Raw genomic sequence first — 57,046 nt, 5'->3', positions numbered from 1 at the left:
CCTGCAGTCGGGCCACATCCTCCAGGGGCTGGACATCGCGACCCCGGCCAAGCTGGAATTCCTCGAGCAACTGTTCCAGACCCTGCCCGCGTCCTTCGCGGACGAGGCTCGCATCCAGTTCTGCGGTCCCACCGGGTCGGACGCCGTGGAAGCGGCCCTGAAGCTCTTTCGGATCGCCACCGGGCGCCAGAGCGTCATCGCCTTCCACGGCGGCTACCACGGCATGACCTCCGGCTCGCTGGCGCTCATGGGCAACCTCGGCCCGAAGAACCCCTTGCCAGGCCTGCCGGGCCATACGCACTTCTTCCCCTACCCCTCGGACCGCCGCTGCCCGTTCGGCGTGGGCGGCACCCAGGGCGAAGACCTGTCGCTGCAGTACCTGGACAACGTGCTGCGCGACCCGGAAAGCGGCATCACCCAGCCGGCGCTGGTCATCCTGGAAGCGGTCCAGGGCGAGGGTGGCTGCATTCCCGCATCGCCCCGCTGGCTCAGGAAGCTCCGCGAGATCACGCACCGCCACGGCATCCCCCTGGTCATCGATGAAGTGCAGACCGGCTTCGGCCGCACGGGGACCATGTTCGCGTACGAGGCGGCGAACATCGTTCCCGACGCCGTCGTACTGTCCAAGGCCCTGGGCGGCGGTTTCCCGCTGGCCGTGCTGGCCTACCACCGCCGCTACGACCAGTGGCTGCCCGGCGCCCACGCCGGCACGTTCCGCGGCAACCAGATCGGCCTGGTGGCGGGCGCGGCCACCATGCAGATCCTGCGCGACCAGGACCTTCCCCAGCGCGCCGCATCGCGCGGCGCCTACCTGCAACGCAAGCTGCGGGAGCTGGCAGAGGACCTGCCCTGCATCGGCGACATCCGCGGCCGCGGCCTCATGGTGGGGGCCGAGGTCATCTCGGCACCCGAGGCCGGCACACCCGGCGTGCTGGACGGCGCGCTCGCCAAGGCGATCAAGCGCGAGTGCTTCCTGCAAGGCGTGATCGTCGAGACCGGCGGGCGCCACGGGGCCGTGATGCGGTTCCTGCCCGCGCTCACCATCACCGAGCCGGAGATCGACGAGGCCATGGGCCGCATCCGCAACGCCATCGAACGCTGCCTCGAACGCGATGCCGTGACGGCCTGAGCCCCACACCACCGCCTTTCCCAACCTTCATGCCAGGAGACGAGACCTTGGATTTCAAGAAGCAACACTACGCACGCTTCAACGTGCCCCCGCTGTCCGAACAGGCCATGCGCGAATTCGACACGCTGGCGTTCGACCCCTACACCGGTGGCAAGCAGCGGTACCGCCGCTTCTCGCAGTTCAAGATCGGCTTCGAGGGCGGCGAGTGGCGCACCGAATTGCTGCCCCACCGCCCCTTCATCCAGTCGAAGAACTACAACGGCGTGGTCGGCGGCGTGCAGCGCCAGTTCGAGCCCATCCGCTTCGACCCCACGCCGCAGGTGGCGGCGGGCGCGATCGCAGCGCAGCTCGATACCCGGCAGGTGTTTCAGATCAACGTGCACCAGGTGCGCGTGGTCGCCAACGCGGACATCCCGGGCGTGACCGTGCCCGAAGGCCCCCACCGTGACGGCCACGACTTCGTGATGAATGCCATCTTCGCGCGGCACAACATCACCGGCGGGGTCAGCCAGCTCATGCCCACGGGCGGCGGCCCGTGCTTCTTCGAAGACATCCTGCAGGAGAACGAAGCCATCATCGTGGCCGACGACCGGATGTGGCACAACGCCACGCACATCCTGCCCAAGACCGAGGCCGGCGGCCACCGCGACATCCTGATCATCTCGTTCAACGCCTGGGAGCGCAGGCGCTACGGCGAAGAATTCGAGCGCCGGCAAGGGGCCATCGCCATCGACGAGGCCGTGCCCGCCTGATGCCGCAGCCGGTCCCTGCCCCATGACGCCCGTCTCCGGCAAGCGCCCGCTCACGGCCTTGCTGTGGGCGATCAACCTGTCGTCGATCTCTGCCAGCGTGCTGGTGTACATCTATCTGGCGCACCATGCGCTGCGCGATCTGGACAGCCTCCTGGTTTCGGAGTTCGTCCTCTTCGCGCCCATGGTGGTGCCGGTGCTGCTGGCGTTCCAGCTGAACCAGGTGACGGGCCGGATGGAAGTGCGCCGGCTACTGCGCCTGGCCAACGTGGCAGCCGCCGCGGCGTGCCTGGCGCTGTTCCTGGCCACCGACCTGGGGCCGGGCATGGTGCTGCTGGGCGCCACGGTGATCGGCGCGCTGGATGCCGTGCAGCGGGTGGCCCGCATCGTCGTCATCAAGCGGTATTTTTCGCCCGAAGAAGTGCGGTTCACCGTGCCCCTGACGCTGACCGCGCAGTTCATCGCCGGGGCCGTGGCGGGCGCCATCCTGGCGTTCTTTCCCACCCAGATTTCAGCGATGGGCGCGGCCATCGCCACCACGGCGCTCTTCGCCTGCGCGGCACTATGCACCTGGCTGATACCGCCCGCAGCCACCACCACGGAGGCACCGGCCGCACCAGCCAGCCTGTGGCAGGGGCTGCGCATGCTGCGGGACATTGCGCCACTGCGCCAGGCCATGGTCAGCTTCGTGCTGCTGGGCGCCTTCTTCCAGGGCTTCTACAACATCTCGCGGGTGGCACTGCCGGCGCACCACCTCGGCCTGTCGCAGCAATACGTCGGGCTGCTGCAGATCGTCGCCAGCCTGGCGGCGGTGGCGGGCGCGCTGTACTTCTACGTGCAGAGCCGGCGAGGCCATGCATTCCACCTGCGCTACATCTACCCGGCCTGCGCGGCGGCGATGGTGGGCGCCTGCCTGTGGCATTCACCGGCCGTGAGCTACCCGCTCTACTTCGCCTACTTCTTCCTGTTCGAGCTGGCATTCTTCCGGCTGCAGGCGGACATCATGGCCGCCACGCCCCAGGACCAGATGCCGGTGGTCGCCACCCTGCAGTACGCCCTGGTGTACGCCGGCATGATGCTCGCCATCTTTTTCGGGGCCTTCTCGGTCCAGTGGTTCGGCATGCCGATCACGGCGGCGCTCTTCGCGGCGGGCTTCGGCCTGGCTCACCTTCTGCGGCGACTGGCAGCGGACCGCGTGCCGCCGGCGCCCTCCCTTGAAAGAAACCAATGACCGAACGACACGTCGTCTTCGTGGACAGCACCCTGTCCGGATTGCTGGCCTTCGAAACCGCGAAGAAGCTGGGATGCCGGGCCACCCTGATCGAGCCGCTCGATTCGTCGTTCCTTGCCATCTCGACCCGGGACCGCAGCCGCATCGACCCCCACCTGGTGCACCTGGACGAGCATCGGACCGTGCCCACGATCGCGGTGGACGCGCTGCTGGCCGAACTGCGGGACATCGCCGCGCGGCATCCTATCCACGCGCTCGTCACCACCTCGGAGGCGGCCATCCTGCCCGTGGCCGAGGCGGCGCATGCCCTGGGCCTGCCCACGCCGGCACCGCAGGCGCTGCGGGACGCGGTATTCAAGGACCGCTGCCGCCACGCGCTGGCCCGCGCGGGCCTGCGCGTTCCCCATTACGAGGTGCTGACCGAGGCGCAGCTGCTGGCCGGCCAGGGCCGAACCCTCCGCGCGCCGCTGGTGGTCAAGCCGACGCGGGGCTTCGGCAAGCAGTTCTCGGCGGTCTGCCAAACCGAGGCGCAGTGGGATGCCTTCGTCGCGGCGCTGGCACGCGAGCGCGCCGCGTCGGACCCGATGGTCAACCAGATCGTCAACCACCACTACATCGTCGAGGAGTACGTGACGGGTTCGCTGCATTCGACCGAGGTCATCCTGAAGAATGGCCGCATGCAGTGCTTTGCCACCACCACACGCTACCGCTCACGGCACAACGACCTGCTGGAAATGGGGTACTCGATGCCCTCCGGGCTCGCGCCGCGCCAGGCCCGGCGGCTGGAGAAATACGTGGGCGACGTGTGCCGGTGCCTGGGCCTGGACTTCGGCCTCTTTCACGTGGAAACGCTGGACGCGGAGGACGGCCCGTGCCTGGTGGAGGTCAACGGCCGCATGATGGGCGGCGTGGGCCCGCAGGTGTACCAGGCCCTGTCCGGGCGCGACGCCTTCGACCTGCTCTTGCGCACCTACCTGGGCGAAGCGGTCGAGACCGACCCCCAGGCCATGGACGGGGCCGCGACCGTGGTGCTCATCGGGGCGAAGAACGAAGGCGTGGTGTCTTGTGCCTTCACCCAGGACCGCCTGGACGCCCTGCTGGCGCGCCACGGCATTTCGTTTTGCACGCTGCGCCTGGCGGCCGGCATGCCGCTGCGGCGCTTCGACGGCAATGTCTCGGTGCTGGGGCATGCGATCGTGCACGGTCCCGATCCGCGGGCCTCGGCGGTGCGGGGCGATGCGTTCCTGCGCGACCTGGATGCGCTGCTGGGTGTGGAGCTGGCGAAGTACCTCGAAGCCCCGGGCCACATCGGTGCGCTGGACCCCGCAGCCCTGCTCGCCACCCTTTGAATGAAACGGGGCCGGCCGGACCGGGCCCGCCCCGCCCGTCACTCCCCGCGCACCTCGGCCACCATGCGTTCGAGCCGCGCGGCATCGACGACCACCAGCGCGCGGCCGTCCTTTTGCAGCACGCCGGCCTTGACCAGCACGCCCAGTTCGCGCGTGACCTGCTCGCGGTTGGTGCTGATCTGGCTGGCCAGTTCGGCGTGGGCAGGCGCGGGCTCGATGCGGGCCTGGTTGCCCTGCACGCCCGCCGCGCGCGCCAGGCGCAGCAACTCGGCATGCAGGCGGTTGTGCACGCCCAGGGTGCTCAGGTCGATCACGCGGTCGGACAACTGGCGCACCAGCGAGGCCAGGTAATGCATCACCCGCTGCCCGACCAGGGGCTCGTCGCGCAGCAGGGCCAGGAACCCTTCGCGCGAGAGGCTGGCCACCAGGGTGGCGTCCAGCGTCACGACGTCGGCCGAGCGCGGGCCGCCGTCGATGGCCGCGATCACGCCGATGTGCTCGCCCGGTTCGCAGTCGCGGAAGGTGACCTGCCGGCCGCTGGCCGAATAGGTGGTGATGCGCAGGCGCCCCGCCACCAGGAAGAACACGTCGCCGCCCTCGGCCGCGCGCGACAGCAGCGGCTTGCGCGCCGGCAGCTGGTGCCAGTCGCACTGCTGCGCCAGCCGGTCCAGGCACGCATCGCCCAACCCCTCGAACAAGGGAATGCGGCGCAGGGCGAGGCTGGAGCGGGCGGGGGGAGCGTTCATGCGGGCAAAGGCCGTGGCCAGAAAAGGAAAAAGGAGGGCCAGCGCGGCGCCAGGGCATGCGGGGAGGCCGGCGGGCCCCACCGGGTGCCGCATTATGCTCAGCGCCGCCCTGGCGAATGGCCGGGCGGATTCCATCGACCCACCACACGCCTTCTACCGTGCCCGCGCCCCTGCCCCCGCTGACCCTGCCCTCCCAGCGCAACCTGCGCTGGGCCAGCGGCGTGGTCCTGTGGCTCTATGTGGCGCTGCACCTGGCCACGCACGCCACCGGGCTGGTGTCGCTGGCCGCGGCCGAAGCCACGCGGCGTGCCGTGCATGGCGCCTGGGCCACGCTGCCGGGCACCGTGCTGCTCTATGGCGCGGTGGCCGTTCACCTGGCCATGGCGGGCGCCGCCGTGTGGCAGCGCCGCAGCCTGCGCATGCCGGCCGTGGAGGCGCTGCGCCTGCTGCTCGGGCTGCTGCTGCCGCTGCTGCTGGCGGCGCATTTCTCGGGCACGCGCTACCTGGGCGAAATCGACGGGCTGGAACCCTCCTACGTGCGCATCGTGCGGGCCATCTGGAGCCCGGAGGGGCTCTGGCTGCAACTGGCGCTGCTGCTGGCGGCCTGGACGCACGGCTGCCTGGGCCTGCACCTGGCGCTGCGCATCCGAGCCCGGTGGCAGCGCCTGCAGCCGGTGCTGCTGGCCGCCGCCGTGCTGCTGCCCGTGCTGGCGGCGCTCGGCGTGGTGTCCATGGGCCGCGAGATCGCCTGGGCGGCGCTGGGCGCCCCCTCGCCGTCCGCGTCGGCTGCCCAGGCATCGCGCGCACTGGCCGGGGGCCTGCGCACCGGCTGGATCGCGCTGGTGGCGGCGCTGCTGCTGGCGCGCTGGGCCTTCGGCGCCCTGCGCGAGCGCGGGGGCCGGGGGCGCATCAGCCTGCGCTACCCCGACCGCACGGTGCAGGTGCCGCGCGGCTTCAGCGTGCTGGAGGCCAGCCGGGAGCACGGCATCGGCCACCTCTCGGTGTGTGGCGGCCGGGCGCGCTGCTCCACCTGCCGCGTGCGCGTGCAAGGCCCGGCCGAGCACCTGCCCGCCCCCCGGCGCGACGAGCGGCGTACGCTGCAGCGCGTGAACGCCCCGCCCGGCGTGCGGCTGGCCTGCCAGCTGCGCCCGCGCGGCGACATCGCGGTGACGCCGCTGTTCCAGCCCGGCGCGGCGGCCGCGGCCCGGCCCCTGGGGCGCGAGCGCCAGGTCGCCGTGCTGTTCGTGGACCTGCGGCGCTGGTCGGGCCTGGCCGAGCGGCAGTGGCCCTTCGACCTGGCCTGGGTGCTGGACCAGTATTTCGACCGGGTGGGCGCCGCGGTGCGCGACAGCGGCGGCCTGGCCAACCAGTTCATCGGCGACAGCGTGATGGCGATCTTCGGGCTGGACACCGACCTGCCCACCGCCTGCGCCCAGGCAGTGCGCGCGGCCGCCCTCATCGAGCAGCGCATGGACGCCTGGGGCGCCTCGTTCACCGACCAGTTCGGGCAGCCGCTGGACTTCGGCATGGGTTTGCACGCCGGCACGGTGGCGGTGGGCGAGGTGGGCTTTCAGGACACGACCACGTTCACGGCCGTGGGCGAGGTCGTCAACACCGCCAGCCGCCTGCAGGACCATTCGAAGGTGGTGGCCGCCCGGCTCGTGCTGTCGCTGGAGGCCGCGCGCCTGGCGGGCGTGGCCGATGCGCTGGGCCCGCCCGAGCCCGTCACCGTGCGCGGCCGCTCCGCGCCGCTGCAGGTGCTGTACGTGGCCCATCCCGCTCGGCAGTGGGGGGAGCCGCGCTTTGGTGGCGGCGCGCCATCACCTGCATCGGCAGGCCTGCGGCCCGATCCGCAGTGAACGTGAACGCTATGGGATTGGATTGGCGATTACTCGAAACAAGGCACGCAATCGCCCATCATCCACGGACCGGCTGATCTGGCGTCAAGGGCGTGCTGCTGACGCCGGCAGCTGGTGGCTCCGTTATTTCTTCTTGCCTTGGTCGTAATGCCACTTGATGGCTAAAAACATGCCCGTGCCGAGCACGATCACCTTGAACACGATGAAGACGATAGGGAACCAATCCATCTCTGATTATTTCCTGGCGGTTATTTGAAGATATTGACCGTGAGGTGCATGACCTCAAAGTGCCAAATCAGCAGTTTTGTTTTTAAACCATTGCCGAATTCCACTTCGATTGTTGCAGTTGGCATCGCAAACGAGTGGTGCATATCACTGGACATTTTGTCCCACGGACGAGGGGCGGGCGTGCTGGACGCATGCGCGCCTGAGAGCGCCGAGTCTGTTTGAGAGCCGCCTTTTTGCGCCTTTTGTCCGGGCGTGCCACCTCGCCGCGCTCCCAAGCGTTTCAAGACGTTTTTCGGCGCGCAATTCCCGATCCGGCCACCGGCGTAACGCGATGTTGCAGTGCGGCATTTTTCCCTCGGAAGCGCGGCCCTGTCGGACGCGGCGGCGGCCCTGGGCGCACGGGCCGGTAGGCGACAGACCTACACAAAACTGTGCGTTTTCGCACAGACCTGGCGGGTCCGGCGGCGCAAACTGGCTTCCATGCAGACGCAATCCGGCGCTGCAGTCCAGTTGAATCGATCCCAAGGAAGGAATCACTACCATGAACCGCAAACACCTCATCGCCATTGCCGCCATCGCCTTTGCCGGTGCCGCCTCCGCCGCCCCCGTGTCGCAGGAAGACCAGTTCGGCGCCCAGCCCGTCGAGCAGGGCCAGCCGCTGACCCGCGCTGAAGTCGTGGCCGACCTGAACCTGTGGAACCGCGCCGGCCTGAACCAGTTCGAAGCCGCCGACCGCACGCCCGATGCCGATCCCGCCTACCAGATGCGTCTGGCCCAGTACCAGCGCGAGCGCAGCGGCCCCGAGTACCTGGCCGAAGTCCAGCGCGTCGGCGGCGGCCACAACGTCGCCGGCATGGCCTCCAGCACCACGATGAACTGATGCCCCGCGCATCCCGGCGCGCCCACGGCGCGCCACACCCCCGAGCCCCCGTGCGAGAAGCACCGGGGCTTTTTTCATGGGCGGCGCTTTTTATCCCGCCCTGCACCGATGCATTTTCGCTGTGCGTTTACGCACATACCGGGCCCGGCGAAACGCCGAAACTGGCAGTCAGGCAGGCACCCAGCACTGCCCTTTGTCACCCCTGTTTTGAAGCCCAAGGAACGCACACCATGAACACCCAGCACCTGATCGCCATTGCCACCATCGCCTTCGCCGGCGCCACCGTGTCCGCCGCCCACGCCGCGCCATCGCAGGAAGATCGCTTCGGCGACGAGCCCGTGGCCACCCGCAGCACGCTCACGCGCGCCGCCGTGGAGGCCGACACCCGCCTGTGGCAGCGCGCCGGGCTGGGCCAGGCCAACGAGGGCGACCGCTCCGAAGCGGTGGACGAAGCCAGCCCGCAGCGCCTGGCCGAATACCAGCGCCTGCGCAGCGGCAGCGCCTTCCAGGCCGAACTGCGCCGGGCCCAGGGCGCCCAGCCGGTGGCTGGTGCCGAAGCCAGCGAAACCAGCCACTGAGCAGGCGTTGCGCCACCGGCACGCCGCGGCGCGCGGCCGCTCAGGGCGGCGGCAGCGGCGGATGGGCGGGAAACTGCACGCTGAACCGGGCGCCCGGCGGCACCTGGCCGGGGTGCGCGTCTTCCAGTTGCACGGTGGCGCTGTGCTGGCGCGCGATCTCCAGCACGATCGGCAGGCCCAGGCCCGAGCCGTCCGCGTCGTTGCCCAGCACGCGATAGAAGGGGCGGAACACCAGTTCGCGCTCGGCCAGCGGCACGCCGGGGCCCGAATCTTCGACCTGCAGCAGCAGCACGTGGCCGAAGGTGTCGGCCAGCACCCGCGCGGTGATGATCCCCGGCGCCCCGGGCCCCGAGGGCGTGTAGTTGATCGCGTTGTCCAGCAGGTTGCGCGCCAGCTCCTTGAGCAGCGTGGGATTGCCCTCCATCCACACGCCAGGCGCACCGGGCTCGGCGCCCTCGTACCCCAGGTCGATGTGCTTGTCCAGGGCACGCGGCACGCAGTCGCGCACCACCTCGATCACCAGCCGGGCCAGGTCCACCGGTTGCCGCGCCAGGGCCGTTCCACTGCCTTCCGCGCGGGCCAGGGCCAGCAGCTGGTTCACCGTGTGCGTGGCGCGGATGCTGGAGCGGCCGATCTGCTGCAGCGATCGCTTCAACTCCTCGGTGCTGGTGCCTTCGCGCTGCGCCAGGTCGGCCTGCATGCGCAGCCCGGCCAATGGCGTCTTGAGCTGGTGCGCCGCATCGGCCAGAAAGCGCTTTTGCGTGGCCAGCGAGTCGCTGAGCCGGCCCAGCAGGTCGTTCACCGAGTCCACCAACGGCGCCACTTCCAGCGGCACCGCCTTGTGGTCGAGCGGCGAAAGGTCGTCGGGCTTGCGGGCGCGGATGCGCTCCTCCAGCAGGCTCAAGGGCTGGATGCCGCGCGCCAGGGCCAGCCACACCAGCAGCACGGCCAGCGGCAGGATCACGAACTGCGGCAGCATCACGCCCTTGATGATTTCCGTGGCCAGCACGCTGCGCTTTTCGCGCGTCTCGGCCACCTGCACCAGCGCGGCCGGCGCGCCCGGCAGCGGCACCCGCACCCAGATGGACGCCACGCGGATCTCGATGCCGCGCAGTTCGGCATCGCGCAGGCGCACCTCGCCCGAGAGCGGACGCTCGTCCTCGGGCGGCGGCGGGCGCGGCAGGTCGCGCTCGCCCGAGAGGAACTCGCCCGTGGGCGAGACCACCTGGTAGTAAACGATGTCGGATTCGTCGGCACGCAGGATTTCGCTGGCCGGCTGCGGCAGGTTGAACTGCGCCTTGCCGCCCTGCACCGTGACCAGTTGGGCCAGGGCGTGGGCGTTGTACTCCAGCGCGCGGTCGAAGGGCTTGTTGGCCAGGCCCTGCGCCACCAGCCAGGTGAGCGCCAGGCTCACGGGCCACAGCAGCAGGAGCGGCGTGAGCATCCAGTCCAGGATCTCGCCGAAGAGGGAGCGCTGCTCGCGCTGGAAGATCTTCAAGACAGGACGCCGGTGGAGGGGTTCAAGCCAAAAGGGCCTTCAGCGCAATCATCACTAGGGCATACCGCTATTAAATCAATAGCATTCAGGTGGCGATCTTCTCAAGGCAGTAGCCCAGGCCGCGCACCGTGGCGATGCGGATCGGGCCGCGCTCGATCTTCTTGCGCAGGCGGTGGATGTACACCTCGATGGCGTTGTTGCTCACCTCTTCGCCCCACTCGCACAGGCGCTCGACCAGTTGTTCCTTGGACACCAGCCGGCCGGCGCGCTGCAACAGCACCTCCAGCAGGCCCAGTTCACGTGCCGACAGCTCCACCAGCTTGCCGTCGATGGTGGCCATGCGGCCGGCCTGGTCGTACACCAGCGGGCCGTGGCGGATGGCGCTGGTGGTGCCGCCCATGCCGCGCCGCGTGAGGGCGCGCACGCGCGCCTCGAGTTCCTGCAGGCTGAAGGGCTTGGCCATGTAGTCGTCGGCCCCGAAATCCAGGCCCTTGACGCGCTCTTCCACGCTGTCGGCGGCGGTGAGGATCAGCACCGGCAGGGCCGAGCCCCGTCCGCGCAGGCGCTTGAGCACCTCCAGCCCGTGCACGCGCGGCAGGCCCAGGTCCAGGATCAGCAGGTCGAACGCGTGGTTGGTCATCAGGGCCGCATCGGCTTCGCTGCCGCTGGACACGTGATCGACCGCTGCGCCGGAGCCGCGCAGGGTGCGCAGCAGCCCGTCGGCCAGCACCTGGTCGTCTTCGGCAATGAGGATGCGCATGGATTTGTCTCCTGGGAGCGCGGCCGGTGGCGTGGCCGCTGCGTTGGAGACCGATTCTAGAGGCCCATTCCGCCAGGCGGCGGGGGGAGCGCGTGGGGGAAATCCCGCGCCGCGCCCTCCCCGCTCAGATGGTGCTATGCCGGCAGGGGCAGCGTGCGGCCGTGGGCGGCGAGGCGCCCGGCCGGCTGCGGCACGGGCCGCGCGCGGGCCGCGGCCGAAGACGCGCCCGCCGTATGCGCCCCGTCGATCTTGAAGACCGACACCGCATCGACCAGCTGCTCGGCCTGCGACTTCAGGCTCGATGCCGCCGCCGCGCTTTCCTCGACCAGCGCGGCGTTCTGCTGCGTGACCTGGTCCATCTGCGCCACGGCCTCGCCCACCTGGCCGATGCCTTCGCTCTGCTCACGCGTGGCGATGCTCATCTCCGCCACGATGGTGGCCACCCGCTGGATGGACTGCACCACTTCCTTCATCGTGTCGCCCGCGCGGTTGGCCTGCGCCGAGCCCTCGCCGACGCGCTCCACGCTCGTGGCGATCAGGCCCTTGATCTCCTTGGCCGCATCGGCGCTGCGCTGGGCCAGCGTGCGCACCTCGGAGGCCACGACTGCAAAGCCGCGGCCCTGTTCGCCGGCGCGGGCGGCTTCCACCGCCGCATTGAGCGCCAGGATGTTGGTCTGGAACGCGATGCCGTCCACCACGCCGATGATGTCGGCGATGCGCTGGGAGGCGGCGTCGATGCTCTTCATCGTCTCGACCATCACCTCCACCGCGTCGCCGCTGCGCTGCGCCACCGTGGACGCGTCCGCCGCCAGCTGGCTGGCCTTCTGGGCGCCGTCGGCGTTCTGGCGCACGGTGGAGCTCAACTCCTCCATGGACGCGGCGGTCTCTTCCAGGGCCGAGGCCTGCTGTTCGGTGCGGGCCGACAGGTCCTGGTTGCCCTGCTCGATCTGCGAGCTGGCCGCGGCCACGCCTTCGGCGCTGCCGTGGACGGCACCGACCACGCTCGCCAGGCTGGCGCGCATGTCGCTCAGGGCCTGCATCAGCTGTGCGGACTCGTCCTTGCCGTGCACGGCGATGTCCATCGTCAGGTCGCCGGCGGCCACGCCCCGCGCCACTTCGACGGCCGAGGCCAGCGGCCGCGTGATGTGCCGCGTGATCCACCAGGCCAGGACCGAGGCGATCGCCACCGCAGCGATCAGCAGGGCCAGCAGCGTGGTCTGCGCACGGTGGAACGTGGCCACCGCATCGTCGTGCGCGGCGTCGCCGCCTCGGCGGTTCACGCGGGCCAGCTCGCCCAGCGTGGACGCCATGGCATCGAAGCCCTTTTCCGAATCGGTGAAGAAGATCCGCAGCGTTTCGTCGTGCGCCTGCAGTGGCTGGTCCAGCATGCGGCGCTGCACCGCGAGGTACTGGTCGCGCTGGGCCTGGTAGGCCTCGTAGCCCTTGCGCTCTTCGCCCGGATTGACCAGCGGCGCATACACAGCCTCGGCCTCCGCCAGTTGCTGGCGTCGCACCTTGAGCTCTTCCTTGAGCTTGTTCAGGTTGCTCTGGTCGGTCGGCAGGAAGGCCTCGCTCTCGGTGCGCCGCAGGCGGTTGGCGGCGATGCGCACGTTGCCGATGGCTTCGATGCTGGGCAGCCAGTTCGTGGCCAGGTCTTCGGCGCTGGCGTTGATGCGCAGCATCTGGCCCCAGGCCATCCAGGCCAGGGCGACGGTGATCAGCGTGGTGATGCTGAAGGCGAGCGCCAGTTTGGCGCCGATGCGGAGGTTGTGCAGGTTCATGATAAGTACCACCTATTGCGTTTGGTATCTCGATTAACTTTTAGATACCTTAGAAGAGGCTTAAATCGGAATCCGCAGCGTGAAAAATGGCAAAAATGCGATGTCATTTGTATCATTTTTGCAGATTTCAACCTGACAGCCCGTCGCCTTCCGCATACGCTTCCAGTCCGATCGCCACCACCGTGGCGACCTCGTCGCCCACCTCCATGCGGAATTCCGCCTCCGCCTGCGCCACCGCGTCGCGGAACGCCTGCAGCCACGCCAGGCCCGCGGCAGTGAAGCAGACGCGGCGCGCCCGGGCATCGCGCGGGTCGGGTTCCCGCACCACCAGGCCCCAGGCGACGCACTGGTCCACCAGATCGGCCATCGACTGCTTCGTCATGCCGGCCCGCTGCGCCAGATCGGTCAGCCGGTCGCCATCCAGCGAAAGGTGGCGCGTGATGTGGACGTGCGCCGCACTCACCTGATCGCGCGCCGCGAGGTTGGAAAGCGCCAGCGGCACTTCCACGTTGTGGGCCATGAGTTCGAGCACCCGCGCATCGAACCGGCGCATGGCATGCCCGAGCAGGCGGCCCAGGTGGGTCTGGCGCCAGCCATCGTCGAGGGGGGGAGAGGGTGGGGTTTCGGCCATGGCACATTGTCAGGGAAACTGACTTAAAACACCGTTTACGCGCTGAGACGGCTCGCATAAACTACTGTTCAAGCATCCAGCCTGTGACTACCCACAGCCGGACAGACACACCCCAACCCATTGTTTTTCAAGGACTTTCCATGGACTTCGCCGTCAAGGGGACCCACCCCGCCCAGCCCGTCAACACCGAAAAGGCCAAGGCCCTCCAGGCCGCGCTGGCCCAGATCGAAAAGCAGTTCGGCAAGGGCACGATCATGCGCCTGGGCGAAGGCGAGGTGATCGAGGACATCCAGGTCGTCTCCACCGGCTCGCTGGGCCTGGATATCGCGCTGGGCGTGGGCGGCCTGCCCCGCGGCCGCGTGGTCGAGATCTACGGCCCGGAATCGTCCGGCAAGACGACGCTCACGCTGCAGGTGATCGCCGAGATGCAAAAGCAGGGCGGCCAGTGCGCCTTCGTCGATGCCGAGCACGCGCTCGACGTGCAATACGCCCAGAAGCTCGGCGTGCAGCTGTCCGATCTGCTGATCAGCCAACCCGACACCGGCGAGCAGGCCCTGGAGATCGTGGACAGCCTCGTGCGTTCGGGCGCCGTGGACCTGATCGTGATCGACTCGGTCGCCGCGCTCACCCCCAAGGCCGAAATCGAAGGCGAAATGGGCGATGCGCTGCCCGGCCTGCAGGCCCGCCTGATGAGCCAGGCGCTGCGCAAGCTCACCGCCACCATCAAGAAGACCAACTGCATGGTCATCTTCATCAACCAGATCCGCATGAAGATCGGCGTGATGTTCGGCAGCCCCGAAACCACCACGGGCGGCAACGCGCTCAAGTTCTACGCCTCGGTGCGTTTGGACATCCGCCGCACCGGCACGATCAAGAAGGGCGACGAGGCCGTGGGCAACGAGACCAAGGTCAAGGTCGTGAAGAACAAGGTCAGCCCGCCGTTCAAGACGGCCGAGTTCGACATCCTGTTCGGCGAGGGCATCAGCCGCGAGGGCGAGATCATCGACATGGGCGTGAACGCGAAGATCATCGAAAAGAGCGGCGCCTGGTACGCCTACAACGGCGAGAAGATCGGCCAGGGCCGCGACAACTCGCGGGAGTTCCTGCGCGAGAACGCCGACCTCGCCCGCGAGATCGAGAACAAGGTGCGCGAGAGCCTGGGCATCGCCCTGCTGCCCGCCAGCCTGGAAGCCCCCGCCGCCGCCCCGGCCAAGGAAGCGGCCGAGAAGTAAGCCTTGGCCGATTGCAGGCCATGCCCGGCTCCAGCGCTTGATTGACAGGCGCTGGATGCTTCCACTTTCATAGCACCATGGGATTTGCGACGCTTTCGCTCAAGGGCCGGGCGCTGCGCCTGCTGGCACAGCGCGAACACTCCCGCGCCGAACTGGCCACCAAGCTGGCCCGCCACGTGCAGGAGGGCGACGACCTGAACGCCGTGCTCGACGACCTGCAGGCCAAGGATTTCATCAGCGCGCAGCGCGTGGCCGATTCGGTGGTGAACCGCCGCGCCGCCCGCCTGGGCACGCAGCGCCTGGTGCAGGAGCTGCGTGGCAAGGGACTGGACGACGCCCTGGTGCGCGCCACTGCGGAGCGCCTACGCGCCACCGAGCTGGAGCGCGCGCAGGCCGTGTGGCGCCAGCGCTTCGGCGCCCCGGGCGAGACGCCGCAGGAGCGCGCGCGCCAGATGCGCTTCATGGCCGCGCGGGGCTTTGCCGGCGACGTCGTGCGCCGCGTGGTGCGGGGCGACGGCAGCGGGGACGACGACGGCGATTGATGGCGCTGATTCCAGGCCCGCGCCGATCCTGGGCCTGCAAGGCCGGCCGGCTCAGTCCAGCAGTCGTTCCGGGTTGGCGTCGATCTTGGCCAGCGCGTCGCGCGTGGCCCGCATCGTGAGCGCTTCCTCTTCCTGCGCCACCAGCAGGCCGGACTGCAGGTAGGCGCCCAGGCGCTTGAGCTGCAGCAGGTAGCTGCTGCCATCGGGCGCGGCGAACAGGTGCAGCTGCTTGCGCTGGCTTTGCCACACGTACTGCACCTGCGCCGACGCGCCGTTGTGGTCCAGCGTGAACCAGGCCCCGGGCTGCAGCTCCTGCGCCCAGGCCACCATGCCCGGCTCCACGGGCGCGCCGTTGTCGGCGATCACGTGGATGGACGAGGCATCGATGCCCAGCATCAGCTCGATGTTGTCGGCGTTGAGCGGCATTTCGCCCAGCGTCGCATCGCTGATGTAGTCCTCCAGATTGGCCAGGCGGCGCGCCATGGCATCGATGTGCGCCTGCGGGATGGACGCCGTCTTGGACAGGAAGGCATCGGCCAGCGTGTCGGTCAGCACCTTCACCTGCGCATCCTGCTCCGGCCCGTTCACGCCGAGCAGCGCCAGGCCCTGGCGCAGGTGCTGCAGCAGCGGCGGCAGGCTCTGGATGACCTTGGCGCGGTCCGCCCGGTGGGGCTTGGCGCTGGCGGCCCAGACCAGATCGGCCGCCGTGCGCTTGAGTGCCACGGTGTCCGGATGCTGCGCGCCGTCGCGCACCGCCGACATGGCCAGCACCTCGGCCCAGGTCTTGAAGAGGAAATCGCGGATCTCCTCGCGCACCGGCATGTCCCGCAGCATGGTGCGCAGCTCGATCGTGTACTGGATGGCCAACGTCTCGCGCTGCTCGACCTGCTGCGCCACGCTGACGAGCTTGGAGGTGGCCTGCTTGGCGGTGAGGAACTTGGCCAGGAATTTCTCGAATTCGTCATAGACGAGCTGGAAGACACGCTGCCCGGTTTCGGGGTACTGCTCGATCACCTGCACCACGCGGCGGATCTCGCCTTCCAGCGCGCTGCCGTTGATGGCGGTGGCGTCGAACCCCATCACCACGCCGCCCAGGCGGTCGATCAGGCGGCGTGCCGGGTGGGCGACGTCGCTGAAGAATTCGGGTTCGGCCAGCGCCACGCGCAGCACCGGCACCTGCAGCCGCGCGAACCACACGCGCACGGCTGGCGGAATGCGGTCTTCGCTCAGGATGCTCTGGAACATCAGCGCCACCACCTCGATGATGGCTTTTTCGCCGGGGGTGGAGGCCTTGGCCTTCAGTTCGGTCGAGCGCTCGCGCACCGCGCCCACCAGCTGCACCACGGCGGCCGGGCTGTAGTCCTCGACCAGCGTGGCCACGCCGCTGTAGTACGTCTGTGCCTGCGCCCGGTGGGCCGACAGGGCCTGCGCCAGCGCGGCGGAGGCCGGCGGTGCGTTCACCATGTCAAAGCCCGTGGCAGGCTGTACCAGCAGGCGGCGCAATTGGCCCATCACGCCCTGCGCACGCTGGCGGGCGCGGGCCAGCGGCGTCATGAACGCCTGCATGCCGGCACCGAAAGCCGTTCCCTGCACGCCCATGCGCCCTGGCGGCACGCCGCCCTGGGACGGCATGCCGTGCATGCTCGCCTGGGCGGATTCCCGGGCGAAGGCCTGGGCCGATTGCTGCAGGGCCTGCGACGCCAGGCCCGCGGGGGAGGACGAGCCCCCCGCCGTGCGGCGCACCTTGGAGCGCAGGTCGTTGTCGGGCTTCACGCCCTGCTCGGTGCAGAACGCGTTGACGGACTGGTACTGGCGCAAGACCAGGTCGCCCAGCTGGCGCTGCAGGGGATCGATGGCGGTCTGCAGGTCGCCCCGCTCCATCCCCGCCTCGACCCACTGGTCGACGAACAGCAGGCAGACCGTTTCGGGGCGCAGGATGTCGCGGCCGTCCAGTTCCTGGCCTTCCAGGTGCTGAATGAACTGCCGCAGGGTGTCGAAGGCGTTGCCCGTGTGCTCCATCACCGTGAGCGCCATGCGCGAGGCGATGATCTGGTTCTCGACGACGTCGTCGCTGAGCAGCTCGAACCCGCCCCCGGCGGGCAGCGCCCCCCGGCTGGTGCTGACCAGCGGCAGCAGGGCCTCGGACAGGGCGCGGGCGCAGCCGCTGACCCAGGCCTGGTGGCGCTGCTGGTAGCGCATCCACAGGTCGCGGCGCGTCTGCATCTCGCGCTGCGTGGCCGTCAGGCCCATGAGCTGGGTCAGGAAATCCTGCAGTTCGTTGTCGAGGCCGGGCAGCCCCGCCACCAGGCCCTCCACGAACCGCTGCCGGGCCAGGCGGGCCAGGCGCCGGGGCGCGGTGGGAGGGCGGAGTTCTTCCATACGCCGTCGATTATGGGGCGCCCCGGGGCGTCGCGGTCAGACCGCTGCGCCGGCGTTCGGATCGTTCGGGTCGCCGTCCTTCTTGGGCGGCGCCTTCACCAGGTCTTCGCGCTTGACGCCCAGCCACATGGCGATGGCGGCCGCCACGAACACCGATGAATAGATGCCGAACAGAATCCCGATGGTCAGCGCCAGCGCGAAGTAGTGCAGACTGGGGCCGCCGAAGAAGAACATCGACAGCACCACGGCCTCCGTGGAGGCATGGGTGATGATCGTGCGGCTCATGGTGCTGGTGATCGCGTGGTCGATGACCTCGTGCGTGCTCATCTTGCGGTACTTGCGGAAGGCCTCGCGGATCCGGTCGAAGATCACGACCGACTCGTTCACCGAGTAGCCCAGCACGGCCAGCACCCCCGCCAGCACCGCCAGCGAGAACTCCCACTGGAAGAACGCGAAGAAGCCCAGGATGATCACCACGTCGTGCAGGTTGGCGATCACCGCCGCCACGCCGAACTTCCACTCGAAGCGGAATGCCAGGTAGATCACGATGCCGATCACCACCATGCCCAGCGCCATGAGGCCGCCGTGCACCAGTTCCTCGCCCACCTGCGGGCCCACGAACTCGGTGCGGCGCAGCGTGACGTCGGGGTCGGCCGCCTTGAGGGCGCCCAGGACCTGCTCGCTTTGCTGCGCCGAGGTCACGCCCTTTTGCACCGGCAGGCGGATCATCACGTCGCGCGCGGTGCCGAAGTTCTGCACGGTCACGTCGGAATAGCCCAGCCCGGACACGGTGCTGCGCACCTTGCCGATGTCGGCGCTCTGCGTATAGGCCACTTCCATGACTGTGCCGCCGGTGAACTCCACCGACAGGTGCAGCCCCCGCGTGATCAGGAAGAACACGGCCAGCGCGAAGGTGATGAAGGAGATCGCGTTGAGAACCAACGCGTACTTCATGAACGGGATGTCTTTTCGGATGCGGAAGAATTCCATGGTCCCTCTCCTTCAGTTGGACTTGACCACGGCGGACGTGGTGCTGTCGGGTTCGGGCTTCCACACCTGTCCGATGGACACGCTCTTGAGCTTCTTCTTGCGGCCATACCAGAGGTTGACCAGGCCGCGCGAGAAGAACACGGCCGAGAACATGCTGGTCAGGATGCCGATGCAGTGCACCACGGCGAAGCCGCGCACCGGGCCCGAGCCGAAGGCCAGCAGCGCGAGACCTGCGATCAGCGTGGTCACGTTCGAGTCGAGAATCGTCGCCCAGGCGCGCTCGTAGCCCGCGTGGATGGCCGCCTGCGGCGACACGCCGGCGCGCAGTTCCTCGCGGATGCGCTCGTTGATCAGCACGTTGGAGTCGATGGCCACGCCCAGCGCCAGCGCCATGGCGGCGATGCCGGGCAGGGTCAGGGTGGCCTGCAGCATCGACAGGATGGCCAGCAGCATCAGCACGTTCACCGACAGCGCGATGGACGAGATCACGCCGAACAGCGCGTAGTAGATGCACATGAAGACCGAGATCGCCACGAAGCCCCACACCACGCTGTGGATGCCGCGCTCGATGTTGTCGGCGCCCAGGCTCGGGCCGATGGTGTACTCCTCGATGATGTCCATGGGCGCGGCCAGCGAGCCGGCGCGCAGCAGCAGCGAGGTGTCGTTGGCCTCGGCCGTGGTCATGCGCCCGGAGATCTGCACCCGGCCGCCGCTGATCTCGCTGCGGATCACGGGGGCCGTGACCACTTCGCCCTTGCCCTTTTCGAACAGAACGATGGCCATGCGCTTGCCCACGTTCTCGCGGGTGATGTCCTTGAAGATGCGCGCGCCCTTGGCGTCGAGCGTGAGGTTGACCGTGGGCTCCTGCGTCTGGCCGTCGAAGCCGGGCTGCGCGTCGGTGAGGTTCTCGCCCGTGAGGATGACCTGCTTCTTGACGATGATGGACTGGCCGTTGCGGTCCAGGTACTTTTCGTCGCCGAAGGGCACGGGGCCGGAGCCCAGTTCGGCCGAGCGCGCCTCGGCGCTTTCGTCGACCATGCGCACTTCCAGCGTGGCCGTGCGGCCCAGGATGTCCTTGGCCTTGGCGGTGTCCTGCACGCCGGGCAGCTGCACCACGATGCGGTCCAGGCCCTGCTGCTGGATCACGGGCTCGGCCACGCCGAGTTCGTTGATCCGGTTGTGCAGCGTGGTCATGTTCTGCTTGAGCGCCTGGTCCTGCACCTTGCGCAGCGCCTCGGGCTTGATGGTGGCGCGCACGCGCACGCCCTGGCCGTCGGGGCTGCTGGTGGCCACCAGGTCGGGAAACTGGTCGGTGATCACGTTGCGCGTGGCCGTGGCGGTCGCCTCGTCGCGCAGGCGGATGTCCACCGCCTGGCCGTCGCGGCTGATGCCGCCGTGGCGGATGTTCTTGTCGCGCAGCGTGGTGCGCAGGTCGCCGGCGAGCGATTCGGCCTTCTTGGTGAGGGCCGCCTGCATGTCCACCTGCAGCATGAAGTGCACGCCGCCGCGCAGGTCCAGCCCCAGGTACATGGGGCGCGCATGCAGCGCGCTGAGCCAGTCGGGGGAGCGCGAGACGAGGTTCAGCGCGACGATGTACGGCGGGTCGGCCGGATCGGGCACCAGGGCCTTCTGGATCGCGTCCTTGGCCTTGAGCTGGCTGTCGGGCGAGTCGAAGCGCGCGCGCACCGAATTGCCATCGAAGCTCACGGCATCGGGCACGACGCCCGCGGCCTTCAGGGCCTCTTCGACGCGGCGCTGCACGGCGGCATCGACCTTCAGCGTCGCCTTGGCCGACGACACCTGCACGGCAGGGGCCTCGCCAAAGAAATTGGGCAGGGTGTACAGGGCCCCCACCAGCAGCGCGATCACGAGGATCGCGTACTTCCAGACCGGGTAACGGTTCATGATCGCGCTCTTAACTCTCAGGTCGCGGCGCAGGCCCGCAGGGCCGGCCGCCAGATCGGAACGGCTCGCGCCATCGCTTGGACTTACTTGACCGTGCCCTTGGGCAGGACCTGCGCCACGGCGCTGCGCTGGATCTGCACTTCCACGCCGGAGGCGATCTCGATGTGCAGGAAGCCTTCGGACAGGCGCGTGACCCGGCCGACGATGCCGCCGGCAGTGGCCACCTCATCGCCCTTGGCGATGGCCTCGATCATGTTGCGATGCTCTTTCTGGCGCTTCATCTGGGGGCGGATCATGACGAAGTACAGGACCACGAACATCAGCACCAGCGGGAGCATGCCCGTCAGGGAGGACATGATGTCGCTGCCACCGGCGGCGGCGGCAGGGGCGGTCTGGGCGAAAGCGGAAGAGATAAACACGGCAACAGGCTCCATTCAAATGGATGGTCGTTTCAGACACCCGCCCACGGCGCGACGCGGCGTCAGCCGGGAGGGCAACAGGCGATTGTATGCGGCGCCCCCTGGCAAAGCCCATGCCAAAACCCGCGTCCGCGGGGGTCTTGGCGTGGCAAGGCCGGCCCAAGGGCCGGCCTTCGATGGGGCATGAAAACACCGCTCAGCACAATAACCACTAGGGCATATTGCTATATTTTTAATAGCACCACATTTCCCCCTCACATGCCGGGGAAAGGGGCTTTCGGCGCTTCAGGCCGTCTGGCGCAGCGCCTCCTGCGGGTGGCGCCACTGGTTCATCAGCACCGCCCACTTGGCGCGGGCGGCCTTCAGGTGGCGCTCCTTCACGTGGCCGTAGCCCCGGATGTCCTCGGGAATGCGGGCGATGTCGGCGGCCAGCGGCAGGTTGTCGGCGGTCAGGCCGGCCAGCAGCTCGTCGATGCAGGCGCGGTACTCGGCGATCAGGGCGCGCTCGGTGCGGCGCTCCTCGGTGCGGCCGAACGGGTCGAGCGCCGTGCCGCGCAGGCCCTTGAGCCTGGCGAGCACGCCGAAGGCCTTGCGCATCCACGGGCCGAACGGCTGCTTGAGCAGTTCGCCCTTGTCGTTCTTCTTCGCGGTCAGCGGGGGCGCCAGGTGGTGCACGAGCTTGTAGTCGCCTTCGAACATGCCCTCGATCTTGGCGGTGAACGCCGCGTCGGTGTGCAGGCGCGCGACCTCGTACTCGTCCTTGTACGCCATGAGCTTGAACAGGTAGCGGGCCACGGCCTCGGACAGGCGCGTGCCCTTGCCGCCCGTGCGCGCCTCGGCGGCCTGCACCTTCTCCACGAAGGCCTTGTACTCGGCCGCATAGGCCGCGTTCTGGTAGCCGGTGAGGAACTGCTCGCGCTTGGCCACCACTTCCGCCAGGCCCGGCTTCTTGACGAACTGGATCACCTGCGCGGCCTTGAACAGGGCCTGCACGGCGGCCAGGTCGTGCGCGCAGCGGCGGCCCCATTCGAAGGCGGCCTTGTTGTTGTCCACCTGCACGCCGTTCAACTCCATGGCGCGCATGAGCGCGGCATGCGACAGCGGCACGCGGCCCTTTTGCCAGGTGTAGCCCAGCATCAGGGGGTTGGTGTAGATGCTGTCGCCCAGCATCTGCATGGCGACTTCCTCGGCATCGAAGCTGGCCAGCAGTTCCTCGCCCACGGCGGAGGCGATGGCCGTGTCGCAATCGGTGCCCGGAAACTGCCAGTCGGGGTTGTGCACGAACGACGCGGTGGGCGAGCCGTGGGTGTTGAGCGCCACGAAGGTGCGGCCCGGCTGCATCGCGGCCATGGTGGTCTTGTGCGAGGCGACGATGGAGTCGCAGCCGATGATGAGGTCGGCCTTGGCCGTGTCCACCTTGGTGGTGTAGATGGCGTCCGGCCGGTTGGCGATCTGGATGTGGCTCCAGGTCGCGCCGCCCTTTTGCGCCAGGCCCGCCGCGTCCTGCGTGATGACGCCCTTGCCTTCCAGGTGCGCCGCCATGCCCAGCAGCGAGCCGATGGTGATCACGCCCGTGCCGCCCACGCCGGCCACGACGATGCCCCAGGCGCTCTCGGCCACGGGCAGCACCGGCTCGGGAATGGGGGGCAGCGCGGAGAGATCGCCCTTCTTTTCCTTCTTGGGTTTTTTCAGCGTGCCGCCCTCGACGGTGACGAAGCTCGGGCAAAAGCCCTTCACGCACGAGTAGTCCTTGTTGCAGGTGCTCTGGTTGATGCGGCGCTTGCGGCCGAACTCGGTCTCCAGCGGCTCCACCGACAGGCAGTTCGATTGCACCGAGCAGTCGCCGCAGCCCTCGCACACCAGCTCGTTGATGACCACGGTCTTGTTGGGCGTGGCGAGGGTGCCGCGCTTCCTGCGGCGGCGCTTTTCGGTCGCGCAGGTCTGGTCGTAGATGATGGCCGTGCAGCCGGGGATCTCGCGGAACTCGCGCTGGATCCGGTCCAGCTCGTCGCGGTGGTGCACCGTCACGCCCTCGGCCAGCGCCACGCCGTCGTACTTGGCCGGCTCGTCGGTCACGATCACCAGGCGGGCGATGCCCTCGGCCTTCAGGCTGGCCATGATCTGCAGCACCGAATGCCCCTCGGGCCGCTCGCCCACCTGCTGGCCGCCCGTCATGGCGACGGCGTCGTTGTAGAGCACCTTGTAGGTGATGTTGGTGCCCGCCGCGATGCTCTGGCGGATGGCCAGCAGCCCGCTGTGGAAGTAGGTGCCGTCGCCCAGGTTGGCGAACACGTGCTTTTCCGTGGTGAAGGGCTGCTGGCCCACCCAGGTCACGCCCTCGCCGCCCATCTGCGTGAAGGTGGACGTGTTGCGGTCGGGCATCCAGTTGACCATGTAGTGGCAGCCGATGCCGGCCACCGCGCGCGAGCCTTCGGGCACGCGGGTGCTGGTGTTGTGCGGGCAGCCGCTGCAGAACCACGGCGTGCGGTCGCCCGTGTCCACCTTGGATTCGGCCAGGCCGCGCTCGCGCGCATCGATCACCGACAGGCGCGCGTCCATGCGGGCCACGATGTCGGCCGGCACGCCCAGCTTTTTGAGGCGCTTGGCGATGGCGCGCGCGATGATGGCGGGCGTGAGGTCGGCCTTGGGGCGCAGCAGCCAGTTCTGGCTCGGGTTGGGCATGCTCCACTCGCCACCGGAGTTGTCGCCCTCCACCTCGTCGAACTTGCCCAGCACGTTGGGGCGCACGTCGGCGCGCCAGTTGTAGAGCTCTTCCTTGATCTGGTATTCGATGACCTGGCGCTTTTCCTCCACCACCAGGATCTCCTGCAGCCCCTGGGCGAAGTCGCGGGTGATGGTGGCCTCCAGCGGCCACACCACGTTCACCTTGTGCAGCCGGATGCCGAGATGGCGGCAGACGTCGTCCTCCAGCCCCAGGTCGATGAGCGCCTGGCGCGTGTCGTTGTACGCCTTGCCGCTCGCGATGATGCCGAAGCGGTCCTGCGGGCCCTGGATCACGTTGTAGTTCAGCTTGTTGGCGCGGATGTACGCCAGCGCCGCATACCACTTGTAGTCCATGAGGCGCGCCTCCTGCTCCAGCGGCGCGTCGGGCCAGCGGATGTGCAGGCCGCCGGGCGGCATGGCGAAGTCCTCGGGCAGGACGATCTTCACCCGGTCCGGGTCCACCGAGATGCTGCTGGAGGACTCCACCACCTCCTGGATGGTCTTCATGCCCGACCACACGCCCGAGAAGCGGCTCATGGCGAAGGCGTGCAGGCCCATGTCCAGGATGTCCTGCACGCTGCTCGGGAAGAACACCGGCAGGCCGCAGGCCTTGAAGATGTGGTCGCTCTGGTGGGGCGCGGTGCTGCTCTTGCTGATGTGGTCGTCGCCCGCGATGGCGATCACGCCGCCGTGCCTGGAGGTGCCGGCCATGTTGGCGTGCTTGAACACGTCCGAGCACCGGTCCACGCCCGGGCCCTTGCCGTACCAGATGCCGAACACGCCGTCGTATTTCTTCGTCGTGGGGTACAGGTCGAGCTGCTGCGTGCCCCACACGGCGGTGGCGCCCAGCTCTTCGTTCACACCGGGCTGGAACACGATGTGGTTCTTGGCCAGGTGCTTCTTGGCCGACCACAGCGCCTGGTCGTAGGTGCCCAGCGGGCTGCCGCGGTAGCCGCTGATGAAGCCCGCGGTGTTCAGGCCCGCGATCGCATCGCGCTGGCGCTGCAGCATGGGCAGGCGCACCAGGGCCTGCACGCCGCTCATGAAGGCACGGCCCTCCGGCAAGGCGTATTTGTCATCGAGCGTGACCGTTTCAATCGCGCGGCGGATGTGCTCGGGCAGGGGGGCGTTCATAGCACGGCTCCTTCGCCAGCACGCTCGATGCCCAATCCGCAGCGTGCGGCTGCGCCGCCCCCCACGTACTTGTGGCGCAACCCGCAGTGCGGGTTGTCATCCAGCATGACCGTTTCAATGGCGCGGCGAATGGGCTCGGGCAGGGGGGCGTTCATCGGGGGAATCTCCAGTGGGGTCGTTGGCCGTCGCCTCGTGAGCGCGGTTTCAGCGGGGTGCCCTGGGCTCGGACGCACCGCCTTGTCAGGGCAGTGTAGGCAGGACGGCCGGATATGTCCTTTCGTTTTCATGCCGTGTTTACCCTCGTTTTAGAAAGGATCTTTCGCAAAATAATCCAGGGATGAATACTTTGGACAAATTCGACCTGGCGATCCTCGGCGAGCTGCAGGCCGATGCCCGGCTGACCAATGCCGAGCTGGCCCAGCGGGTGGGCCTGTCGGCCGCGCCGTGCTGGCGCCGCGTGCGCGCGCTGGAGGAGTCGGGCTTCATCAAGGGCTACCACGCCGAGATCGACCGCCACAAGATCGGGCTGGGCGTGCTGGCCTTCGTGCGGCTGGACGCCGACCGCAGCACCGGGGGCCTCACGCGCGAGATGGAGGCCGCCATCGCCCAGATCCCCGAGGTGGTGGCCTGCCACTACATCAGCGGCACGGGAACGTTCGAGCTGCAGGTGGTGGCGCGCGACCTGGACAGCTTCTCGCACTTCGCCCGCAACGTGCTGCTGAACCTGCCGAACGTGAAGGACATGCACACCAGCTTCTCGCTGGGCGAGGTCAAGGCCAGCGGCGCCCTGCCGCTGGCGCACCTCGGCCCCACCGGCAATAAGCTACAAAAACAATAGCGCAACGCCCTAGTACCGATTGCGCTGGAGGCCTTTTCGGCTTCAAGCCCGTCGGCTCGCTTTTCCGCGCCGCCATCCGGGACGTCGGCGCCCCGCCCGGCACGCCCCGCCCGCACTGCGCACAATCGAGACCATCTATGCCCCCTTTGCCGCCCCACGAGAGCCCGCCCCGCCCCACCCCGTTCCCGCCCCTGGACGACAGTCCCCCGGCCACCGCCGCAGCAGGCCAGGCGCACACCGCCGAGGCCGCGGCCGCCGCGCAGCTGGACCAGGACGCCGCCCGGCGCGCCAGCCTCTCGCCGTTCGCGCCGCTGCAGGTGCCCGTGTTCCGCATGCTCTGGCTCACCTGGCTGGCCGCCAACACCTGCATGTGGATGAACGACGTGGCGGCCGCGTGGCTCATGACCACGCTCACCACCTCGCCCGTGCTGGTGGCGCTGGTACAGACGGCCTCCACCCTGCCCGTGTTCCTGCTGGGCCTGCCCAGCGGCGCGCTGGCCGACATCCTGGACCGGCGGCGCTACTTCATCGCCACGCAGTTCTGGGTGGCCGTGGTGGCGCTGGTGCTGTGCGTGGCCATCCTGATGGGCGGCATGACGGCGCCGCTGCTGCTCGCCCTGACCTTCGCCAACGGCATTGGCCTGGCGATGCGCTGGCCGGTGTTCGCCGCCATCGTGCCGGAGCTGGTCAGCCGCCAGCAGCTGCCGGCGGCCCTGGCGCTCAACGGCGTGGCCATGAACGCCTCGCGCATCATCGGCCCGCTGCTGGCCGGCGCCATCATCGCCAGCGTGGGCAGCGCCTGGGTGTTCGTGCTCAACGCGCTGCTGTCGGTGGTGGCGGGCTTCACCATCATGCGCTGGCGCCGCACGCACGTGCCCAGCCCGCTGGGGCGCGAGCGGCTCACGAGCGCCATGCGCGTGGGCGTGCAGTTCGTGCGCGAGTCGCCCCGCATGCGCGCCGTGCTGTGGCGCATCTCGGTTTTCTTTTTGCACGCCACCGCGCTGCTGGCGCTGCTGCCCCTGGTGGCCCGCGACCTGGAGGGCGGCGGCGCCGGCACCTTCACCCTGCTGCTGGCCTCCATGGGCGCCGGGGCCATCGCGGCGGCGCTGTTCCTGCCGCGCCTGCGCCAGGCCATGTCGCGCGACACGCTGGTGTCGCGCGGGGCGCTGCTCCAGGCTGCCTCCACGGCTGTGATCGCCATCGCGCCCAACGTGTACGTGGCCGTGCCCGCCATGGTGCTGGGCGGCATGGCGTGGATCACCACGGCCAACTCGCTCAGCGTGTCGGCCCAGCTCGCGCTGCCCAACTGGGTGCGCGCGCGCGGCATGTCGATCTACCAGATGGCCATCATGGGCGCCACCGCGGCGGGCGCGGCGCTGTGGGGCCAGGTGGCCTCGCTCACCACCGTCCACATGAGCCTGGCGCTGGCCGCGCTCACCGGCACCGCCGCCATGGCCCTGGTGCAGCGCTGGGTGGTGGACCGCACCATGGAGGAAGACCTGAGCCCTTCGACCGCGTTCAAGCTGCCGGTGGCGCCCACCACGCCCGAACGCGGCCATGTGGTGGTCACCATCGAATACCACATCGACCCCGCGCGGGCGGCCGAATTCCGGGTGCTGATGCAGGAAAGCCGCCGCAGCCGCCTGCGCCAGGGCGCGCTCGACTGGCAGCTGCAGCACGACATCGCCGACCCCTCGCGCTATGTGGAGCGCATCGTGGACGAATCGTGGACCGAGCACCTGCGCCGCTTCGACCGCGTCACCGGCTCCGACGTGGCGCTGCGCGACCGCAAGCTGGCCTTCCACACGGGCGAGGCGCCGCCGGTGGTGTCGCGCTACCTGGTCGAGCTCGAGCGCTGAAGCGGATCGGTTCGCACACCGTGAAAGGGCTTCGGCACGCAAGCCGTTGCCGACGCAAGCGCTCCCTATCCTCGGTCCACGCTGAAACGGTCGCCTCGGGCCTGCTCAGGTGGATCCATGAAGGAGTCGTTTATGAAGTCGAGCACACTGAGCCGTGCCGACCATCGCAGAACCACAGGCGGGCAGGAAAGCATGCGCGCACCCGGTGGCGCGCGGCGCGTTGCGTCTTCTTCCACGCATGCGCCTCAAGGCCTGGCAGGTGGGGGGCCACGCCTTTCAAACGCCGGGGCAGACATCCGCCCACGCAGCAGCAATCCAATGCCGATGCCGCCGGTTGCATCGCGATCCCCGGTGCTCGGCGCGATGACAGCCCGTGCGTCCCGCAACCCGATCGCGATCGAGGCCGACCCAAAAGCCTGGCTGAACGCCAATGCCACCGAAGCGAGCGCCGCAAGAAGACGCCTGCTTGACGGCGCGATCCCATTGCTCAAGCTTTTCCACATCGCGTCACCCCTGGCTGCGCAGCCTTACCAGCTTGACACGTACCTGACCTCCGACGGCCAGGCACAAAACGCCATTCTGGCTCCCGCCAAGGCGTTGATCCCGGGGCTCTTGCGCTCCGACAAGATCATCGAACTTTCACCCGGGCAACTGGACCGAGCCAACGCCCTGTCCACCACGCATCCTGGCATCGACACACAGATGCCGGACATGCAACCGCGATTGCATGTGATCTCGCCGGCCGTAGCGGCCAGCCTGGCATCGGCACGGGAAGTGATCGATCTCGTCAAAGCCCTTGTTCCCAGCGGAGCCGGCAATCAGGTCAAGGATTTGCTGGCAACGGCAGGGGAAAGCCATCTTCGCTCCCGCCTGTCGTTTAAATACCATCGCGGCGTCGCAGATCTTGCGCACTCCATCATCCAATTCCAGGGGGGCGACTGCGACGGCCATGCGAGCCTGGCCTTCCACCTGCTTGCACAGAATCCTGCGTTCAAGGATTACCAGATCGATATCGTCGAGGTCAGTCAAAACGTCGCGCACGTGTTCGCCGTGATTCGAGGAGATAGGCCCGAGGAGGACATCGTCGTGGACGCCTGGGCCCCCTTTGCATCGCCAACGTTCGTTCAAGACGCGCTTCCCATGCACCGGACCCTGCTGGACGCTGAGCGCGGAAAGATCAGGGTCTCCAAACCCGCTGGCACCGTTGCACCCGCAATGGACATCGAACAGGCGCTGAAACGGCACAGCCAATGGCAAAGTGCGATCGAAAAACACTCGTCGCTTTCCGAGGCGTTTCGGCTTCATGCCCACCATGAACCTGACGCTGCGATCACACAAGTTCTGATCGAAAAAGAGAATCTCTGGGATGTGCCTTTCAGCGGCAATCCCAACGTCCGGTATGAAGTCAGAGATCCCTCCGGGCGTGCGCTCACTGATTTTCCGATCCGGTTCGATATGCAGCGGGCACCGGCGGAACGGGAGTCCGGCAGTGAGACGCCAGCGCGAACGCGATGACCGCCGTTGCAAAGCTCCATTCAGTGGCTTTGATCCGCCAGACGAACTGCCAAGCAGAGATATCCATGAAGCCAAGCCCTCTCACCGGCGCCGATGGCCGAAGAACCCCGACGGCCCAAAAAGAGCCCCCAGCCGCTGCAGCACGGCGCAGTGCACCGTCCGCCGGGCATGCACCCCAGGGCCTGGCAGCCCGGGTCTCACGCCTTTCAAATCCCGGCACCGGCATCCGCCCGCGCAGCGACAGCGGGATGCCCATTCCCTCCACCCAATCGCCGTCGCGCGTGCCCGGCCCGATGAAAACGGGCTCATCCGGCATCGCGCCACCGCCCGAGCCCGGTGCATGGCTCGACAGCAGTGCCTCCGAGGCGAAGGCCGCCAGAAGCCGCCTGCTCGACAGCGCAACCGGGCTGCAGCAGGTCCACGGCACGCTCCGATGTCCAGAAACGCCTTGCCCGCTCGATACCTACATCACCGGGGAGGGCCCGGCCCAGCACACCGTTGTGGTTCCCGCGAAGGAACTGCACCCCGGACTCTTGCGCGCCGATCGATTCATCGAGCTGTCATCGCAACGGCTGACACAAGCCAATGTGCTTTCCACAACGCACCCTGGCGTCACCCCCCTGATGCCCGACATGGAGCCCCGATTGCGCGTGATATCGCCCGCAGCGGCCACCCACCTGGCATTGGCTCGGGAGGCGATCGATCTGGTCAAGGCGCTTCTTCCCGCAGGCGCGGGCAATCAGATCAAGGACATCGCTGCCACAGGGGCAGAAAGCTGCTTTCGCTCAACGATGGCATATCGGGGGAAGGGCGATCCCGCAACCTGCGCGAGCGCCGCCATCAAGTACCAGGCCGGCAACTGCAATGCCCAGGCAAGCCTGGCTTTTCAGCTTCTTTCACAGAACCCGGATCTCCAGAACTCAAGGATCGACATGGTTCACGATGGTGCCGGTGGGGGACACGATCACGTATTCGCCGTGATCCGCGGTCAGACGCCCGAGCAGGACATCGTGGTCGACCCCTGGGCCCCCTTCGCCACGCCGACATTCGTCGTCGACGCACTTCCCATGCACCGGGACCTGCTCAACGCAGGGCAGGAGGGCATCAGGCATACGAAGCCCGCCGGCACCGTTTCACCACCAACGCTGGATATCGATGAAGCACTGAGGGAACAAGGAACGGTCGAAGAAAATCCGCCGCTCTCCGAGCAGTACCTTCATGCGATGGGCTTTGATCGTGAATTGGGGCTCGCCATTTATCTGGGCCATGGCAAAAGCCTCTGGGATGTGCCGTTCAGCGGCAACCCCAACGTCCGTTACGAGGTCCAGGATGAATCCGGCCACCAGCTGACTGATTTTCCGCTGCGATTCGACATGCAGCGCACCGGACGGCGCCAACCGCTGGAGCGCTGAGGACGCAACGCTCGCGCGCCCTCCAGGTGCTCACCGCCGCGAGGGCCGCAGGCCGAACCATCCGCCCTCGGCGTCGTAGAGCAGGTCGAACTGCTTCAACAGGTAGCGCCCGGTGTTCATGAAGGCGGGGCGGCCCACGAAGTTGAAGCGGCCCGGCGCGTTCACGAACACGGACTGGGGCGCGTCCGCATCCCCCACTCGGAAATCGTACTGCGCCACGGGCGCCTGCGCGTCGGGGAACATCACCTGCACCCGAGTGCCGTTTTTCAAGCCCGTCACCGGCCGGCCCCGGCGGGTGGGGTCGGCGATCTGCGCCGTGGGCAGCGCCGACGGGTCGGCGGCCGTGAGGTACATCTGCGCGATGCCGGTGTCCACCAGCACGGGACCGGTTTCGGGCGCGCCGCCGTCCACCGACACGGCCACGGTGGCCTGCTGCCAGTCACGGGGATCGCTGGAGGCCGGCTGGCCATTCGCAAGCAGGCTGCCAGGCTGCAGCTTCATGAACCGAAACCCCTTGGCCTGGTCGGGCGTGAGGCCCACGTATATCGCGTGCTTGGTCACGACGTAGCCCCCGTGCACCGCACTCCGGGCGACGGGGCTGCCGTCGATCTCGGCGATGTTGATCAGCGGATTCTTGTCGGGCGTGCCCTGCGGCTGGCCATCGTGCTCGCGCCCGAAGCCCACGCCCATGTAGGCGATGCCGCCCGGGCTTTCCGTGGTGTCCGTGGGATTTTCGCAGTCGGGCCGGTTGGCCTTCTCGTCCCAGCGCGGGCAGATGATTTCCTTTTCGACCGCGAGCACGGGCACCCGGGCAATCACTTCGTTCCAGCCGCTGTTGAGCACGACGTCGCGCACCACCCAGTGGCCGATCAAGAGCTGCCGGCTGCTGGAGCGGTATTCCCAGCCTTCGTTGGCCTGGCGCGCTTCCTCGTTGCGCGAATAACCGGGCAGATCGACCGCGGAAATCACCACGCCGGTGGAGCCCGTGTCCAGGGTGACGATGAAGGGCCGGGGGGGCGCGAGCACGCCGGTGTCCGTCGGCATGCGGACTTCGAACCGCAGCCGCGGCGCATCCGTCATGGGCGAAGACCAGCCCTCTCCCGGCGGGGAATGCAGGCGGATGAAGCGCGATTCGGTGCCCGGGCGCAGCGAGGGGCCGGCGGTGGCCGCTGCGGCGGTGGGCAACGGCGTCTGCGCGGGCACGGCACCGCAGGCGAGCAGCGCGGCGGCGCAGGCGATCGCTGCGCGAAGCGGAATGGGCATGGGATCTCCTTGCCTGGCGAGAGTTTTGATGGGAAGCGCAGGCTACACGATCCTTCGGGCCGTGCCGCACCCCGCAGGCCACTGCAAGCCCGGGCGAATCGGTTCGCACGCCCTTGCAATGCTTCGGTGGGCACCGCTTCGCGTTCTGGCGCCCGCTTTATCCTGGCCTCACTGGCAAACTGCCGCCTGACGGTGGGTGGCAGGATCGCCAAGGGAAGAGATCCATGAAGCTCAACCACCTTTCCCACGCCAAGAGCCCCCGAGGCGCGACTGCGCAGTAAGAGGCCCCACCCAAGACGTCGCAGCGCAGCGCGTCGTCCAGCGGGAATGCACCCCACGCCCTGGCAGGCGGGAGCCCGCGCCATCCCAGTGCCGGTGGCGGCATCCGGCCCCGCAGCGACCACCTGCCGTCCAGGCCGCCTTCGTCGTCGCACTCCTCCATGCTCGGCACCATGCGGGGATTCATGGGGTGGGGTTCATCCAGCAAAGTGCCAGAGCCTGAGCCCAGAACATGGCTCGACAGCCATATCTCCGAGGCGAAAGCCGCCAGGAGACGGCTGCTTGACAGCGCGACCCCGTTGCTCAAGCAAGTCGATAACGCGTCGCCTCTTTCATCAGAACCTCATCGGCTCGATACCTACATCACGTTCGATGATGCCCAGAACACCGTCCTGGTTCCAGCAAAGGAACTGCTCCCAGGACTGTTGCGCTCCGACCAATTCATTGAGCTGTCACCAGACCAGTTGAGCCAAGCCAATGCGCTGTCCACGACGCATCCTAGCGTCAAAACTCAGATGCCCGATATGAAGCACCAACTGCGGTCGATATCGCCTGAAACTGCCGCGCACCTGGCCGCAGCACGGGAGGCCATCGACCTGGTCAAAGCGCTGATGCCCGACGGTGCCGGCAACCAGATCAAAGACATCGCGGCCACTGCTGGAGACAGCGTCCTGCGGTCGACCCTCTCGCATTCCAATACCAAAATCCCACCATCCGTGCGACCAACGCCATTCAATATCAAAGTGGCAACTGTGATGAACACGCCGGTCTGACCTATCAACTGCTTTCGCAGAATCCCGCCCTCAAGAACGCCAGAATCGACATCGTGGATGGGAGGCCGAAGGGAAATCACGTGTTCGTCGTGATCCGGGGGCAGAAATCCGAGCAGGATATCGTCGTGGACCCATGGGCCACCTTTGCCTCACCCACCCTCGTGCGGGACGCACTTCCCATGCACCGCAAGTTGCTGGGTGCGTCAGGTGGTGGCGTCGCCCACACCAAGCCTGCGGGCACGCAGGCCGCAGCGCTGGACATCGAGGCACTGCGGCAACAAGCCCTGATCGACAATCGATTGCCGATCGTGGAGCAGTTCAAAGCCCAGAGGCTCCGCGCTCCCGATGATGTCATCAGGGACGGTGTGAAGTACGCTGGCGACCGCTGGGATGTGCCATTCAGCGGCAATCCCAACGTCCGTTACGAGGTCCGGGATGCATCGGGCCACCAACTGACCGACTTTCCGCTGCGATTCGACATGCAGCGTGCCGCCACTGGCACCGGTCCGCGCCAGGCTTGAACCCGGCATCGCCAAGTTACTGGCTGCGGCGCAGCCCGAACCAGCCGCCATCGGCATCGAACAGCACGTCATGCTGGCGCAGCAGGTGCCGGCCGGTGTTGACGAACGCCTGCGCCGAGGGCCGGGTGACGATCACCGCCGTGGGGGCCTGGGGCGTTCCCACCTGGAAGGTGTACTGCGCCACGGGCGCGGCATCGTCGGGGAACGACACCTGCACCGACGTGCCGGCCACCAGCCCCGTGGCCATGGCGCCCTTGCGGCTCGGGTTGGGAATGGCCGTGGTCGGCAATGCCGACGGGTTGGACACCGTAAGGTACATCTGGGCAATGCCGGTATCGACCAGCACCGCGCCTGTCTGCGAGGCCGCGCCGTTGACCGACACGGCCATGCTCGCCTGGGGCCAGTCGCGCGGGTCGCTGGAGGCCGGCTGGCCCGCGGCGTTCAGGCTTCGGCCCTGGAGCTTCACGTACGAAAAGCCCGCGGTGTTGGCGCGCGTGAGGCCCACGTGCACGCCCTTGGCCGTCACGATGAAACCGCTGCGCATGCTGCCGGGCGCCACGGGCTGGCCGTCGATGGAGACGATGTTCAGCAGCGGGTTCTTGTCCGGCGTGCCTTGCGGCTGGCCGTCGTGCTCGCGCCCGAAGCCCACGCCCATGTAGGCGATGCCGCGCGGCTGGGCGGTGGTCTTCTCGGGCTTTTCGCAGGTGGGCACGTTGGCCTTTTCGCTCCAGCCGGGGCAGATGATCTCCTCCTGCACCGCCAGCACGGGCACGCGCGCCACCACCTCGCCCCCGGCGGGATCGCGAAAGACCAGTTCCCGCGGCACCCAGCGGCCGATCCACAGCCGCTTGCTGCTGGACAGGAACTCCCACCCCTTCACGCCCGACTCGGCCTCCTGCGCGGAAAAACCGGGCAGGTCGGTGGCCGAGACGACGACGCCGGTCGAGCCGGTGTCCATCGTCATGGTGAACGGCGCCGCGGCGGACGTGCCGGGCACCCGCACGCCGAAGGCCAGCGCGGGGGCGTCGGCCATCGCGGGTTCCGGGTTCCTGGCCGGGGCGAAGGCCAGGAAGCGGGCCGCGGTGTCGGCGCGCAGGTCCGGCCCCGCGGGGGCCTGCGCGTGCGTCGTGCCCAGGGGCGCACAGGCGCCCAGCAGGGCGGCCAGCAAAGGAAGGGTGCCATGCGCGGCAGTGCGCAGCCATCGGTCAGCGGTCATGCGGTTCTCCTTGGGAGTTGGGTGAGGTGAGGCCACCATCCTGGCCAGGCCACGAAGGGACTGTCACGTCCCATTGTGGAGGGCCTTCCCGGCCGGCCGCGGGGAAGCCGGCTGAAACGTGCTGAAACGTCGTGAACGCGCGGGTGTCAGCGCGGCCACAGCGCCCAGAGCCGCAGGCCCTGCTTGAGCCGCCCCGCCAGTTCGCCCGCCTCCGGGCCCCAGCCCGCGAAGTAATCGGCCCGCACCGCGCCCACGATGGCCGAGCCCGTGTCCTGCGCCATCACCAGGCGCTGCAACTGCACCTGCGGGCCGGTGGAGGCCAGCCACACCGGCGTGCCGTAGGGAATGCTCTGGCGGTCCACCGCGATCGAGCGGCCGGGCGTGAGGGCCACGCCCTGCGCGCCCTTCGGCCCGAAGCCGGCATCCATGGCGTTGAGCGGCTCCTCGCGGAAGAACACGTAGCGCGGATTGGCCCACAGCATCTCCTGCACGCGCTGCGGGTTCTGCAGCGTCCAGGCGCGGATCCCGGGCCAGGTCGCATCGCGCACCAGGCCCTGGTCGAGCAGCCACCGGCCCACGCTCTGGTAGGGCTGGTCGTTGGTGCCGGCGAACGCCACGCGCAGCAGCGTCACCGAGCCATCGGCCTCCTGCACCCGCAGCCGGCCCGAGCCCTGGATGTGCACCACCAGCGCCTCGACCGGATCGCGCACCCACGCGATGACCCGGCCGGCCAGCGCCGCCTGCGCCTCCGGCAGCGTGTCGATCTGCTGGCGCGTGTACCAGGGCTTGCGCGCGCCGTAGCCCGCGGGCAGCCGGTACAGCGGCACGTTGAAGCCGTTGCCGGGCTGGCGCGCCGCGTCCAGATAGGGCTCGTAGTAGCCGGTGAGCATGCCGTCCACCGCGCCGTCGGCGGCCTCGATGCGGTAGGGCTGCAGCCGCGCCACCATCCAGGCGCGCTGCTCGTCGGCGCTGGCGATGGACAGGCGACGCACCTCGCCGCACAGCGGCGCGAAGGCCGGCGCGGGACGCTCGCAGTTCTTGATCCAGGCGTTCCAGGCTTCGTGCAGGGAATCTTCGGCAAAACCGGGCAATTCCGCCCAATGCACCGGTATCCAGCGGCTTTTCGGCTGCGCCATCGGGGGCGGCAGCGGCCCGGGCGGTTCGGGCGGCAAGGGGGCACCCGGCACGCCCGGTGGCAGCGAGGCACCGGGAGGCAAAGGCGTGGAAGGCGGCAGGGGCGTGGTGGAGCAGGCCACCAGGGTTCCTACAATCAGCGCCGTTGTCACAAGGCGCAGGAGACGGAATTTCATGGGGCTGATTTTGCTTGAAGCATTGCTGGCGCTGGTCGTTCTGGTCGCCATTGTGTGGTGGACGATGTTCTCGGGGCGCAAGGGGGGGGAGCCGCCGCCCGCGCCGCCACCGCCGGCTTCGGAACCAGAAGACACGGACACCAAAAAATAGCATCCACCCGCCTCAGCGCGCGGCAGGAATGCAAAACAAGAATATTCAAAAAGGGGAGTCAGAAAATGAGTGAACCAGCGGTTCTCCGATCCACCGTGGGACCTGGCCAGAAAAACCATCCGCAAGACATGCGGCTGCTGCGCCGGCATCTGAATGCGTTCATCCGGAAGGGGTATCTGCCCCAGAAGGCCGAATTGCCCGAAGAAGGCGGATGGGATCAGCCCTTCGCCACCGCCTTGCAGAGCATCGAAAACACCTTCTTCTACGGCGAAGCGGACCCGGACAACCAACTGAACACTGCAGATACCCTGTTCCAGTTCCTGGTTCAGACCCAGTTGGAAGAAAAGAAACTGGTCGCGTCGCTGTCGAACGAGGTGTACGTACTGGCGTCCACCATGGTGCCGGGAGGGATCGACCGGATCAAGCGCACCACTCTCAAGACCCGGGAAATGGTCAATGGCAAGCCCGTCGTCAAAAAGACCATCCAGGAAACAAAAATCACCGGAAACATCCGGAACTACCTGCCCGAGATTCTCGGCGCGATGACGAAGCGTTCGCTGAACGACACGGAAATGCTGATGATGGCACTGGCCACCATCCGCGCCGAGAGCGCGAGCTTTCAGCCGGTCGACGAAGGGATATCCCGATACAACACCAGCCCCGTGGGCACCAAGGGCCGGCACCCTTTCGATCGATACGATTTCCGGCCGGACAGCCTGGGAAACCATCAGCTGGGCGATGGCGCGCTGTACAAGGGCCGTGGATTTGTCCAGTTGACCGGCCGAGCCAACTACGAGCAGATGGGCAAGCAATTGGGATTGAACTTGCTGGACAACCCGGACCAGGCCAACGAAGGCCCCGCCGCAGCAGCCATCCTGGCCCAATTCATCAAGAACAAGGAAGGCGGCATTCGGGCCGCGCTGAAGACCAACAACCTGGTCCATGCCCGCAAACTGGTGAACGGCGGCACGCACGGCCTCAAGGAATTCACGGACGCGTTCGCCGCAGGCCGTAAATACCTGGGGATGGCCATTCCGAAGAAGGCCAAAACGGCCGCCAAAGCGAAGCCATAAGGAATCGCCATGCAATCGCTTCCTCCTGGAGCTTCAAGGTGGCTGCCCCTGCTGGGCCTGCTGCTGTGCACCGGTTCGATGTCCCAGGTGCCCGCACCGGCACCGCCCAACGACCGGGGCCTGTGCCTGCCGGAAGAAGACGTCATCTTCGCCTGCAGACTTCAATCCAGGCGCGTGGTTTCCGCCTGCGCTTCCCCATCGCTGGATACCAGCCAGGGCCATCTGCAATACCGCTTCGGGAAGCCAGGAAAAGTGGAAATGGCGCTCCCACGCGCCAAGGACGATCCCGCATGGCGGCAGACCGTCGTGGCCAAAAGGCTTTGGTACTCCGCAGGCGGGGGCAATTACCTGCGGTTCAATCAACCGCCTTTTTCCTATGTGGTGTACCGCGCCTTCGGTGCGCGCTGGGGGGAAAAAGCCGGGGTCATGGTGTGGAAGAACGGCGAGATGGTCGGCCAGCACTCCTGTATCGGAGCGCCTTTCTCCCAGATGGGGCCTGCGTTTCAAAGCCGGACAGGCCTGGGCGAAGATCCTGACGAATTGGTCCTACCCTGATCCTGCGCCATCCGTGCCAAGAATCAGGGCCTCTCAATTTCGTTCGGAGCCGCCGGCCGGGCCTGAGCCCAAAGGGGCCTCCCCTTCAAGCACGACTGGCTGGCAGCCCATCACCTGGAAAAGGAAGATCCCATGCGCAACAAGATTCTCATCGGCGCCACTGCCGCCGTTCTGCTCGTGAGCGGCTGTGCCAACATGGACGATACCCAGCGGCGCACCGCGACGGGCGCCGGCGTCGGCGCGGTGGCCGGGGCGGTCATCGGCTCCGCCACCGGCGGCCGGGCGGGCACGGGGGCCGTCGTCGGGGCGGGTGTGGGGGCCCTGGGCACCTACATCTGGTCGCAGCACATGGAGCGGCAAAAGCGCGAGATGCAGCAGGTCACCCAGGGCACGGGCGTGGTGGTGACGCAGACCGCCGACAACCAGCTCAAGCTCGACATTCCGAGCGACATCTCGTTCGCCACGAACCGCTCGGACATCCAGTCCAACTTCGCCCCCGTGCTGGAGCGCTTCGCCGAGGGGCTTCGCAACAACCCCAACACCGAAGTGCGCATCGTGGGCCACACGGACTCCACCGGCAGCGATGCCATCAACAACCCCCTGTCGATGGACCGCGCGGCCAGCACCCGCAACTTCCTGACGACGCGGGGCGTGAACGGCGGACGCATCCAGGTCGAGGGCCGCGGCTCGCACCAGCCGATCGCCACCAACGACACGAACGACGGCCGCGCGCGCAATCGCCGGGTGGAAATCTTCGTGGGCGAACGCCAGCCGGGCTGACCGCCGGCCGGCCCCGCCGCCGCCCCGCCCGTGCACCGCGGCGGGAGTGGCTTTCACAGGGCGCTTCGGCGCCCTGTGGCGTTCATTCAGTGCGCGGCGCGCAGCAGGTTCGCCAGTTCCACCGCCGACTTGACCTGCATCTTGTCGAACACGCGCGCGCGGTGCACTTCCACCGTGCGCACGCTGATGTCCAGCTGGTCGGCGATGAGCTTGTTGGGCAGGCCCTCGACCACCAGGCGCATCACGTCGCGCTCGCGCTCCGTCAACTCCGACAGCCGCACCTGCAGGTCGCTGTGCTGGCGCACCTGCTCCATGTGCTGCGCGGACTGGGCCAGGGCCTGCTCGATGCGGTCCACCAGCAGGTTGTCGGAAAACGGCTTCTCGCAGAAGTCGAAGGCCCCGCGCTTGACGGTGGCCACGGCGGTGGGCACGTCGGCATGGCCGGTGAGGAAGATCACCGGCATCGCATCGATCAGGCGGCGCTCGGCCAGCCGGTCGAACAGCGCCAGGCCGCTCATGCCCGGCATGCGCACGTCCAGCAGCAGGCAGCAGGGCTGGCGCGCGGGCGGACGCTCGTCGAGCATGGCTTCGAAGGCTTCGGCGCTGTCGAAGGACTCGCTGGGCAGGCGGCGCGATCGCAGCAGCCAGGCGAGCGCTTCGCGCACGCCCGAGTCGTCGTCGACGATGTAAACGGTGGCGTTGGAGACGGGTTCCATCAGGGGTGGCTGCTGTCCGCGCTGGCAGCAGGCAGGGTGAAAGTGAATACCGTACCACGGGGTTCGTTGGGCGCGTGGCCCAGGAAGCCGCCGTGCTGCTCGACCACGGTGCGGCACAGGCTCAGGCCGAGGCCCATCCCCTCGGGCCGCGTGGTGAAGAAGGGGGTGAAGAGTTTCTCGCCCACGTCCTGCGCGATGCCGCAGCCCCGGTCGATGACCATGAACTCCAGCCAGGCATTGTGCGCATTCGATGCGGCGCGGCGCACGCGCAGCTCCAGGATGCGCTGGGGCGTGGCGGGGTCGTCCATGGCCTGCATGGAATTGCGCGCCAGGTTCAGCAGCACCTGCTCGACCATGGTGCGGTCGCACAGCACCGGGGGCAGGTCGGCGTCCACCGAGATCTTCACGAAGACTTCGAGCTTGCGCGCCTGCAGGCGGATCAGCGGCATCACGGCCTCCAGCAGGTCGTGCACCGAGACCACCTCGCGCGACTGATCGCGCCGCCGCACGAAGTCGTGCACGCTGCGGATCACGCGGCCCGCGCGCTCGGCCTGCTGCGCGATGCGCTGCAGCGCCACGTGCACGTCGTGCAGCGGCTCCTGCGGCGGCCCGCCGCCCGGCGGCAGCAGGTTGAGCGAGCCCGAGGCGTAGCTGGAGATGGCGGCCAACGGCTGGTTCAGCTCATGGCTCAGCAGCGATGCCATCTCGCCCACGGTGGCCAGCCGCGCGGTGGCCTGCAGGCGCTCCTGCGAGGCGCGGGACATTTCCTCGACGCGGCGCTGCTCGCTCACGTCCAGGAACGCGCTCATCCAGCCGGTGTGCAGGCCCTGCGCGTTGATGAGCGGCGCCTCGAAGATGAGCACCGGAAACCGCACGCCGTCCTTGCGCATGAAGGTGGATTCATAGCCCTCGCGCGGCGGCGGGTGCAGGCTGGACAGGCGGATCGCCTGGCGCTGGCGGTACTCGTCGGCGAACTCGGGCGGCCAGTAGGGCACCGGAGCGCTTTGGCCGAGCAACTCCTGCGCGGTGAAGCCCACCATCTCGCAGAAGGCCGGGTTCACATAGGTGATGCGCCCCTGCAGGTCCCGCGCGCGCAGCCCGGTCACCAGGGAGTCCTCCATGGCCTTGCGGAACGCCAGCGCGTCGCCCAGGTCACGCTCGGCGCGCAGCCGGCGCCGGTTGTCGCGCACCAGCACCACCAGCACGGTGACCAGCGCGATCGACATGGCGGTCACCAGCGCGGTGAGCACATTGGGGAACACGCTGGGCGCGCTGTGCCAGCTGTCCATGCGCAGGACCAGCGTGGCGCCCGGCAGGTCGAACAGCTGCTGCGCGCTGAACAGGCGCGTGCCGCGCCGGCTGGCCCCCACCATGGCCAGGCGGGTGCCATCGGCTTCGGTGAACGACACCTCCTGCCCGCGCTTGAGGCTGGGCACCACCAGGTCGATCAGCACGTTGTGCAGCGAGTAGGTGGCCACCACGAAGCCTTCGTTGCGGCCATCCTGCATGAGGGGCAGGCACAGCTCCATCATTTCGGAGCCGCGGCCATCGCCCTGGGGCTGGAAGTAGCTGCCGGAGTACGACGGCCCCGACACGCGGCGCGCGTTGGCGCACGCCAGCGCGATGTTGGAATGCATGCCGCTGCGCATCTCGGCGTCCCACTGCACCGGGCGGTACGGGGTCTCGACATGGGCCCGCACTTCCAGCGTGGGGCTGCGCCATTCCAGCCGCACGAGTTCGCGGCGCACGCTCAGCAAGGCCGCCGCGCGCGACTCCCAGCTCGCCAGGTCCGGTGTGCCCACGTGCAGCGCCTGCAGGTTCTGCAGGTTGTGGGCGAAACCCTGGCGGATGTCAGCCACGGCATCGGCGGCGTCGCGGTCCAGGCGGTTCTGCACCTCGCTCGCCTCGTAGCGGCCGGCCAGCCACACCTGGGTGACCAGCATGCCCGCCACCAGCAGCACGAGCAGGGCCCACAGCGACCAGCGCTTCCATGCGCTGCGCCAGCGGTGCCAGGGCCACAGGAACGGCTCGCCGTCGGTCACAGGATGCAGTGGTCCAGCGCCGGCAGCTGCTGGCGCACCTGCTGCAGCCGCGCCGCATCGAGCACGCCCAGGGCCACGCCCGGGCCTTCGGCCACCTGCGCCTGCACGGCGCCCCACGGATCGACCACCATGCTGTGGCCCCAGGTGCGGCGGCCGTTCTCGTGCAGGCCGCCCTGCGCCGGCGCCAGCACATAGGCAAGGTTCTCCACCGCGCGGGCGCGCAGCAGCAACTCCCAATGGGCCTCGCCCGTGGTGTGGGTGAAGGCGCTGGGCACCAGCAGCAGGTCGGCCCCGGCCCGCGCATGCTGGCGGTACAGCTCGGGAAAACGCAGGTCGTAGCAGACGGACAGGCCCACGCGCCAACGGGTGCCGTCGCGCGCGGTCAGCTCGAAGCGCACGGGCGTGTTGCCCGCCTCGATCACCGCGGCCTCGTCGAAGCGCTCGCGCCCGTTGTCGAAGCGAAACAGGTGGATCTTGTCGTAGCGGGCCACGCACTCGCCCTGCGGCGAAAACACCAGCGAGGTGTTGCGCACGTGGTGCGGGCTCTCGCACTGCAGCGGCAGCGTGCCGCCCACCACCCACAGGCCCAGCTCCCGGGCCGCCTGGGCCAGAAAGCGCTGGATGGGGCCTTCGCCGTAGGGCTCGCGCAGCGCGAGCTTGTCGGTGTCGCGCGCGCCCATGGCGCAAAAATACTCGGGCAGCACGGCCAGCTCGGCATCTTCGGCGGCGGCCTGCTCCAGCAGGTGGCGTGCCTGTTCGAGATTGCCGGGCACATGCAGGCCCGACACCATTTGCAATGCGGCGGCTTTCATCATGATTTGTCTCCGGTGGGGGACTCGGCCGTGGGCGGCCGGACGGCGGGGTCGGCGCTGCCCAGCTTGCGCCGGGGCACGCGCTCGATGCGCGGATCGGTCCAGGTGCCGTCGATGCGGAACTCCTGCGTGGCCGCCTGGATGAGCGGCCCGCGCAGAAAGACCTGCGCGAGGAAGCTGCCCAGGCCAACCACCGGGTTGATGGCCGTGGCCACCAGGGAGGCCGTCATGGCGTTGATCTCGGGCACCACGACCACGTGCAGGTCCTGCGTTTCGCGGTCCAGGTCGGCGCTGCCCTCCATCAGCACGGCGGCGTTCACACCCTTCATCTGCAGGTTGTTGGTGGTGGCCACGCCCTGCTCCATGCGCACGTCGCCGCGCACGAAGTCGAACGCGAAGCCTTCGCTGAACACGTCGCGGAAGTCGAGCGTGAGCCGGCGCGGCAGCGACTGCAGGCTGAGCACGCCCAGCAGCTTGGCCAGGCCCGGATCGGCCTTGAGGAACTGGCCCGATTCGACGTTGACGTTCATCTGGCCCGACATGGTGCGGTAGTCCGGCGTGAGCGGCGCGCCCATCCAGGCGACCTGCCCCTCCATGCGGCCCTTGCCGCGGCGCACCACGTCGGCCATGCCGAAACGCGTGAGCAGATCGCCCGAGTCGCGGATGTCGAGCTTGAAGTTCATCACCGTGCGGCGGCGCGCATCGGCGGCGCCGTCGCTGCCCAGCAACGCCCAGTTGCCGTTGGCCGTGAGCGTGGCCTCGGGCGTGACGATGTTGAACTTGGACAGCCGCCACTCGCGCGGAGCGCCGTCGCCGCCGCGGTTCTGCGCCTCGATCTCGATGCGGCCCAGGCGCCGCCCGCGCAGCACGAAATCGTCCACCACGATGTCCAGCGACGGCAGCGTGCCGGCGCCGGCGGCCGGTTCTTCGGCCAGCAGTTCATCCACCTCCTTGGCATCGCTCTGCGGGACCGCCAGGCGCGACAGGCGGGCGAACACCCGGCCGGAGCCCGCATCGGGCCCGCTGCCGGCGCCCTGGCGAAACTCCACGTAGCCGTTCAGCTCCTGGGCGTCCACGTTGGTGCGCCAGGTGCTGCCCTCGCGCGAGCCGCCCATGACCACGCCGTGCAGCGTGCGGCCCTGGAAGTCCACCTGACGGGCCCGCACGGCCAGCTGCGTGGGCAGGTAGTCCTGCATGGGCGAGACGGAAGGCACGGGAGCGGCGCCCGTCCCGTTGCCCGCCACCGCAGCGGGCGCGGCACTCGCCGGTGTGCTGGCCGCCGATGCGGACTCGGCAGCCGGTGGCGCCACCAGCAGGGGCGAGCGCGCGGGGCCATTGCCCATCAGCGCCGCCTGCCAGGCATCGACGTCCAGCTCGCCGATCTGCACATTGGCCACCACGCCGCGTTCGGGCAGGGGCGCCGCCTCGCCGGGCGCCAGGCCCAGCGCGATGGCGCCGCGCAGCACCCGGGGCTGGGCGGCGTTGGCAATGTCGCGCACATAGGTCACCGAGCCGAGCGCGCCCAGGTCCAGCGCCATGTGTTCGTGCAGGGGCGCCGCACCGGTGCCATTGCCACCGCCGCTGCCACCGCCGTTGCCGCTCCCTGCCGCGGCCGCCAGGGATTCGCGCGTGAGCTGCGTCTCGAACCGCACGGGCATCAGGGCCTCGGCGGTCTTGCCCAGCGGCGCCGGCAGGTCCAGTGCCATGCCCTGCAAGGTGGTGGTCACCTGCACCTCCGGCGTGCCCCGGCGCACGCCCAGCGCCAGGGTGTAGGGCGTGCTGCCGCTCGCGCGCTGGGCCAGTTGCGCCAGACCCGGCCATTGCGACGCCTGGCGCAGCCCCTCGGCCGTGGCCACGCCCTGGCCGCGCACCTGCACGGCGGACTCCACCGGCAACGCCCCCGCGGGCAGGGATCGCATGCCGCCCTCCAGCCGCAGGTCGCCCCCCAGCGCGCGGCCCTGCACGCCCGCCAGGGTGAAGCCGGTGTCGGTGAACTGCACGGTGCCGCGCGCGCGGCCGATGGGCGGGGCCTCCGGTGCGATGCGCACGTCGTTGCCCGCCAGGGTCACGCTGCCCTGCACCTTGGACTGGTCGATGTGGCTGACGGGCAGCGACAGGGCCAGCTGCAGGTCGGCGGTGCCGTTGGCGGTGGTCTTGTCCAGCGCATTGCCGGTCAGGCGCGCCAGCGGCGAGGTGGTGACGAACGACAGCATGTCCGCCAGCGGGCCGCGCGCATCGGCGTTCACCGCGACCACCGTGTGGGCCAGGTCCGGAATGCGCGCCTCCACCTTGTTCACGCGCAGCTTCGGCGTGCCGGCGAAGCTGCCGCTGGCGCCCTTCACGGCCATGGTGGATCGGTCGAAGATCAGGTCGCCGGTGAGTTCGGTGAGGGCGGGCCAGGGCGCCTCGTTGGCATGCTGCAGGCGCGGCGGCACATAGGCATAGGTCACGTCCTTCACGCGCGCGGCGATGTGGAAGTCGCCCTGCCCGGGCGTGTTGAAGGGAATGTCGTGCAGGTCACCCTTGACGCGGAACTGCACGTTGCTGGCCGTGCCCGTGGTGACCGCGTCGCGCACGTAGTGGCGCGTCTCCTGCGGGATGGACAGCGGCAGGTAGCGGTGCACGCGGGTGCCGTCCGCGCGGCTCAGGCTGCCGGACAGGTCCAGCACGCCGGGAAACCGCGGCCGGGCACCGCCACGCTCGGCATCGCCGGTGTGCCAGTTCAGCCGGGCCTCGCCCTGCGCATCGGCGTTGGAAAACTGCAGGTCGCTGGCCTGCACCGCGATGCGCTCGCCCTCGATCTGCCAGCGCACGTTCGCCGACAGCTGGTCCACCGGCACCGTGCCTTCCTCGAACACGTGGGGCAGCACCAGGGCGCCGTCCGCCAGGGCCAGCGTGGCCTTGCCGCCCGCCTGCGACACGTCGAACTCCACGCTCGCACCGCGCAGGCCGGGCACGTGCGAGGCCGCGCCCTCGGCGCGCGGCTGGTCGGCCACCGCCAGCCCGGTCACCTTGCCGCGCGCCTGGTATTGCTGCAGCTGCTGCAGCGGGCCGCGCCAGGTGGCCTTGACCTCCTCGACCAGCCCGCGCGGCGTGTAGTCGGCCAGGGCGGAATGCACGGCGGCATCCAGCGGCAGCCGGCTGGCGATCTGCGCCAGCGCGGCCAAGTCGAGGCGGTCGGCGCGCAGTTCGCCCTGCTCGCGGCCGCTTTGCACGCCGGTGTGCCGCACCGTGAGGTTGCCGCCCGGCCAGCGCAATGCATCCTGCGTGGTGAACTGCAGACCCTCGGTGGAGAACTCGAACCCGTCGGACAGGCGCCGCCCACCCACCCGGCCGGCGACGGACTGCAGCGCGAGCGGCTCCAGGCCCTCGCCCAGGCGGGCGTTCACCCCGGCCAGGGCCAGGTCGGCCGTGCCACCGACGAACTGCCCGCGCTGGAAATCGACCCACGCGCGCAGCGCACCGCGGCCCTCGGCCACCTGCACGCCGTCGATGTGGACATGGTGGCGCAGCCGGGACACGTCCACGCGCGAGAAATCGGCGAACAGCTGCCCCGTCCACTGCTGCCACGACCCGCCGTGCGTCGTCAGGAACGGCTGGCGGAACTGCCCGGTGAGCTTGAACCGGTCGCCCCACTGTGGCGGCGGCGTGGCCTCGATCCGCATGCCGTGGCGCCAGCCCCGGTTGCGCAGCAGCAGGTCCACCTGCCCCAGCGCCAGGGGCGGCTCCTGGCTTTGCTCGTCGGTCAGCCGCACGGTGCCGCCGCGCAGCACAACCTCGCTTTGCGAAAACAGCCAGTCGGCGCCCGCGCTGTCGCCGCCCGCGCTCTGGCGGAACGCCAGCCCCGCGATGAAGATGCGGCCGTCCGCCATGCGGCGCACGTCGAGTTCGGGGCGTTCGATGTACAGCTGCTCGAACCCCATGCGCAGCACCGAGCGCGGCGACAGCGACCCCACCACGCGCGGCAGCTTCAGGGCCTCGCGGCCCTGGGGGTCCAGCAGGGCGACGTCGTTCAGCTCGATGGTGGGCACCAGCCCTTCGGAGCGGGCCGACAGCGCACCGATGCGCACCGGTACCCCCAGCGCCCGTGTGGCATGGGCTTCCAGCTGCGGACGGAAGTCGCCGATACGCGGCACAATCCAGCCGTGAAGCACCCCCCAGGCGGCGGCCACCAGCAGCCAGAAGGCGATGAGCAGGCCCAGGGACCACCGCGCAAGACCTGCCAGGCATCGGAGCAGGCGTGAGGGGTTCGGTGGCTGTTCAATCATTGGTGGGTTGGGATGCGAAGGGAATTATGACCCGCGCCCGCTGTGCGGGTTCAGCATCAAACGGTGTCGTTATGTACGGTTTTCAGGCCCCGGGCCCTTGCTATGCCGCTGTCTTGCACTGACGTTCCAGAGATCCCCAGCGCCGCCGGCGACGGCCCGCTGGCGAGCCATTCCCGCTTCCACCAGCGGCTGCACCGGCGCTATGCCGACGCGTTCGCCGTGCTGCCGCCCGGCGCGCCCACGCGGGCCACCATGGCCGAGGCGCTGGCCGCCCTGCGGGCCCGCGGGCACGACACCGGCACGGCCCTGCGCATCCTGCGGCAGGTGGTGATGGAGCGGCTGGTGCGCCTCGATTGCGAACAGGGCGCGCCGCTGGCCGACATCACGCGGGCCACCACCGAGCTGGCCGAACTGGCCCTGGACCAGGCCTGCGTGCAGGCCCGCGAAGCACTCGACGCCCGCCACGGCGCCCCGCGCGGCCCCGAGGGCCAGCCGGTCGAGCTGTGGATCATCGGCATGGGCAAGCTGGGCGCGCGCGAGCTGAACGTGTCCAGCGACATCGACCTGATCTACGTGTACGAACACGACGGCGAGACCGCCGGCAACGCCGAGGGCCGCAACCGCATCTCCAACCACGAATACTTCGGCCATGCCGTCAAGGCCATCTACGGCCTGATCGGCGACACCACCGAGCACGGCTTCGTCTTCCGGGTGGACCTGGCGCTGCGGCCCAACGGCAACTCCGGCCCGGCGGCCGTGTCGCTGGCCGCGCTGGAGGAATACCTGCAGGTGCAGGGCCGCGAATGGGAGCGTTTCGCCTGGCTCAAGAGCCGCGTGGTCGCGCCGCGCAGCAGCGTCATCGGCGAGCCGGTGCAGGCCCTGCGCGGGGTGGTGCTGCCCTTCGTGTTCCGGCGCTACCTGGACTACAGCGTGTTCGACGCGCTGCGCTCGCTGCACCGGCAGATCCGCGACCACGCCGCCAAGCGCAGCGCCGGCCACCCCGAGCGCGCCAACGACGTGAAGCTCTCGCGCGGCGGCATCCGCGAGATCGAATTCACCGTGCAGCTGCTGCAGGTGGTGCGCGGCGGGCAGTTCCCCGAGCTGCGCTGCCGCCCCACGCTGGAGGCGCTGCAGCGCATCGCGCGCGCCGGCCTCATGCCGCAGGAGACGGCCGAGGCGCTGGCCGCGGCCTACACCTTCCTGCGCCAGGTGGAGCACCGCATCCAGTACCTGGACGACCAGCAGACCCACGTGCTGCCCACGCGCGACGACGACCTGGCCTGGATCGCCCAGACCCTGGGCCTGGGCACCTGCGCCTTCCTGCACCAGCTCGATGCGCACCGCGAACTGGTGGCGCAGGAGTTCGACACGCTGCTGGGCGGCGCCGGCAAGAAGCAGTGCACCAAAGGCGGCTGCGGCGGCCCGCGCGCCGGCGCGCCCGCCGCGCCCGAGCTGGAGGCGGTGCTGGAGCAACTGCCGCCCACCGTGCGTGCGCGCGTCGCCGAATGGCGCACGCACCCGCGCGTGCAGTCCCTGAGCGACGAGTCGCGCGAGCGGCTGCTGCGGCTGGTGCAGCGCACCGCGCGCTGGCTGGCCGAGGGCCAGGTCAACGAAGACGCCGTGGTGCGGCTGATCGGCTGGCTCGAATCGCTGCTGCGCCGCGACATCTACCTGGCGCTGCTGCTGGAGCGCCCCTCCGTCCACGAGCACCTGCTGCACCTGCTGGGCGCCGCGCAGTGGCCCGCCCGCTACATGCTGCAGCACCCCGGCGTGATCGACGAGCTGGCGGGCGACGCGCTGCTGGCCGAACGCTTCGTGCCGCAGGACTTCGAGCACGAACTGGGGCTGCGCATCGCCTCGCTGCAATCGACCGGCGAGGACGACGACGAGACCCTGCTGAACCTGCTGCGCCGCGCCCACCATGCCGAGACCTTCCGCACGCTGGCGCGCGACGTGGAACGCCGCATCACCGTGGAGCAGGTGGCCGACGACCTCTCGGCCCTGGCCGACAGCGTGCTGCGCGTGACCGCGCAGTGGTGCTGGAGCCGCCTGAAGAACCGCCACCGCGAGGTGCCGCAGTTCGCCATCATCGGCTACGGCAAGCTGGGCGGAAAGGAGCTGGGCTACGGCAGCGACCTGGACATCGTCTTCGTCTTCGACGACGACGACGACCGCGCACCCGAGGTGTATTCGGCCTTCGTGCGCAAGCTCATCAACTGGCTCACGGTGAAGACCGCCGAGGGCGACCTCTTCGAGATCGACACCGCGCTGCGGCCCAACGGCAATTCGGGCCTGCTGGTGACCAGCTTCACCGCGTACGCCAACTACCAGCAACGGCGCGGCAGCAACACCGCCTGGACCTGGGAGCACCAGGCCATGACGCGGGCGCGCTTCCTGCTGGGCACCGAAGACCTGGCCCCGGCCGGCCCGCTCTCGCCCCTGCCCGAAGGCAGCGAGGCGCCCGCGGGCAGCGGCCGCAACCTGCGCGAGCGCTTCGACGCGGTGCGCGAGGCCGTCATCACCGCCCCGCGCGACCCCGCCGCGCTGCGCGAGGAGATCGTCACCATGCGCGAGCGCGTGCGCGCCGCCCACCCGGTGCCGGCCGGGCAGTTCGACGTCAAGCACAGCGTGGGCGGCATGGTGGATGTCGAATTCGCCCTGCAGTACCTGGTGCTGTCGCAGTCCGCCACCCACCCCAGCCTGCGCGAGAACCGCGGCAACATCACCCTGCTGCAGCGCGCCGAGGCCGCCGGCTTCCTGCCCGACGGCGTGGGCACGGCCGCCGCCACGGCCTACCGCACGCTGCGCCAGGTGCAGCACCGCGCCCGCCTGAACGAGCAGCCCACGCGCGTGGACCCCGCCACGCTGCAGGCCGAGCGCGACGCGGTGCTGGCGCTGTGGCGGGCGGTGTTCACCGGCTGATCCCCCACCGGCATTCAGGGCCTTTTCGCCCCCACGCCCTAGTGGAACATGCCCTGATTGCTATATAAATAATAGCAATTGACCCCGGCGGCGCGGCAGGCACGCGCCGCCCGGCCGGCCCGCCCCCCCTCTGTCCCGCCGGCCTGCGCCCGGGCCAGCACCGCAGCAGCAAACTGCGCAATTTGCCGCTGGGCGGGCAGGCGGGCCCGGCACGCGGTGCGGCCGCCACGTGGCGCCGCCGCCCCGCGCATCGGCCCGGATTTCCGGGTTTTCCCTTGCCAATCAACCACTTGCCGGCACGCACGGATTCCGCATAAGCATGCGCCGATTCCTTTGCAGCGCTGGCGCGCCGCTGGGTCTTCAATCCATTCCATCCCCCCGCCGCGATGGTCGCGCCGGGCAAACCAGGAAGGTTCGATCCCATGACGCGCAAATTCAAGGTAGTGGCGGTTTCCGGCAATGTGCAGCGCCCCTCGCGCACGCTGGTGCTGGTGGAAGAGTTGATCGCCGCGCTCAGCGAGGCATTGCCCATCGAGGCGCACACCATCGAGCTGGGGCCGCTGGCCCCGCAGATCGGCGGCGCGCTCTACCGCAGCCAGTTGCCGGCCGCCGTCGAAGCGGAGCTGGCCGCCATCGAATCGGCCGACCTGCTGATCGTGGCCAGCCCGGTCTACCGCGGCTCGTACACGGGCCTGTTCAAGCACCTGTTCGACTTCGTGCACCACGAGGCGCTGATCGACGTGCCCGTGCTGCTGGCCGCCACCGGCGGCAGCGACCGCCATGCGCTGGTGATCGACCACCAGCTGCGCCCGCTGTTCAGCTTCTTCCAGGCGCGCACGCTGCCGCTGGGCGTGTATGCCTCGGAGCAGGACTTCCAGGGCTACGAGATCGCCAGCGCCGCCCTGCGCGAGCGCATCGTGCTGGCGGTGCAGCGCGCGGCGCCCCTGGTCGGCATCGCGCCGCAGGCCGCGCCCGCGCTGCGCCTGGCGCAGGCGGCCTGAGCCCCGCCGGCCACCCCATTCCCCCTTCCTCTGTCCAGGAGCATCGCCATGAGCCACGACACGACTTCCGCTTCTTCTTCCTCCGCCGCCGGCATCCGCTTCGCCTACTGGGTGCCCAACGTCAGCGGCGGGCTGGTGGTCAGCACCATCGCCCAGCGCACCGACTGGAGCCTGGAATACAACCAGCGCCTGGCGCAGGCGGCCGAGAAGGCGGGTTTCGACTACGCGTTGAGCCAGATCCGCTTCACCGCGGGCTATGGCGCCGAATACCAGCACGAGTCGGTGTCGTTCAGCCAGGCGCTGCTGCACGCCACCACCAAGCTCAAGGTGCTGGCCGCCATCCTGCCCGGGCCGTGGAGCCCGGCCGTGGTGGCCAAGCAGATCGCCACCATAGACCACATCTCGCAGGGGCGCATCGCCATCAACGTGGTGAGCGGCTGGTTCAAGGGCGAGTTCCAGGCGATTGGCGAGCCGTGGCTGGAGCATGACGAGCGCTACCGCCGCTCCGAGGAATTCATCCGCGCGCTCAAGGGCATCTGGACGCAGGACAACTTCACCTTCAAGGGCGACTTCTACCGCTTCAACAATTACACGCTGAGCCCCAAGCCCGTGCAAAAGCCCCACCCGGAGATCTTCCAGGGCGGCAGCTCGCGCGCCGCGCGCGACATGGCCTCGCGCGTGTCGGACTGGTACTTCACCAACGGCAACACGCCCGAGGGCGTGAAAAAGCAGATCGACGACATCCAGGCCAAGGCCGCCGAGACGGGCCACCGCGTGCGCATCGGCATCAACGCCTTCGTCATCGCCCGCGACACCGAGGAAGAGGCCCGCGCGGTGCTGAAGGACATCATCGACCACGCCCACGTGGAGGCCGTGCACGCCTTTGGCGACGCGGCCAGGCAGGCCGGCCAGGCCTCGCCCGAGGGCGAGGGCAACTGGGCCAAATCCACCTTCGAGGACCTGGTGCAATACAACGACGGCTTTCGCACCAACCTCATCGGCACGCCGCGCCAAGTCGCCGAGCGCATCGTGGCGCTCAAGGCCGTGGGCGTGGACCTGATCCTGGCCGGCTTCCTGCACTTCATCGAAGAGGTCGAATACTTCGGCGAGAAGGTGCTTCCGCTGGTGCGCGAGCTGGAAGCGCAGGGCCTGGGCGCACCCGCCGGTGCCGCCATCGGCGAGCCCGCCGAGGCCGTCGCCGCCTGACCGCACCGGCACAACGCCCCACCCGCCGCCGCCCACCCTCCACTGGCGCCCCGCCCTCCCGCCGCTCGCCTGCGCGACGCGGCGCCGGGCGCAGCCTGCCCGGAAAGCACTGCACCACCATGTCCAGCACCCTGTTCGACGGCACCCTGGCCCCGCCCGCCACGGCACCCGCTGCACCGCGCCGCAGCGCCGACCGCGCCGGCGCGGCCACGGGCGGCACCCTGCCACCGCCCGCGCTCGAACTGCAGGGCATCGACCTGTCGTTCGGCGGTGTGCACGCACTGCGCGGCATCGACCTGCGCGTGGCCCCGGGCGAGCTGCGCGCCATCATCGGGCCCAACGGCGCGGGCAAGAGTTCACTGGTCAACATCATCAGCGGGCTGTACCGGCCCGACGCCGGCCGCGTGCGCATCGGCGGCGATTCCTTGGCGCAGGTGCCCACGCCCCGGCTGGCGCACCTGGGCGTGGCGCGCACCTTCCAGAACCTGGCGCTGTTCAAGGGCCTCTCCGTGCGCGACAACATCGCCCTGGGCCGCGTGCATGCGGCGCGCGCCAGCTTTGCCGAGCAGGTGCTGGGCTGGGGCCGGGCGCGCCGCGAGTGGCGCGATGCGCGCGAGCAGGCGCGCGAAGCCATCGACTTCCTGGGGCTGGGCAGCGTGCAGGACCGGCTGGCCGGCGGCCTGCCCTACGGCCTGCAAAAGCGCGTGGAGCTGGCGCGCGCGCTGGTGGCGCGCCCGCGCCTCTTGCTGCTGGACGAACCCCTGGCCGGCACCACCGCGGGCGAGAAGAGCGAGATGGCCGCGCTGATCCGCGCCGCGCGCGACCGGCACGGCGCGGCAGTGGTGCTCATCGAGCACGACATCGGCATCGTGCTGGGCCTGTCGGACCGGGTGGCAGTGCTGGACTACGGCCGCAAGATCGCCGACGGCACGCCCGCCGAGGTGCGCGAGGACCCGGCCGTGATCGATGCCTACCTGGGCGTGGCGCACGACCAGGAAACCTCCCCACCCGAAACAGAGGCGCCGTGATGGAAGGCTTCGACTTCGCCTTCCTCGCCGAGGTGCTGATCGGCGGGCTGCTGTCCGGCGTGATGTATTCGCTGGTGGCCATCGGCTTCGTGCTGATCTACAAGACCTCGGGCGTGCTCAACTTCGCGCAGGGTGCGCAACTGCTGTTCGCGGCGCTCACCTTCGTGAGCCTGGTCGAGCGCGGCCTGCCGTTCGCACTGGCATTGGCGATCACCTTCGCGCTGATGGTGGCGCTGGGCCTGGCCATCGAACGCGTGGTGCTGCGCCCGCTGGTCAACCAGCCGCCCATCACGCTGTTCATGGCCACGCTGGGGCTGTCGTACGTGATCGAGGGCGTGGCCCAGCTGGTGTGGGGCACGCAGGTGCATTCGCTGGAGCTGGGTGTGGATGACGCGCCCATCGAGATCGCGGGCGTGCTCATCTCCACGTTCGACCTGTTCGCGGCCGGCGTGGCGGCAGTCATGGTGGCCGTGCTGTCGGCGTTCTTTCGCTACACCCGCGTGGGCCTGGCGTTTCGCGCGGTGGCCGACGACACCTTCGCCGCCCTGGCCGTGGGCCTGCGCCTGCCGGTGATCTGGGCCACCGTGTGGTCCGCCGCCGGCGTGATCGCGCTGGTGGCCGGGCTGCTGTGGGGCGCGCGATTGGGCGTGCAGTTCTCGCTGTCGCTGGTGGTGCTGAAAGCCTTGCCGGTGCTGGTGCTGGGCGGCTTCGACTCCATCCTGGGCGCCATCGTGGGCGGGCTCATCATCGGCGCGCTGGAAAAGCTGGCCGAGGTGTACCTGGGTGCCTACGTGGGCGGCGGCATCGAAAGCTGGTTCGCCTACGCCGCCGCGCTGCTGTTCCTGCTGGTGCGGCCCGGTGGCCTGTTCGGGCAGCGGCCGGTGGAAAGGGCCTGACGCCATGGCAACCCCCACGCTTCGACCCGGCACCCCTCGCACCCCCTGGCCCCTGTGGGCCACGCCCGCCATCGCGCTGGCATTGGCCTACGGCGTGGTGCCGCTGCTGGCCACCGACTACGTGTTCGATGCGCTGCTGATCCCCTTCCTCGCCCTGTCGCTGGCCGCCGTGGGGCTGAACCTGCTCACGGGCTACGCGGGCCAGCTCTCGCTGGGCTCGGCCGCCTTCATGGCCGTGGGCGCTTATGCGGCCTACAACTTCCAGTTGCGCGTCGAGGGCCTGCCGCTGCTGGCGGCCATGGCGCTCGGCGGCGTGGCCGCCACGGTGGTGGGCGTGGCGTTCGGCCTGCCCAGCCTGCGGCTCCGCGGCTTCTACCTGGCCGTATCGACGCTGGCGGCGCAGTTCTTCGTGCAGTGGGCGCTGACGAAGTTCGGCTGGTTCAGCAACCACAACCCCTCGGGCGTGATCGACGCACCGCCCATCGCCGTGGCGGGCGTGGCCTTCGACACGCCCACGGGTCGCTACCTGTTCGCGCTGACCGTGGTGGCGGTGCTCACCGCGCTGATCTGGCGCGTGACCCGCACGCCCACCGGCCACCACTTCATCGCCGTGCGCGACAACGAGCTGGCCGCCCGCGTGATCGGCGTGCCGGTGCTGCGCGCCAAGCTGCTGGCCTTTGCGCTGTCGTCCTTCGTGATCGGCGTGGCGGGCGTGCTGTGGGGCTTCGTCTACCTGCGCACGGTGGAGCCGGCGGGCTTCAACCTCGACCGCTCGTTCCAGATCCTTTTCATCATCATCATCGGCGGCCTGGCCACGCTGCGCGGCGCCTTCCTGGGCGCGGCGCTGATCGTCGTGTTCCCGCTGCTGCTCTCGCGCCTGGGCAGCCTGCTGCTGGGCCCGTGGTTCGACTCGGGCGTGCTGGAGCTGTGCCAGCGCATCGCCCTGGGCGCGCTCATCGTGGGCTTTCTCATCGCCGAGCCGCGCGGTCTGGCGGCGTTGTGGGAACGGGCCGTCGCCCGGCTGCAGCGCACGCGGCCGCCGCCCCCGCAGGGCGCCTGACCGGCTCCTTTCGCGCACCCCGCCATTCCCCTCTTCTTTTCTCTCCACAGGAGCGCATCGCATGTCCCTCGTCCGTCCTCTGAAAACCGCCTTGCTGGCCGCCGCGCTGGCGCTCACCGGGCTGCAGGCCGCGCAAGCCCAGGCCGCCAAACCCCAGGAACAGTTCTTTCCGCTGCAGAGCTACCGCGTCGGCCCCTACGCGGCCGGCGGCACGGGATTTTTCGGCGGCTTCATCGACTACTTGAACCTCGTCAACACGCGCGACGGCGGCGTGGGCGGCGTCAAGCTGACCTGGGAAGAAGGCGAGACGCAGTACGAGGTGGAGCGCGGCGTGGAGGTGTATGAGCGCCTCAAGACCCGCCCCGGCATCGCCGCGTGGAACCCGCTGTCGGTGGGCATCGCCTATGCGCTGATCGACCGGGTGACGGCCGACAAGGTGCCACTGCTCACCATCAACCACGGCCGCACCGACACCACCGACGGGCGCGTGTTCAAGTACATCTTCCCGCTGCTGGTCAACCCGTACAGCGAGACCTCGGGCATCGTGAACTATCTGGGCACCAAGGCCGGCGGCACGGAGAAGCTCAAGGGCAAGAAGATCGTGGTGCTGTACCACGGCTCGCCCTACGGCAAGGAGACCATTCCGATCTATGAATTGCTGGCCAAGCAGTACGGCTTCACGGTGCAGCAGATCGAGGTGCCGCACCCCGGCAACGAACAGCAATCGCAGTGGCTGACCATTCGCCGCGCCAAGCCCGACTTCGTGGTGCTGCGCGGCTGGGGCGTGATGAACCCGGTGGCGCTCAAGACCGCGCAGAAGACCGGCTTCCCGGCCGACCGCATCGTCGGCAACATCTGGTCCAACTCCGAGGAAGACGTGATTCCCGCGGGCGACGCCGCCAAGGGCTATGTCGCCATCACCTCGGTGGCGCCCGGCACGCAATACCCCGTGCTGCAGGACATCGTGAAGACGGTGTACGACGCCGGCAAGGGCAACCTGCAGGACAAGAAGCGCATCGGCAGCGTGTACCACAACCTGGGCGTGCTCAACGGCATTCTGAACGTCGAGGCCATCCGCATCGCGCAGGCGAGGTTCGGCAAGCGCACCCTCACCGGCGACGAAGTGCGCTGGGGCCTGGAGAACCTGAAGATCGACGAAGCCCGCGCCGCCGCCCTGGGCGCCAAGGGCCTGTTCCATTCCATCCACGTGACCTGGGACAACCACGAAGGCGACGGCCGCGTGGCCTTCCAGCAGTGGGACGGCACGCAGTGGAAGGTCGTCTCCGACTGGATCGCGCCGGACTGGAAGCTGCTGCGCCCGATCATCGAAAAGTCGTCCCTGGCCTATGCCAAGGAAAAGAACGTGAAGGTGCGCCAGAGCATCGACGACTGACCCACCCCCTTCTTCACCCCACCCGGAGCGACGCCATGACCGACCTCTATCGCACCCCTTCCATCCTCGGCCCCGACTACGAAGCCATCGCCGACAAGTACCGCCCCATCTTCGCGCGCATCCAGGCCACGGCGCTGCAGCGCGAACAGCAGCGCCAGCTGGGCCACGACGCCATCCAGTGGCTCAAGGACGCCCGCTTCGGCGCCCTGCGCGTGCCCGTGGAGCATGGCGGCGACGGCGCCACGCTGCCGCAGCTCTTTCAGCTACTGGTGGAGCTGGCCGAGGCCGACTCCAACATCGTGCAGGCGCTGCGCGGGCACTTCGCCTTCGTCGAAGACCGCCTCAACGCCCCGCGCGACGCGGCCAACATCGTGTGGTTGCGGCGCTTTGCCGAAGGCGACCTGGCCGGCAACGCCTGGACCGAAGTGGGCAACGTGGCCATCGGCGACGTGATCACGCGCGTGACGCCAAAGGAGGACGGGCGCTGGGTGGTCAACGGCCGCAAGTTCTACAGCACCGGCAGCATCTTCGCGGACTGGATCGACCTGTACGCCCGCCGCGACGGCCCGGGCGACGGCGAGGGCCTGGACGTGATCGCCGCCGTGCGCGCGCGCCAGCCGGGGGTGACGCACCACGACGACTGGGACGGCTTCGGCCAGCGCACCACCGGCAGCGGCACCTCGGTGTACGAGAACGCCGAGGTGGATGCAGAAAACATCTTTCTGTTTGCCGACCGCTTCAAGTACCAGACGGCCTTCTACCAGCTGTTCCACCTGGCCACGCTGGCCGGCATCGCCCGCGCCATCACGCGCGACGCGGCCGCCCAGGTGCGCGGGCGAAAGCGCATCTTCAGCACCGGCAACGCGCCCAGCGTGGCGCAGGACGTGCAGGTGCAGCAGGTGGTGGGCGAGGTCTCGGCCATCGCCTATGCGGCCGAAGCCACCTCCGTGCGCGCCGCGTTTGCTGCCCAGCGCGCCTACGACGCGCACTGGCACGGCACGCCCGAGCAGGAAAAGCAGGCCAACATCGAGGCCGAGCTGGAATCCGCGCAGGGCCAAGTGGCGCTCACCGACCTGGTGCTGCGCGCGGCCAGCCAGTTCTTCAACGGGCTGGGCGCATCGGCCGCCAGCAGCGCGCAGTCGCTGGACCGGCACTGGCGCAACGCGCGCACCGTGGCATCGCACAACCCCGTGATCTACAAAGCGCGCATCGTGGGCGACTGGCACATCAACGGCACCGAGCCGCCCTACGTGTGGCAGATCGGCGCCGGCCCCGGCCGGCCCGCGGCGGTGGCGCCCGCACCGGCCGCCGATGCCGGCGCGGCCAATGCAGCGCAGGCGCGGCCCCTGGCCCGCGCGGCCTGAGTGGGCGAGTGAACGCCATGGCAAGCCCGCCCCCCGCGCTGCTCACCGT

General features: G+C 69.1%; 47 protein-coding genes (2 of these 47 only partly in view). 28 read left to right on the top strand and 19 right to left on the bottom strand.

Going from position 1 to position 57,046, the window contains the following annotated elements; genetic code table 11:
- The 4 genes in view from AVME950_RS16825 to AVME950_RS16810 are tightly spaced (at most 47 nt apart) and all read left to right on the top strand, a layout consistent with a single transcriptional unit that may run on beyond the window.
- Positions 1–1,129 carry the 3' portion of a diaminobutyrate--2-oxoglutarate transaminase family protein gene (locus AVME950_RS16825; RefSeq protein WP_284430687.1) on the top strand. Its footprint begins 239 nt before the window's first position, so the window shows 1,129 of its 1,368 coding nt (coding positions 240–1,368); its start codon lies off the left edge, out of view; its stop codon occupies positions 1,127–1,129.
- Between the two features lie 47 nt (positions 1,130–1,176).
- Positions 1,177–1,881: a 2OG-Fe dioxygenase family protein gene (locus tag AVME950_RS16820; RefSeq protein ID WP_284430686.1), complete on the top strand. Its 705-nt coding sequence runs from the start codon at positions 1,177–1,179 to the stop codon at positions 1,879–1,881.
- Between the two features lie 22 nt (positions 1,882–1,903).
- The gene (locus AVME950_RS16815) at positions 1,904–3,109 is read left to right on the top strand and encodes an MFS transporter (RefSeq protein WP_284430685.1); all 1,206 of its coding nucleotides are present in this window, start codon (positions 1,904–1,906) and stop codon (positions 3,107–3,109) included.
- On the top strand, positions 3,106–4,458 hold the full coding sequence (locus tag AVME950_RS16810) for an ATP-grasp domain-containing protein (protein WP_284430684.1): 1,353 nt from the start codon (positions 3,106–3,108) through the stop codon (positions 4,456–4,458). The genes AVME950_RS16815 and AVME950_RS16810 overlap by 4 nt, the downstream gene beginning before the upstream one ends.
- A 38-nt stretch (positions 4,459–4,496) precedes the next feature.
- Here AVME950_RS16810 and AVME950_RS16805 read toward each other — a convergent pair whose 3' ends face one another.
- Positions 4,497–5,204, bottom strand: a complete 708-nt coding sequence (locus AVME950_RS16805) for a Crp/Fnr family transcriptional regulator (protein WP_284430683.1) — start codon at positions 5,202–5,204, stop codon at positions 4,497–4,499.
- A 116-nt stretch (positions 5,205–5,320) separates the two neighbouring features.
- Between AVME950_RS16805 and AVME950_RS16800 the strand changes: the two genes are divergently transcribed.
- Positions 5,321–7,063 carry an adenylate/guanylate cyclase domain-containing protein gene (locus AVME950_RS16800; protein WP_502869418.1) on the top strand — a complete coding sequence of 581 codons (1,743 nt, stop codon included), beginning with the start codon at positions 5,321–5,323 and terminating at the stop codon, positions 7,061–7,063.
- Between the two features lie 248 nt (positions 7,064–7,311).
- On the opposite strand, the gene AVME950_RS16795 is transcribed toward AVME950_RS16800, so the two are convergent.
- Complete coding sequence (locus AVME950_RS16795; RefSeq protein WP_284430681.1) at positions 7,312–7,575, bottom strand: hypothetical protein; 264 nt, start codon at positions 7,573–7,575, stop codon at positions 7,312–7,314.
- Positions 7,576–7,832: 257 nt separating this feature from the next.
- Here AVME950_RS16795 and AVME950_RS16790 point away from each other — a divergent pair, with 257 nt between their 5' ends.
- Both AVME950_RS16790 and AVME950_RS16785 read left to right on the top strand, forming a co-directional pair.
- Positions 7,833–8,171, top strand: a complete 339-nt coding sequence (locus AVME950_RS16790; RefSeq protein WP_272566610.1) for a DUF4148 domain-containing protein — start codon at positions 7,833–7,835, stop codon at positions 8,169–8,171.
- Positions 8,172–8,401: 230 nt separating this feature from the next.
- Positions 8,402–8,749, top strand: coding sequence for a DUF4148 domain-containing protein (locus AVME950_RS16785; RefSeq protein WP_284430680.1), 348 nt, complete (start codon positions 8,402–8,404; stop codon positions 8,747–8,749).
- Between the two features lie 40 nt (positions 8,750–8,789).
- Here the strand turns inward: AVME950_RS16785 and AVME950_RS16780 are convergent, their stop codons facing one another.
- The 4 genes from AVME950_RS16780 to AVME950_RS16765 all read right to left on the bottom strand — a co-directional run bounded on the left by AVME950_RS16780 (position 8,790) and on the right by AVME950_RS16765 (position 13,419).
- On the bottom strand, positions 8,790–10,247 hold the full coding sequence (locus tag AVME950_RS16780; RefSeq protein ID WP_284430679.1) for a sensor histidine kinase: 1,458 nt from the start codon (positions 10,245–10,247) through the stop codon (positions 8,790–8,792).
- 85 nt (positions 10,248–10,332) lie between these two features.
- Complete coding sequence (locus tag AVME950_RS16775) at positions 10,333–11,007, bottom strand: response regulator (protein ID WP_272566607.1); 675 nt, start codon at positions 11,005–11,007, stop codon at positions 10,333–10,335.
- Between the two features lie 134 nt (positions 11,008–11,141).
- Positions 11,142–12,788, bottom strand: coding sequence for a methyl-accepting chemotaxis protein (locus AVME950_RS16770; RefSeq protein WP_284430678.1), 1,647 nt, complete (start codon positions 12,786–12,788; stop codon positions 11,142–11,144).
- A gap of 127 nt (positions 12,789–12,915) precedes the next feature.
- Positions 12,916–13,419 carry a MarR family winged helix-turn-helix transcriptional regulator gene (locus tag AVME950_RS16765; RefSeq protein WP_284430677.1) on the bottom strand — a complete coding sequence of 168 codons (504 nt, stop codon included), beginning with the start codon at positions 13,417–13,419 and terminating at the stop codon, positions 12,916–12,918.
- Positions 13,420–13,559: 140 nt separating this feature from the next.
- Between AVME950_RS16765 and recA the strand changes: the two genes are divergently transcribed.
- Both recA and recX read left to right on the top strand, forming a co-directional pair.
- A complete protein-coding gene (gene recA, locus AVME950_RS16760; RefSeq protein ID WP_284400760.1) occupies positions 13,560–14,651 on the top strand; it encodes a recombinase RecA in 1,092 nt (363 codons plus the stop codon).
- Positions 14,652–14,728: 77 nt separating this feature from the next.
- On the top strand, positions 14,729–15,193 hold the full coding sequence (gene recX, locus AVME950_RS16755; RefSeq protein WP_284430676.1) for a recombination regulator RecX: 465 nt from the start codon (positions 14,729–14,731) through the stop codon (positions 15,191–15,193).
- Between the two features lie 51 nt (positions 15,194–15,244).
- Here recX and AVME950_RS16750 read toward each other — a convergent pair whose 3' ends face one another.
- The 6 genes from AVME950_RS16750 to AVME950_RS16725 all read right to left on the bottom strand — a co-directional run bounded on the left by AVME950_RS16750 (position 15,245) and on the right by AVME950_RS16725 (position 24,899).
- Positions 15,245–17,572: a DUF1631 family protein gene (locus AVME950_RS16750; protein ID WP_284430675.1), complete on the bottom strand. Its 2,328-nt coding sequence runs from the start codon at positions 17,570–17,572 to the stop codon at positions 15,245–15,247.
- A 36-nt stretch (positions 17,573–17,608) separates the two neighbouring features.
- Positions 17,609–18,562 (bottom strand): protein translocase subunit SecF, encoded by a 954-nt coding sequence (gene secF / locus AVME950_RS16745; RefSeq protein WP_272566599.1) that lies wholly within the window; start codon positions 18,560–18,562, stop codon positions 17,609–17,611.
- Positions 18,563–18,574: 12 nt separating this feature from the next.
- Complete coding sequence (secD, locus tag AVME950_RS16740; RefSeq protein ID WP_272566597.1) at positions 18,575–20,467, bottom strand: protein translocase subunit SecD; 1,893 nt, start codon at positions 20,465–20,467, stop codon at positions 18,575–18,577.
- Positions 20,468–20,550: 83 nt separating this feature from the next.
- Complete coding sequence (gene yajC / locus AVME950_RS16735) at positions 20,551–20,886, bottom strand: preprotein translocase subunit YajC (protein ID WP_284400752.1); 336 nt, start codon at positions 20,884–20,886, stop codon at positions 20,551–20,553.
- 285 nt (positions 20,887–21,171) lie between these two features.
- Positions 21,172–24,744 carry an indolepyruvate ferredoxin oxidoreductase family protein gene (locus tag AVME950_RS16730; protein ID WP_284430674.1) on the bottom strand — a complete coding sequence of 1,191 codons (3,573 nt, stop codon included), beginning with the start codon at positions 24,742–24,744 and terminating at the stop codon, positions 21,172–21,174.
- Positions 24,741–24,899, bottom strand: coding sequence for a hypothetical protein (locus tag AVME950_RS16725; RefSeq protein ID WP_284406471.1), 159 nt, complete (start codon positions 24,897–24,899; stop codon positions 24,741–24,743). The genes AVME950_RS16730 and AVME950_RS16725 overlap by 4 nt, the downstream gene beginning before the upstream one ends.
- 182 nt (positions 24,900–25,081) lie before the next feature.
- Between AVME950_RS16725 and AVME950_RS16720 the strand changes: the two genes are divergently transcribed.
- From AVME950_RS16720 to AVME950_RS16705, 4 genes are all read left to right on the top strand, one after another.
- Positions 25,082–25,582 (top strand): Lrp/AsnC family transcriptional regulator, encoded by a 501-nt coding sequence (locus AVME950_RS16720; RefSeq protein ID WP_284409690.1) that lies wholly within the window; start codon positions 25,082–25,084, stop codon positions 25,580–25,582.
- A 137-nt stretch (positions 25,583–25,719) separates the two neighbouring features.
- Positions 25,720–27,441 carry an MFS transporter gene (locus tag AVME950_RS16715; RefSeq protein ID WP_284430673.1) on the top strand — a complete coding sequence of 574 codons (1,722 nt, stop codon included), beginning with the start codon at positions 25,720–25,722 and terminating at the stop codon, positions 27,439–27,441.
- A 132-nt stretch (positions 27,442–27,573) separates the two neighbouring features.
- Positions 27,574–28,956, top strand: a complete 1,383-nt coding sequence (locus tag AVME950_RS16710) for a hypothetical protein (protein WP_284430672.1) — start codon at positions 27,574–27,576, stop codon at positions 28,954–28,956.
- Positions 28,957–29,021: 65 nt separating this feature from the next.
- Positions 29,022–30,368, top strand: a complete 1,347-nt coding sequence (locus tag AVME950_RS16705; RefSeq protein WP_284430671.1) for a hypothetical protein — start codon at positions 29,022–29,024, stop codon at positions 30,366–30,368.
- Positions 30,369–30,398: 30 nt separating this feature from the next.
- Here the strand turns inward: AVME950_RS16705 and AVME950_RS16700 are convergent, their stop codons facing one another.
- Positions 30,399–31,631, bottom strand: coding sequence for a hypothetical protein (locus AVME950_RS16700; protein ID WP_284430670.1), 1,233 nt, complete (start codon positions 31,629–31,631; stop codon positions 30,399–30,401).
- Positions 31,632–32,071: 440 nt separating this feature from the next.
- On the opposite strand from AVME950_RS16700, the gene AVME950_RS16695 reads away from it, so the two are divergent.
- On the top strand, positions 32,072–32,683 hold the full coding sequence (locus AVME950_RS16695; RefSeq protein ID WP_284430669.1) for a hypothetical protein: 612 nt from the start codon (positions 32,072–32,074) through the stop codon (positions 32,681–32,683).
- 80 nt (positions 32,684–32,763) lie between these two features.
- On the top strand, positions 32,764–33,204 hold the full coding sequence (locus tag AVME950_RS16690; RefSeq protein ID WP_284430668.1) for a hypothetical protein: 441 nt from the start codon (positions 32,764–32,766) through the stop codon (positions 33,202–33,204).
- A 16-nt stretch (positions 33,205–33,220) separates the two neighbouring features.
- On the opposite strand, the gene AVME950_RS16685 is transcribed toward AVME950_RS16690, so the two are convergent.
- Together AVME950_RS16685 and mltA are read right to left on the bottom strand one after the other, a co-directional pair.
- Positions 33,221–34,420 carry a hypothetical protein gene (locus AVME950_RS16685; protein WP_284430667.1) on the bottom strand — a complete coding sequence of 400 codons (1,200 nt, stop codon included), beginning with the start codon at positions 34,418–34,420 and terminating at the stop codon, positions 33,221–33,223.
- 146 nt (positions 34,421–34,566) lie between these two features.
- Complete coding sequence (gene mltA / locus AVME950_RS16680; protein WP_487089408.1) at positions 34,567–35,730, bottom strand: murein transglycosylase A; 1,164 nt, start codon at positions 35,728–35,730, stop codon at positions 34,567–34,569.
- On the opposite strand from mltA, the gene AVME950_RS16675 reads away from it, so the two are divergent.
- The 4 genes from AVME950_RS16675 (at position 35,729) to AVME950_RS16660 (ending at position 38,289) form a co-directional block, all read left to right on the top strand.
- Complete coding sequence (locus tag AVME950_RS16675; protein ID WP_284400737.1) at positions 35,729–35,881, top strand: hypothetical protein; 153 nt, start codon at positions 35,729–35,731, stop codon at positions 35,879–35,881. The two genes, mltA and AVME950_RS16675, sit on opposite strands and share 2 nt — an antisense overlap.
- Before the next feature lie 128 nt (positions 35,882–36,009).
- Positions 36,010–36,954, top strand: coding sequence for a glycoside hydrolase family 19 protein (locus AVME950_RS16670; RefSeq protein WP_284430666.1), 945 nt, complete (start codon positions 36,010–36,012; stop codon positions 36,952–36,954).
- Between the two features lie 78 nt (positions 36,955–37,032).
- A complete protein-coding gene (locus AVME950_RS16665; RefSeq protein WP_284430665.1) occupies positions 37,033–37,509 on the top strand; it encodes a hypothetical protein in 477 nt (158 codons plus the stop codon).
- A gap of 132 nt (positions 37,510–37,641) precedes the next feature.
- A complete protein-coding gene (locus AVME950_RS16660; protein ID WP_284430664.1) occupies positions 37,642–38,289 on the top strand; it encodes a YiaD family glycine zipper/OmpA-like lipoprotein in 648 nt (215 codons plus the stop codon).
- 86 nt (positions 38,290–38,375) lie between these two features.
- Here AVME950_RS16660 and AVME950_RS16655 read toward each other — a convergent pair whose 3' ends face one another.
- The 4 genes from AVME950_RS16655 to AVME950_RS16640 are packed head-to-tail and all read right to left on the bottom strand — an operon-like array spanning position 38,376 to position 46,127.
- The gene (locus AVME950_RS16655) at positions 38,376–39,005 is read right to left on the bottom strand and encodes a response regulator transcription factor (RefSeq protein ID WP_272566580.1); all 630 of its coding nucleotides are present in this window, start codon (positions 39,003–39,005) and stop codon (positions 38,376–38,378) included.
- Positions 39,005–41,047, bottom strand: a complete 2,043-nt coding sequence (locus AVME950_RS16650) for a two-component system sensor histidine kinase NtrB (RefSeq protein ID WP_284430663.1) — start codon at positions 41,045–41,047, stop codon at positions 39,005–39,007. Before AVME950_RS16650 ends, AVME950_RS16655 begins: the two co-directional genes overlap by 1 nt.
- On the bottom strand, positions 41,044–41,859 hold the full coding sequence (locus tag AVME950_RS16645; RefSeq protein WP_284430722.1) for a carbon-nitrogen hydrolase family protein: 816 nt from the start codon (positions 41,857–41,859) through the stop codon (positions 41,044–41,046). The genes AVME950_RS16650 and AVME950_RS16645 overlap by 4 nt, the downstream gene beginning before the upstream one ends.
- The gene (locus AVME950_RS16640; protein WP_284430662.1) at positions 41,859–46,127 is read right to left on the bottom strand and encodes a YhdP family protein; all 4,269 of its coding nucleotides are present in this window, start codon (positions 46,125–46,127) and stop codon (positions 41,859–41,861) included. The genes AVME950_RS16645 and AVME950_RS16640 overlap by 1 nt, the downstream gene beginning before the upstream one ends.
- Before the next feature lie 102 nt (positions 46,128–46,229).
- Between AVME950_RS16640 and glnE the strand changes: the two genes are divergently transcribed.
- From glnE to AVME950_RS16595, 9 genes are all read left to right on the top strand, one after another.
- Positions 46,230–49,049 carry a bifunctional [glutamate--ammonia ligase]-adenylyl-L-tyrosine phosphorylase/[glutamate--ammonia-ligase] adenylyltransferase gene (glnE, locus tag AVME950_RS16635; protein WP_284430661.1) on the top strand — a complete coding sequence of 940 codons (2,820 nt, stop codon included), beginning with the start codon at positions 46,230–46,232 and terminating at the stop codon, positions 49,047–49,049.
- Positions 49,050–49,471: 422 nt separating this feature from the next.
- Entirely contained in the window at positions 49,472–50,050 is a 579-nt protein-coding gene (gene msuE, locus AVME950_RS16630) for an FMN reductase (protein ID WP_284430660.1), read from the top strand.
- 48 nt (positions 50,051–50,098) lie between these two features.
- Complete coding sequence (gene sfnG, locus AVME950_RS16625; RefSeq protein WP_284430659.1) at positions 50,099–51,256, top strand: dimethylsulfone monooxygenase SfnG; 1,158 nt, start codon at positions 50,099–50,101, stop codon at positions 51,254–51,256.
- Positions 51,257–51,375: 119 nt separating this feature from the next.
- On the top strand, positions 51,376–52,284 hold the full coding sequence (locus AVME950_RS16620; protein ID WP_284430658.1) for an ABC transporter ATP-binding protein: 909 nt from the start codon (positions 51,376–51,378) through the stop codon (positions 52,282–52,284).
- A complete protein-coding gene (locus AVME950_RS16615; RefSeq protein ID WP_284430657.1) occupies positions 52,284–53,180 on the top strand; it encodes a branched-chain amino acid ABC transporter permease in 897 nt (298 codons plus the stop codon). Before AVME950_RS16620 ends, AVME950_RS16615 begins: the two co-directional genes overlap by 1 nt.
- 4 nt (positions 53,181–53,184) lie before the next feature.
- Positions 53,185–54,240 (top strand): branched-chain amino acid ABC transporter permease, encoded by a 1,056-nt coding sequence (locus tag AVME950_RS16610; protein ID WP_284430656.1) that lies wholly within the window; start codon positions 53,185–53,187, stop codon positions 54,238–54,240.
- A gap of 61 nt (positions 54,241–54,301) precedes the next feature.
- Positions 54,302–55,633, top strand: coding sequence for an ABC transporter substrate-binding protein (locus AVME950_RS16605; protein WP_284430655.1), 1,332 nt, complete (start codon positions 54,302–54,304; stop codon positions 55,631–55,633).
- On the top strand, positions 55,630–56,997 hold the full coding sequence (locus tag AVME950_RS16600; RefSeq protein ID WP_502869421.1) for an acyl-CoA dehydrogenase family protein: 1,368 nt from the start codon (positions 55,630–55,632) through the stop codon (positions 56,995–56,997). The genes AVME950_RS16605 and AVME950_RS16600 overlap by 4 nt, the downstream gene beginning before the upstream one ends.
- A 17-nt stretch (positions 56,998–57,014) precedes the next feature.
- Positions 57,015–57,046, top strand: partial view of an ABC transporter ATP-binding protein gene (locus AVME950_RS16595; RefSeq protein ID WP_284430653.1) — the start only. 739 nt of this gene lie beyond the right edge of the window; only the first 32 of its 771 coding nucleotides appear in the window; it begins with the start codon at positions 57,015–57,017; its stop codon lies off the right edge, out of view.

Source organism: Acidovorax sp. SUPP950 (genome assembly GCF_030158935.1).
Taxonomy (GTDB): domain Bacteria; phylum Pseudomonadota; class Gammaproteobacteria; order Burkholderiales; family Burkholderiaceae_C; genus Paracidovorax.
Note: the sequence above shows the minus strand (reverse complement) of the source record. Positions and strands in the feature narration are given on the sequence as shown.

Excerpts from the sequence above, each read along its gene's own strand:
- AVME950_RS16640 (WP_284430662.1), bottom strand. The coding sequence starts at position 46,127 with ATGATTGAACAGCCACCGAACCCCTCACGCCTGCTCCGATGCCTGGCA.
- AVME950_RS16715 (WP_284430673.1), top strand. The coding sequence starts at position 25,720 with ATGCCCCCTTTGCCGCCCCACGAGAGCCCGCCCCGCCCCACCCCGTTC.
- AVME950_RS16775 (WP_272566607.1), bottom strand. The coding sequence starts at position 11,007 with ATGCGCATCCTCATTGCCGAAGACGACCAGGTGCTGGCCGACGGGCTG.
- AVME950_RS16610 (WP_284430656.1), top strand. The coding sequence starts at position 53,185 with ATGGCAACCCCCACGCTTCGACCCGGCACCCCTCGCACCCCCTGGCCC.
- AVME950_RS16685 (WP_284430667.1), bottom strand. The coding sequence starts at position 34,420 with ATGACCGCTGACCGATGGCTGCGCACTGCCGCGCATGGCACCCTTCCT.
- AVME950_RS16700 (WP_284430670.1), bottom strand. The coding sequence starts at position 31,631 with ATGCCCATTCCGCTTCGCGCAGCGATCGCCTGCGCCGCCGCGCTGCTC.
- AVME950_RS16800 (WP_502869418.1), top strand. The coding sequence starts at position 5,321 with ATGGCCGGGCGGATTCCATCGACCCACCACACGCCTTCTACCGTGCCC.
- AVME950_RS16605 (WP_284430655.1), top strand. The coding sequence starts at position 54,302 with ATGTCCCTCGTCCGTCCTCTGAAAACCGCCTTGCTGGCCGCCGCGCTG.
- AVME950_RS16785 (WP_284430680.1), top strand. The coding sequence starts at position 8,402 with ATGAACACCCAGCACCTGATCGCCATTGCCACCATCGCCTTCGCCGGC.
- secF (WP_272566599.1), bottom strand. The coding sequence starts at position 18,562 with ATGGAATTCTTCCGCATCCGAAAAGACATCCCGTTCATGAAGTACGCG.
- AVME950_RS16725 (WP_284406471.1), bottom strand. The coding sequence starts at position 24,899 with ATGAACGCCCCCCTGCCCGAGCCCATTCGCCGCGCCATTGAAACGGTC.
- AVME950_RS16660 (WP_284430664.1), top strand. The coding sequence starts at position 37,642 with ATGCGCAACAAGATTCTCATCGGCGCCACTGCCGCCGTTCTGCTCGTG.
- sfnG (WP_284430659.1), top strand. The coding sequence starts at position 50,099 with ATGAGCCACGACACGACTTCCGCTTCTTCTTCCTCCGCCGCCGGCATC.
- AVME950_RS16720 (WP_284409690.1), top strand. The coding sequence starts at position 25,082 with ATGAATACTTTGGACAAATTCGACCTGGCGATCCTCGGCGAGCTGCAG.
- mltA (WP_487089408.1), bottom strand. The coding sequence starts at position 35,730 with ATGAAATTCCGTCTCCTGCGCCTTGTGACAACGGCGCTGATTGTAGGA.
- AVME950_RS16790 (WP_272566610.1), top strand. The coding sequence starts at position 7,833 with ATGAACCGCAAACACCTCATCGCCATTGCCGCCATCGCCTTTGCCGGT.
- AVME950_RS16675 (WP_284400737.1), top strand. The coding sequence starts at position 35,729 with ATGGGGCTGATTTTGCTTGAAGCATTGCTGGCGCTGGTCGTTCTGGTC.
- AVME950_RS16695 (WP_284430669.1), top strand. The coding sequence starts at position 32,072 with ATGCTCGGCACCATGCGGGGATTCATGGGGTGGGGTTCATCCAGCAAA.
- AVME950_RS16615 (WP_284430657.1), top strand. The coding sequence starts at position 52,284 with ATGGAAGGCTTCGACTTCGCCTTCCTCGCCGAGGTGCTGATCGGCGGG.
- AVME950_RS16805 (WP_284430683.1), bottom strand. The coding sequence starts at position 5,204 with ATGAACGCTCCCCCCGCCCGCTCCAGCCTCGCCCTGCGCCGCATTCCC.
- AVME950_RS16770 (WP_284430678.1), bottom strand. The coding sequence starts at position 12,788 with ATGAACCTGCACAACCTCCGCATCGGCGCCAAACTGGCGCTCGCCTTC.
- AVME950_RS16710 (WP_284430672.1), top strand. The coding sequence starts at position 27,574 with ATGAAGTCGAGCACACTGAGCCGTGCCGACCATCGCAGAACCACAGGC.
- recA (WP_284400760.1), top strand. The coding sequence starts at position 13,560 with ATGGACTTCGCCGTCAAGGGGACCCACCCCGCCCAGCCCGTCAACACC.
- AVME950_RS16655 (WP_272566580.1), bottom strand. The coding sequence starts at position 39,005 with ATGGAACCCGTCTCCAACGCCACCGTTTACATCGTCGACGACGACTCG.
- glnE (WP_284430661.1), top strand. The coding sequence starts at position 46,230 with ATGCCGCTGTCTTGCACTGACGTTCCAGAGATCCCCAGCGCCGCCGGC.
- recX (WP_284430676.1), top strand. The coding sequence starts at position 14,729 with ATGGGATTTGCGACGCTTTCGCTCAAGGGCCGGGCGCTGCGCCTGCTG.
- AVME950_RS16750 (WP_284430675.1), bottom strand. The coding sequence starts at position 17,572 with ATGGAAGAACTCCGCCCTCCCACCGCGCCCCGGCGCCTGGCCCGCCTG.
- AVME950_RS16815 (WP_284430685.1), top strand. The coding sequence starts at position 1,904 with ATGACGCCCGTCTCCGGCAAGCGCCCGCTCACGGCCTTGCTGTGGGCG.
- AVME950_RS16670 (WP_284430666.1), top strand. The coding sequence starts at position 36,010 with ATGCGGCTGCTGCGCCGGCATCTGAATGCGTTCATCCGGAAGGGGTAT.
- AVME950_RS16705 (WP_284430671.1), top strand. The coding sequence starts at position 29,022 with ATGAAGCCAAGCCCTCTCACCGGCGCCGATGGCCGAAGAACCCCGACG.
- secD (WP_272566597.1), bottom strand. The coding sequence starts at position 20,467 with ATGAACCGTTACCCGGTCTGGAAGTACGCGATCCTCGTGATCGCGCTG.
- AVME950_RS16665 (WP_284430665.1), top strand. The coding sequence starts at position 37,033 with ATGTCCCAGGTGCCCGCACCGGCACCGCCCAACGACCGGGGCCTGTGC.
- AVME950_RS16810 (WP_284430684.1), top strand. The coding sequence starts at position 3,106 with ATGACCGAACGACACGTCGTCTTCGTGGACAGCACCCTGTCCGGATTG.
- AVME950_RS16765 (WP_284430677.1), bottom strand. The coding sequence starts at position 13,419 with ATGGCCGAAACCCCACCCTCTCCCCCCCTCGACGATGGCTGGCGCCAG.
- msuE (WP_284430660.1), top strand. The coding sequence starts at position 49,472 with ATGACGCGCAAATTCAAGGTAGTGGCGGTTTCCGGCAATGTGCAGCGC.
- AVME950_RS16730 (WP_284430674.1), bottom strand. The coding sequence starts at position 24,744 with ATGAACGCCCCCCTGCCCGAGCACATCCGCCGCGCGATTGAAACGGTC.
- AVME950_RS16645 (WP_284430722.1), bottom strand. The coding sequence starts at position 41,859 with ATGAAAGCCGCCGCATTGCAAATGGTGTCGGGCCTGCATGTGCCCGGC.
- AVME950_RS16620 (WP_284430658.1), top strand. The coding sequence starts at position 51,376 with ATGTCCAGCACCCTGTTCGACGGCACCCTGGCCCCGCCCGCCACGGCA.